The organism is Kitasatospora sp. NPDC058170 (genome assembly GCF_042883905.1).
Classification (GTDB): Bacteria; Actinomycetota; Actinomycetes; order Streptomycetales; family Streptomycetaceae; genus Kitasatospora.
In genome coordinates, this window is sequence record NZ_JBHVUV010000031.1 from 1 (window position 1) to 57,671 (window position 57,671).

General features: G+C 73.6%; 40 protein-coding genes. 8 read left to right on the forward strand and 32 right to left on the reverse strand.

Annotated features, from left to right (window positions below; translation table 11 throughout):
- The coding region (locus ACFVVX_RS29840; protein WP_387950082.1) for an ATP-binding protein at positions 1-1,346 on the reverse strand (1,346 nt) is incomplete at its 3' end.
- A 538-nt stretch (positions 1,347-1,884) separates the two neighbouring features.
- On the opposite strand from ACFVVX_RS29840, the gene ACFVVX_RS29845 reads away from it, so the two are divergent.
- The gene (locus ACFVVX_RS29845) at positions 1,885-2,118 is read left to right on the forward strand and encodes a hypothetical protein (RefSeq protein WP_387950084.1); all 234 of its coding nucleotides are present in this window, start codon (positions 1,885-1,887) and stop codon (positions 2,116-2,118) included.
- Positions 2,119-2,364: 246 nt separating this feature from the next.
- Here the strand turns inward: ACFVVX_RS29845 and ACFVVX_RS29850 are convergent, their stop codons facing one another.
- From ACFVVX_RS29850 to ACFVVX_RS29880, 7 genes are all read right to left on the reverse strand, one after another.
- Positions 2,365-3,258 (reverse strand): S1 family peptidase, encoded by an 894-nt coding sequence (locus tag ACFVVX_RS29850; RefSeq protein ID WP_387950201.1) that lies wholly within the window; start codon positions 3,256-3,258, stop codon positions 2,365-2,367.
- A 222-nt stretch (positions 3,259-3,480) separates the two neighbouring features.
- Entirely contained in the window at positions 3,481-5,130 is a 1,650-nt protein-coding gene (locus ACFVVX_RS29855; RefSeq protein WP_387950086.1) for an RNA polymerase sigma factor, read from the reverse strand.
- 493 nt (positions 5,131-5,623) lie between these two features.
- Entirely contained in the window at positions 5,624-6,502 is an 879-nt protein-coding gene (locus ACFVVX_RS29860) for a FadR/GntR family transcriptional regulator (protein WP_387950088.1), read from the reverse strand.
- Between the two features lie 246 nt (positions 6,503-6,748).
- Positions 6,749-7,654, reverse strand: a complete 906-nt coding sequence (locus ACFVVX_RS29865) for a hypothetical protein (RefSeq protein WP_387950090.1) — start codon at positions 7,652-7,654, stop codon at positions 6,749-6,751.
- A 3-nt stretch (positions 7,655-7,657) separates the two neighbouring features.
- Positions 7,658-9,226, reverse strand: a complete 1,569-nt coding sequence (locus ACFVVX_RS29870) for an ATP-binding cassette domain-containing protein (RefSeq protein WP_387950092.1) — start codon at positions 9,224-9,226, stop codon at positions 7,658-7,660.
- Between the two features lie 224 nt (positions 9,227-9,450).
- Positions 9,451-10,209: an NUDIX domain-containing protein gene (locus tag ACFVVX_RS29875; RefSeq protein WP_387950094.1), complete on the reverse strand. Its 759-nt coding sequence runs from the start codon at positions 10,207-10,209 to the stop codon at positions 9,451-9,453.
- 204 nt (positions 10,210-10,413) lie between these two features.
- On the reverse strand, positions 10,414-12,543 hold the full coding sequence (locus ACFVVX_RS29880) for a glycogen debranching N-terminal domain-containing protein (protein ID WP_387950202.1): 2,130 nt from the start codon (positions 12,541-12,543) through the stop codon (positions 10,414-10,416).
- 786 nt (positions 12,544-13,329) lie between these two features.
- On the opposite strand from ACFVVX_RS29880, the gene ACFVVX_RS29885 reads away from it, so the two are divergent.
- A complete protein-coding gene (locus tag ACFVVX_RS29885) occupies positions 13,330-14,643 on the forward strand; it encodes an alpha/beta fold hydrolase (RefSeq protein ID WP_387950096.1) in 1,314 nt (437 codons plus the stop codon).
- A 106-nt stretch (positions 14,644-14,749) separates the two neighbouring features.
- Here the strand turns inward: ACFVVX_RS29885 and ACFVVX_RS29890 are convergent, their stop codons facing one another.
- Positions 14,750-16,252, reverse strand: a complete 1,503-nt coding sequence (locus ACFVVX_RS29890; protein WP_387950098.1) for a DUF4192 domain-containing protein — start codon at positions 16,250-16,252, stop codon at positions 14,750-14,752.
- A gap of 230 nt (positions 16,253-16,482) precedes the next feature.
- Between ACFVVX_RS29890 and ACFVVX_RS29895 the strand changes: the two genes are divergently transcribed.
- The gene (locus tag ACFVVX_RS29895; protein ID WP_387950100.1) at positions 16,483-18,708 is read left to right on the forward strand and encodes a RecQ family ATP-dependent DNA helicase; all 2,226 of its coding nucleotides are present in this window, start codon (positions 16,483-16,485) and stop codon (positions 18,706-18,708) included.
- Between the two features lie 426 nt (positions 18,709-19,134).
- Positions 19,135-19,794, forward strand: a complete 660-nt coding sequence (locus tag ACFVVX_RS29900; protein ID WP_387950204.1) for a hypothetical protein — start codon at positions 19,135-19,137, stop codon at positions 19,792-19,794.
- A gap of 532 nt (positions 19,795-20,326) precedes the next feature.
- Here the strand turns inward: ACFVVX_RS29900 and ACFVVX_RS29905 are convergent.
- The 3 genes from ACFVVX_RS29905 to ACFVVX_RS29915 all read right to left on the reverse strand — a co-directional run bounded on the left by ACFVVX_RS29905 (position 20,327) and on the right by ACFVVX_RS29915 (position 22,949).
- A complete protein-coding gene (locus tag ACFVVX_RS29905) occupies positions 20,327-20,818 on the reverse strand; it encodes a hypothetical protein (protein WP_387950102.1) in 492 nt (163 codons plus the stop codon).
- A 430-nt stretch (positions 20,819-21,248) separates the two neighbouring features.
- Positions 21,249-21,962, reverse strand: a complete 714-nt coding sequence (locus ACFVVX_RS29910) for a ribonuclease HII (protein ID WP_387950104.1) — start codon at positions 21,960-21,962, stop codon at positions 21,249-21,251.
- Between the two features lie 219 nt (positions 21,963-22,181).
- Positions 22,182-22,949, reverse strand: coding sequence for a TetR/AcrR family transcriptional regulator (locus tag ACFVVX_RS29915; protein WP_387950105.1), 768 nt, complete (start codon positions 22,947-22,949; stop codon positions 22,182-22,184).
- Positions 22,950-23,107: 158 nt separating this feature from the next.
- Between ACFVVX_RS29915 and ACFVVX_RS29920 the strand changes: the two genes are divergently transcribed.
- Positions 23,108-24,655: an MFS transporter gene (locus ACFVVX_RS29920; protein WP_387950107.1), complete on the forward strand. Its 1,548-nt coding sequence runs from the start codon at positions 23,108-23,110 to the stop codon at positions 24,653-24,655.
- Between the two features lie 234 nt (positions 24,656-24,889).
- Here the strand turns inward: ACFVVX_RS29920 and ACFVVX_RS29925 are convergent, their stop codons facing one another.
- The 12 genes from ACFVVX_RS29925 to nrdR form a co-directional block, all read right to left on the reverse strand.
- Positions 24,890-26,479, reverse strand: a complete 1,590-nt coding sequence (locus ACFVVX_RS29925; protein WP_387950109.1) for a DUF4153 domain-containing protein — start codon at positions 26,477-26,479, stop codon at positions 24,890-24,892.
- A 294-nt stretch (positions 26,480-26,773) separates the two neighbouring features.
- Positions 26,774-27,856 carry a carbohydrate ABC transporter permease gene (locus ACFVVX_RS29930; protein WP_387950110.1) on the reverse strand — a complete coding sequence of 361 codons (1,083 nt, stop codon included), beginning with the start codon at positions 27,854-27,856 and terminating at the stop codon, positions 26,774-26,776.
- Positions 27,853-28,860 carry a carbohydrate ABC transporter permease gene (locus tag ACFVVX_RS29935; RefSeq protein ID WP_387950112.1) on the reverse strand — a complete coding sequence of 336 codons (1,008 nt, stop codon included), beginning with the start codon at positions 28,858-28,860 and terminating at the stop codon, positions 27,853-27,855. Before ACFVVX_RS29935 ends, ACFVVX_RS29930 begins: the two co-directional genes overlap by 4 nt.
- Before the next feature lie 206 nt (positions 28,861-29,066).
- Entirely contained in the window at positions 29,067-30,452 is a 1,386-nt protein-coding gene (locus ACFVVX_RS29940) for an ABC transporter substrate-binding protein (RefSeq protein WP_387950113.1), read from the reverse strand.
- A gap of 345 nt (positions 30,453-30,797) precedes the next feature.
- Complete coding sequence (locus ACFVVX_RS29945) at positions 30,798-32,021, reverse strand: cytochrome P450 (protein ID WP_387950114.1); 1,224 nt, start codon at positions 32,019-32,021, stop codon at positions 30,798-30,800.
- A 171-nt stretch (positions 32,022-32,192) separates the two neighbouring features.
- Positions 32,193-33,437: a cytochrome P450 gene (locus ACFVVX_RS29950; protein WP_387950116.1), complete on the reverse strand. Its 1,245-nt coding sequence runs from the start codon at positions 33,435-33,437 to the stop codon at positions 32,193-32,195.
- Positions 33,434-34,072 (reverse strand): ATP/GTP-binding protein, encoded by a 639-nt coding sequence (locus ACFVVX_RS29955; protein ID WP_387950118.1) that lies wholly within the window; start codon positions 34,070-34,072, stop codon positions 33,434-33,436. The genes ACFVVX_RS29950 and ACFVVX_RS29955 overlap by 4 nt, the downstream gene beginning before the upstream one ends.
- A complete protein-coding gene (locus ACFVVX_RS29960) occupies positions 34,053-34,421 on the reverse strand; it encodes a DUF742 domain-containing protein (protein ID WP_387950120.1) in 369 nt (122 codons plus the stop codon). Before ACFVVX_RS29960 ends, ACFVVX_RS29955 begins: the two co-directional genes overlap by 20 nt.
- Positions 34,418-34,852: a roadblock/LC7 domain-containing protein gene (locus ACFVVX_RS29965; RefSeq protein WP_387950122.1), complete on the reverse strand. Its 435-nt coding sequence runs from the start codon at positions 34,850-34,852 to the stop codon at positions 34,418-34,420. Before ACFVVX_RS29965 ends, ACFVVX_RS29960 begins: the two co-directional genes overlap by 4 nt.
- The gene (locus ACFVVX_RS29970; protein WP_387950124.1) at positions 34,852-36,600 is read right to left on the reverse strand and encodes a sensor histidine kinase; all 1,749 of its coding nucleotides are present in this window, start codon (positions 36,598-36,600) and stop codon (positions 34,852-34,854) included. Before ACFVVX_RS29970 ends, ACFVVX_RS29965 begins: the two co-directional genes overlap by 1 nt.
- A gap of 376 nt (positions 36,601-36,976) precedes the next feature.
- Entirely contained in the window at positions 36,977-39,868 is a 2,892-nt protein-coding gene (locus ACFVVX_RS29975; RefSeq protein WP_387950125.1) for a vitamin B12-dependent ribonucleotide reductase, read from the reverse strand.
- Positions 39,869-40,075: 207 nt separating this feature from the next.
- Complete coding sequence (gene nrdR / locus ACFVVX_RS29980) at positions 40,076-40,573, reverse strand: transcriptional regulator NrdR (RefSeq protein ID WP_387950127.1); 498 nt, start codon at positions 40,571-40,573, stop codon at positions 40,076-40,078.
- 564 nt (positions 40,574-41,137) lie between these two features.
- Between nrdR and lexA the strand changes: the two genes are divergently transcribed.
- The gene (lexA, locus tag ACFVVX_RS29985) at positions 41,138-41,800 is read left to right on the forward strand and encodes a transcriptional repressor LexA (RefSeq protein WP_224281048.1); all 663 of its coding nucleotides are present in this window, start codon (positions 41,138-41,140) and stop codon (positions 41,798-41,800) included.
- A gap of 86 nt (positions 41,801-41,886) precedes the next feature.
- Here the strand turns inward: lexA and ACFVVX_RS29990 are convergent, their stop codons facing one another.
- The 5 genes from ACFVVX_RS29990 to ACFVVX_RS30010 are packed head-to-tail and all read right to left on the reverse strand — an operon-like array spanning position 41,887 to position 49,722.
- Positions 41,887-44,019, reverse strand: coding sequence for an ATP-dependent DNA helicase (locus tag ACFVVX_RS29990; RefSeq protein WP_387950129.1), 2,133 nt, complete (start codon positions 44,017-44,019; stop codon positions 41,887-41,889).
- 12 nt (positions 44,020-44,031) lie between these two features.
- On the reverse strand, positions 44,032-45,858 hold the full coding sequence (locus ACFVVX_RS29995; protein WP_387950131.1) for an IucA/IucC family protein: 1,827 nt from the start codon (positions 45,856-45,858) through the stop codon (positions 44,032-44,034).
- Complete coding sequence (locus ACFVVX_RS30000; protein ID WP_387950133.1) at positions 45,836-47,314, reverse strand: lysine N(6)-hydroxylase/L-ornithine N(5)-oxygenase family protein; 1,479 nt, start codon at positions 47,312-47,314, stop codon at positions 45,836-45,838. The genes ACFVVX_RS29995 and ACFVVX_RS30000 overlap by 23 nt, the downstream gene beginning before the upstream one ends.
- A gap of 15 nt (positions 47,315-47,329) precedes the next feature.
- A complete protein-coding gene (locus ACFVVX_RS30005; protein WP_387950135.1) occupies positions 47,330-47,902 on the reverse strand; it encodes a GNAT family N-acetyltransferase in 573 nt (190 codons plus the stop codon).
- A complete protein-coding gene (locus ACFVVX_RS30010; protein WP_387950137.1) occupies positions 47,899-49,722 on the reverse strand; it encodes an IucA/IucC family protein in 1,824 nt (607 codons plus the stop codon). The genes ACFVVX_RS30005 and ACFVVX_RS30010 overlap by 4 nt, the downstream gene beginning before the upstream one ends.
- Positions 49,723-50,053: 331 nt before the next feature.
- On the opposite strand from ACFVVX_RS30010, the gene ACFVVX_RS30015 reads away from it, so the two are divergent.
- Together ACFVVX_RS30015 and ACFVVX_RS30020 are read left to right on the forward strand one after the other, a co-directional pair.
- Entirely contained in the window at positions 50,054-51,229 is a 1,176-nt protein-coding gene (locus ACFVVX_RS30015) for a trypsin-like serine peptidase (RefSeq protein WP_387950139.1), read from the forward strand.
- A gap of 32 nt (positions 51,230-51,261) precedes the next feature.
- Positions 51,262-52,401: a trypsin-like serine peptidase gene (locus tag ACFVVX_RS30020; RefSeq protein ID WP_387950140.1), complete on the forward strand. Its 1,140-nt coding sequence runs from the start codon at positions 51,262-51,264 to the stop codon at positions 52,399-52,401.
- Positions 52,402-52,468: 67 nt separating this feature from the next.
- Here the strand turns inward: ACFVVX_RS30020 and hflX are convergent, their stop codons facing one another.
- From hflX to dapF, 3 genes are all read right to left on the reverse strand, one after another.
- The gene (gene hflX, locus ACFVVX_RS30025; RefSeq protein ID WP_387950141.1) at positions 52,469-53,974 is read right to left on the reverse strand and encodes a GTPase HflX; all 1,506 of its coding nucleotides are present in this window, start codon (positions 53,972-53,974) and stop codon (positions 52,469-52,471) included.
- Between the two features lie 147 nt (positions 53,975-54,121).
- Positions 54,122-56,521, reverse strand: a complete 2,400-nt coding sequence (locus ACFVVX_RS30030) for a RelA/SpoT family protein (protein WP_387950142.1) — start codon at positions 56,519-56,521, stop codon at positions 54,122-54,124.
- Between the two features lie 156 nt (positions 56,522-56,677).
- Positions 56,678-57,586, reverse strand: a complete 909-nt coding sequence (gene dapF / locus ACFVVX_RS30035) for a diaminopimelate epimerase (protein ID WP_387950144.1) — start codon at positions 57,584-57,586, stop codon at positions 56,678-56,680.
- Between the last annotated feature and the right edge of the window lie 85 nt (positions 57,587-57,671).

Consider the following 57,671-nt stretch of genomic DNA (forward strand, 5'->3'; position numbering starts at 1 on the left):
GCCTCCTTGTGCTGGCGGGCCGCGACGCGGGTGCGGGCGGCGGCGACGACCTTCTCCAGGACGGCCCGGGCCTGGACCTTCTCGTCCTTCTTGGCAGAGGTCAGGAAGGCCTTGAGCTCCTTGGCGACCACCGCGGCGACGATCCGGTTGGCGGCCGAGGTGCCCAGCACCTCCTTGGTCTGGCCCTCGAACTGCGGCTCGGCGAGGCGGACGGTGACCACCGCGGTGAGGCCCTCGGTGGCGTCGTCCTTGGTGATGTCGTCCTCGGCCACCCGCAGCAGCTTGCCGGACCGCAGTGCCTCGTTGACGGTCTTGGCGAGCGAGCGCTCGAAACCGGTGACGTGGGTGCCGCCCTTGGGGGTGGCGATGATGTTGACGAAGGAGCGCAGGGTGGTGTCGTAGCCGGCGCCCCAGCGCAGCGCGATGTCCACGCCGAGGGTGCGGGTGACCTCGGTGGGCGTCATGTGGCCGAGCTCGTCCAGGACGGGGACGGTCTCCTTGAAGGTGCCCTCGCCCTGCAGCCGCAGCACGTCGCAGACCGGCTTGTCGGGCGCGAGGAACTCGCAGAACTCGCCGATGCCGCCGTCGTAGCGGAAGGTCGACTCCTCGACCTTGTCGCTCTCCGTCAGTCGCTCGTCACGGACCACGATGGTGAGGCCGGGGACGAGGAAGGCGGTCTGCCGGGCCCGGCTGTGCAGGCCCTCCAGGGAGAGCTTCGCCTCCTTGAGGAAGATCTGCCGATCGGCCCAGTAGCGGATCCGGGTGCCGGTGCGGGCCTTCGGCACCTTGCGGACCTTGGTGAGGCCGTTGGCGGGCTCGAAGGGCGCGTCCGGGCTGGTCTCGGTGAAGATCCCGGGGGTGCCGCGGCGGAAGCTGATGCCGTGGGTGTGGCCGCTGCGGTCGACCTCGACGTCCAGGCGGGCGGAGAGGGCGTTGACGACGGAGGCGCCGACGCCGTGCAGGCCGCCGGAGGCCGCGTAGGAGCCGCCGCCGAACTTGCCGCCGGCGTGCAGCTTGGTCATCACGACCTCGACGCCGGACAGGCCGGTCTTCGGTTCGACGTCCACCGGGATGCCGCGGCCGTTGTCACGGACCTCGACCGAGGAGTCGTCGTGCAGGATCACGTCGATGTGGTCGCAGTAGCCGCCGAGGGCCTCGTCGACGGAGTTGTCGATGATCTCCCAGAGGCAGTGCATCAGGCCCCGGCTGTCGGTCGAGCCGATGTACATGCCGGGGCGCTTGCGAACCGCCTCCAGGCCCTCCAGGACGAGCAGGTGCCGAGCGGTGTAGTTGGAACCGTCGTCGCCGGCCAGCAGTGCGGACGGCACGGTCGTTTCGGCACTCACGCGGCACTCTCCTCGGTGAAGTTCTGTCTCATCGGTCACATCCGGGCACACCCGGATCGTCCGCCAGTGCAGCACATCGCACCGACATTCGCTCCCCTGCGTGTGTACACCCCTCCGCACGGTGCACAGCACGGCGGGCCGGTCCCGCGCAGCTTGTACGCGCTGCGCGAACAAGGGCTGCGCCGGATTCGGGGCGCCGGGGCGCCATCTCCTCCCGGTACCACCGGTCCTGGCGGACCGTGGGGCCGGGCACAGGCTCCGGAACTGCCGTTATGCAGGCTACCGGGGCCTGGGACGGGGCTTATGCTCCAACCCAGCAGAGGATTATGCTACGCGGACCTCGACTCCCGGTCCCGATCGGGCGTTCGAGCGATAGACGGATCCTGGGATTCGGTACGCATGAACCACCGGCCCCCGGGGCACGTCCTCATCAACACAGCAGAATCCTCAAAGAAGAAAAGCCACGAGCGGGAACGTTTTCGGCCTGGTTGGATGTTGACCCTGGTACGACAGCTCGTCGAGCTAGAGAAGAGGCGACGTGACTACTGTTCTGACCCCTGCGAGCCCGCTCACCGCGGCTGACCGCTGCGACCGCTGCGGCGCCCAGGCTTACCTGCGCGTCGTACTCGCCAGCGGTGGAGAGCTGCTCTTCTGCGCCCACCACGGCCGGAAGTTCGAGCCCGAGCTCAAGAAGATCGCCGTGGAGATACAGGACGAGAGCGGCCGTCTCAGCAACACGGCCACGGCCACGGCCGCCGACGAGGAGCGCTGATCCGAGGCGCCACCGCAGCAATCAGCCACGAGCTGTGTCCGGCCGTGCACTGCGCATGACCGGTGAGCCGGGCGGCGGGCCCCCTTCGGGGGGTTCCGCCGCCCGGCTCCGCTGTTTTCCCCACCTACCGCCCTCGCCTCCGTCGGCAGCACCGCCGGTCGGCCGGGCCGATGGCGGATCAGAAGGCCACCGGCCGTGAGCGTCCGGTCACAGCACCGAGCGCACCGCGTTTCACAGCACCGAGCCTCACAGCACCGAGTGCACGGCGTCCGAGACCGCGCCGATCCTGGTGTAGACGCCCGGGTGGGCGGCCTCCGCGCAGCCCGTCCCCCAGGAGACGAGTCCGGCCAGCCGCCCGCCGACCACCAGCGGGCCGCCGCTGTCGCCCTGGCAGGCGTCCCTGCCGCCCTTCTCCTCGCCCGCGCAGACCATCCCGCGGGCGTCGAAACGCCCGTCCTGGCCGCCGGGGTAGGCGTGCGCACAGGTCTGGTCCGCGATGATCGGCACGTCAACCCCACGCAGCGTGGGCGAGTAGTTACCGGTGCCGGTGGTGTCCCCCCAGCCGAAGACCTGCGCCCTCGTCCCCGGCACGTACGGCTCGGTCTCGCCCTGGCCGACCAGATCGATCACCGGACGGCCCGTCTGCGGCTCGGCGAGGGTGAGCACCGCCACATCGTTCATGTTGGCGGCGAAGGCGTAGTCGGGGTGGATCCAGACCGACTGGACCGGCACCTCGTACCCGGCCGAACCCCGCAGGTCGTCCCGGCCGATGACGGCCTTCAGCTCCGGCCGGTCCACCCGCCTGCCCTTGGACTCGTCGTAGAAGCAGTGCGCGGCCGTCACCACCTTGGTCGGCGTGACCAGCGCGGCGCCGCAGAACTGGCCCGAGCGGCCGTTGCCGAACTGCGGCCGGCTGGACAGCGCCACCACCCACGGGTGGTCGGAGGTGCCGGCGGCCACACCGCCAACGATCCGGCGCTGGGCCTCGGCCGGACCGGCCGGGCCGAGCGCGACGAGCGGCGCGGGCAGCGCGGCCAGCAGGGCCAGGACGGCGGCCCGGTGGCGCCGGCGCCCCGGCCGGGCCGGGCACACCGGCGTCGGGGCGGCAGTCGGCAGGTCCGCACGGTCCGGGTTGGGCAGCACCGTTTCTCCAGGGTGGCTCGGCAGCAGGCAACCGGCACAGCGTAGGTGATCAACTACGCTGTGCGACCGCTTCCCGGCGCACGGCCACCCGGACGAGGGACAAGCGCCACCCGGACGCTGACGCGCCAGGCCCCGGACATGCGCAGAGGCCCGGAGCGGTGCGCTCCGGGCCTCTGCCGTCGAACCTCTCCGCAGGGCTCGTGCCCCGCGGTCCCGCCTTTAGTCCAGGTAGTCGCGCAGCACCTGGGAACGCGACGGGTGACGCAGCTTCGACATGGTCTTGGACTCGATCTGGCGGATGCGCTCACGGGTGACCCCGTACACCTTGCCGATCTCGTCCAGCGTCTTCGGCTGACCGTCCGTCAGGCCGAAGCGCATCGAGACCACGCCCGCCTCGCGCTCGGACAGGGTGTCCAGCACCGAGTGCAGCTGCTCCTGGAGCAGGGTGAAGGAGACCGCGTCGGCCGGGACGACGGCCTCGGAGTCCTCGATGAGGTCACCGAACTCGCTGTCGCCGTCCTCGCCGAGCGGGGTGTGCAGCGAAATGGGCTCGCGGCCGTACTTCTGGACCTCGATGACCTTCTCAGGGGTCATGTCGAGCTCCTTGGCCAGCTCCTCCGGCGTGGGCTCGCGGCCCAGGTCCTGGAGCATCTGGCGCTGGACGCGGGCCAGCTTGTTGATGACCTCGACCATGTGCACCGGGATACGGATGGTGCGGGCCTGGTCGGCCATCGCGCGGGTGATCGCCTGGCGGATCCACCACGTCGCGTAGGTGGAGAACTTGTAGCCCTTGGTGTAGTCGAACTTCTCGACCGCACGGATCAGACCGAGATTCCCCTCCTGGATCAGGTCCAGGAAGAGCATGCCGCGGCCGGTGTAGCGCTTGGCCAGCGAGACCACCAGGCGGAGGTTGGCCTCCAGCAGGTGGTTCTTGGCGCGGCGGCCGTCCTCGGCGATGATCTCCAGCTCGCGCTTGAGCTTGGGGGCCAGCTTGTCGGCGGCCGAGAGCTTGTCCTCGGCGAACAGGCCGGCCTCGATGCGCTTGGCGAGCTCGACCTCCTGCTCGGCGTTGAGCAGCGGGACCTTGCCGATCTGCTTCAGGTAGTCCTTGACCGGGTCGGCGGTGGCACCGGCGACAGCGACCTGCTGGGCCGGGGCGTCGTCCTCGTCGTCGTCGGAGAGCACGAAGCCCTGCGACTCCTCCTCGGGCTCCGCCTCCTCGCCCGCCGCCTTGTCGCCCGGCAGCGCGGCGTCCTCGAGCAGCTCCTCCTCGCCGCCGAGCTCCTCGTCCTTGCCGCCCTTGCCGGCGGCGGTCTTCTTGGCCGCGACCTTCTTGGCCGGCGCGGCGGCCTTCTTGGCCGCGGCCTTCTTCGCCGGGGCGGCCTTCTTCGCCACGGCCGCCTTCAGCTCGGCGGCGACGGAGGTCGCCCCCTCGACGGTGATCTCGGCGGACACGGTGCTGACCGAGGCCGTGGCGGCCGCGACCGACGGGGTGGAGATGGTCGCACCGGGCGCGATCCGCACCGGGGGCTTGGTCGGTGCCGAGGGCGCGGCAGGGTTGCGGGTGGTGACCGCCTTGGTGGCCGTGCGCTTGGTGGGGCTCTTGGCCGCGACGCTCTTGCGCTTGGCGCCGGCCGGTTCGGCCGCGCTGACCATGAGATCCACCCCTTCCTCAATCAGAACCTGGTTGAGGCTGCGCATGACGTTCTTCCACTTGGTGACCGGGATCTGGTCCGCCTCGAACGCCTGGCGCACGTCGTCACCGGCGATCTGCCCCTGGGCCTTGCCCCGCTCGATGAGCGCCAGCAGAGCCGCGGACTCGGCGATCTCGGGGGGAAGTGAACGGGATGTGCTGGCCGACACGAACAACCTCTCGGACGATGAGTGGACTCGAACCCGTACCGGCCGCCCGAGCGGGCGGGGAAGGAAATCGCGCGTCGGACGCGCGGTGTCGATTCCGACCGACTCGGGCTTGAGGACTGGGTTTGCAGGACGGCAGCAGCGCCGTGGATCAACACAGCATTCTGACATGTCGGGGTATTCCGGAGCTGCTTCCGCTCCGTACACATCGCTGCTACTCGTCAAGTGTTACGCATGGCCTTCGTGTCGCGGGTCACACCACTCGGCGGCCGCGGCCCGGGGCCGACTTCCATCATCGCGCACTCGCCGCGAAGCGCGTGACATGGACGCGGCGTAACCACCCGGGCGCCCGGTCCGGCATCCGACGCCCGCGCCCGGCTCCCCACCCGGCATCGCACCCGGCGCCCCGCCCGACCCATGCCGAGGCCCTCCGGTCGCGCCGTGCGGTGCGGCCGGAGGGCCAGGGGTTCGCGGGGGGCCACTCGGTCGCCGGGTGGACGGCTCAGTGCTCCCGGGGAGCCGGGACGGACGGCTCGATCTCCGGGTGGACGGTGAGCAGCGCCCGCATCGCGGCCTCGCCCGCGGTGCCGTCGCCGATGCCGAGGGCGTCCACCAGCCGGGCGTGCAGGCTGACCGAGGCCTCCGAGGGGCGCTCGCAGGAGATGGCCGGCCCGCCGGAGACCTGCAGCGCGCAGGAGACGATGCCGGAGAGGTGCTCCAGCATCCGGTTGCCCGCCATCTGCAGGATCAGGACGTGCAGCTCGACGTCGGCCCGCGCGTAGGTCGAGAGGTCGGCCTGGGCGGCGGCGTGGCCCATGATGTCGATCAGCTCGACCAGCCGCTGCTGGACGTCCTCGCGGCCGTGGCCGGCGGCGAGCCTGGCCGCCAGCGGCTCGATCGCCCAGCGGAGCTCGAACAGCTCCCGGCGCTGCTCGTCGCGCTGCGGGCCGAAGGCGCGCCACTCGATGATGTCGGGGTCCAGCAGGTTCCAGTCGCCGACCGGCCGGACCCGGGTGCCGACGTTCGGCCGGGCACTGACCAGGCCCTTGGCCTCCAACACGCGCAGCGACTCGCGGACGACGGTGCGGGACACCTCGAACCGCTGGCCGATCTCCTCCGGGACGAGCGGGCGGTCGGCGCCGAGATCGCCGGAGACGATCATCTGGCCGAGCTGCTGCACGAGCTGGCCGTGCAGGCCGCGGCCACGACTGCTGGTGGTCTTGCGGCCGACCCGGGCGAGGTCGGACTCGGCGCCCTCCCAGCGGGGCGCCGGCGGGGTCGGCCGGTCGGCGTACGAGAAACGGTCCAGATCGCCGGGGCCGTGGATGGCGCCGTCGATGGAGCGGGCGGTGGTCATGGTGGGGTGCGCAAGGGTACTCACAGGTCCTTTGTCGGCGATCCGCGGGCCCAGCTTGAGGATTCTCGTGAAAAGCACACGAAAGGGTGATCGCCCGTGACTGGATAATTGACTTCTTATCAGGAAGAACCGCGCATTACGGTCACTGCTGGTCGATCTTGGCAGGGTGGCGACGGACCGTCAGTATCCCGTCACCGGGCGCCACTGCGCGCGCCCCGGAGGCCGGACCCCCTGCGCGGGCACCCGGGCCGGGCCGGACCCGGGCCCGGCCTACAGCGCGCGGCGGCGGACCTGGACCAGCAGGCAGACGAGCAGCAGCACGAACGCGGGCGCCACCATCGCCGCGAGCAGGGCGGGATCGGTCAGTGCCGCCCCGCCCACCGCAACCCGGCGGTCCCCGCCGTACACCCATCCGTACGCCCACTCCACGCCGGACTGGAACGGCAGCAGTTCGGCCGCACGGGACGGCCAGGCCGTACCGGTCTGACGCAGCAGCAGCGCCACCCCGGACTCCAGCAGCGGCGGCAGGGCGCAGAGCAGCAGCACCCCGGCCGCGGCGCTGCGGGTGAGCGACGCGGTCAGCACGCCCGTCCAGCCCGCCACGACCACCAGCATGACGAAGGCGAGCAGCGCGGACGGCGACCCGTGACCGGCCCCGAGCGCCACCGGGGCAAGCGCCCCCGGCAGGTCCGCCAGCCCGGTCAGACCGGCCGAGGAGAGCGCGCGGGACACCTCGGCCGAGAGCACGGCCGGCTCGGACCAGGCGGCCACGACCACCCCGGCCGGCATCGCGAGGTGCGCGGCCACGGCGTCGATCAGCAGGGTGGCCAGCGCCAGCAGCCCCGCCACCGGGCCGATCACCAGCAGCTTGGCCAGCAGCAGTCGCACCCGGCGCGGGTACGACGCCTGCGAGGCCGCCAGACCCGGGTACCGCACCTCGTGCCCGTACGACAACGCGCCCAGCACCCCGGCGCCGAGGGCCGCGAACGGCAGTGGGATCAGCGGAACGGCCGCGGTCAGCAGGCGGACGCCGGCCGGCGCGGCCAGCGAACCCGCGGGCGTCTGGTGGGCGAGCACCGCGGCCACCACCGCGTCGCAGAGCAGCACGGCGGCGAGGAGCAGCCAGGTGGAGCGGAGGCCGCGCAGCCGGCGCAGCTCGTAGGCCAGTACACGCACGGTTCACTCGCTCCGGTGGTCGGGGGTCGGGTGGGGGGTGGCGGCGAGGCGGGCGGCCGCCGGGTCGAATCGGCCGAGGCGGACGGTGTCGTCGGTCAGCAGGTCCGCGGCGGAGGAGTCCTTCCGCTGGTCGCGCGGGCCGGGGGCGGAGGCGGGGCCGGCGGCGCTCTGCCGGGCGACGGCGGTGCGGCTGTCCCGGAAGAGGCGGTCCACGGCGACCGTCGGCGAGTCCTCGTGGGCGTCGGGGGTCCCGGTCGCCTCCGCGGCCCCGGCGGGCCGTGCCGTGGCCGCCGACAGGGCAGTCGCAGCTGAGGCGGTGGTCGCGGCGGAGCCGGTCGCAGCTGAGGTGGTGGAGACGGTGGCGCCGGATCCCGAGCCCGCGGCGGGGGTGGCGGGCAGCGCCAGGGCGGGCAGCACTCCGCCGTCCGGGAGCGCGGTGGCCGGCTGGGGCAGCTGCACCGCCGGGGCCTTCACGGTTCGGGCCTTCACCGTCCGGGCCTGCGCCGGTTCCTCCTCCGCCCGGCTCCTCGCCGCCGGGGGCCGGGCCGACTGGGGCTCGGCGGGCTGCGGCTCGGCCGGCCGGGGTTCGACCGGCCGGGGTTCGACCGGCCGGGGTTGGGCCGAGCGGGCCTTGGTCGGCTGGAGCTGGATGTGCCCGGAACGGCCCGAGGCGGCCGGCAGGGTGGCGCGGGGCGCGGGCTGCTCGACCACCCGGTCGGCGAGTTCGTGCAGCAGGATGCCGTGGCGGTAGGCGAGCTCGCCGATCTCGGTGCGGCCGATCCCCGCGACGGCGAGGCCGGCCCCGCCGTCGCGGCGCACCTCCGCGCCCTGGCCGATCAGCAGGTCGGCGAGCCGGGCCATCTGCGGTCCGCGCACGGCCACCTCGGGGCTGAGCCTGGTCCGGCAGAACTCCGTCACCGGCTGGTCGGCCACCAGTCGGCCCTGGTCGAGGGTGATCACGCGGTCCGCGAGCTGCGCGGCCTCCTGCGGGGAGCGGGTGGTCACCAGCACCGTCCCGCCCGCGACCCCGAACGAGCGCAGGAAGGAGTGGAACCACTCCTCGTTGCGCGGTGACAGGCCCTCGGTGGGTGCGTCGAGGAGCAGCGTGCCCGGGTCGCCGAGCAGCGCGGTGGCGAGGGCGAGCCGGCGGTGCATGCCGGGCGAGAAGGTCCGCAGCCGCTGCCCGGCGACGGTGGCCAGCCTGGTCTGCTCCAGCAACTCGTCCGCCCGACGGGCGGGGAGCCCGACGGCCGCCGCGAGCATCCTGAGGTGGCTGTGCGCCTTCCGGCCGGGGTGGCCGGCGACCGTGCCCGAGACGCCGGCCGGGCCGGGCAGCAGGACGCCGACCTCCCGTTCGGGGTGGCGCAGCCGGCGGTAGGTGCGGCCGTCGAAGAGCGTGACGCCCTGGCCGCGTTCGAGTTCGAGCATCAGCCGCAGTGCGGTGGACTTGCCGGAGTCCTCGGGCCCCAGGAGTGCTGTGACCACGCCCGGGCGGGCGTCGAAGGTCAGGTCGAGCACCGCCGGTGAACCGCCTCTGCGGTAGACCTTGGTCAGTCCGGTGATCTGGATCATCGCTGGCTGCTCCCATGCCCTTGGCCGACCTGGTCTGCACGGCGTGGGATCGTGCCCGCACGTCCCCGCGCCAGCACATTAGGGGGCCGGAGCGGAGATTCCGGGCATTACGGGAGCGGCGCGGGCCCGCAGCCCGCCCACCTCACCCGATCAGGGGACAATCCGATCCTGCGACGGCACGCGAAGGGCCGCCGGGCCGGACGGGGTGCGGTCGACGGCCCCGGTCAGGACTCGGGGCGCAGCATGGGCGGGTTGAGGACGGTGGCCCCGCCGGGGGTGAACAACTGGGCCGGGCGACCGCCCTGACGGGTCGTCGTACCGCCGGAGGGCAGCAGGAAGCCCGGGGTCCCGGTGACCTTGCGGTGGAAGTTCCGCGGGTCGAGGACCACACCCCACACCGCCTCGTAGACCCGGCGCATCTCGCCGACGGTGAACTCGGTCGGGCAGAAGGCCGTCGCCAGCGAGGAGTACTCGATCTTGGATCGGGCGCGCTCGACCCCGTCGGCGAGGATCAGCCCGTGGTCGAAGGCGAGCGGGACGCCGTCGGCCGGGTTCTGCCCGAGCAGCTCCGCGACCGGGGCCCAACGGGCGCTGCTGGCGTCGCCACCGGCCCTGGGCGTCGGCAGGTCCGGGGCCAGCACCAGGTAGGCCACGCTGACCACGCGCATCCGGGGGTCGCGCTGCGGGTGGCCGTAGGTCGCGAGCTGTTCCAGGTGGGCGCCGGCCGCGCCGGTGCCGATCCCGTCGTGGCCGGGGGCCGAGTGTGCACGCAGGCCGGTCTCCTCGGCCAGCTCCCGGGAGGCGGCCTCGGCCAGGCCCTCGTCCGGGCGGACGAAGCCGCCGGGCAGCGCCCAGTACCCCTGGAAGGGCGGCTCGCCCCGCCGTACCAGCAGGGCGCACAGCGCGTGGTCCCGCACCGTCAGCACCACCAGGTCAACCGTGACAGCGAACGGGGGGAAGGCCGACGGGTCATAACGCGACATGGCGACGATCATAGTCGTCTCTCTGACGATAAGCACAGGCCGCCGTCGGGGCCGTCCCGCACCCCGGCGCGGGACACTGCCCAGGTACGGGGCAGGGCGGGCGTCGGCGGCGAGTGAGCGCGGGCGGGCGGGGCCGGCCGGGAGACCGGGAGGTGGCGCCCCGACCCGCGCGCCGGTCCGCCCGCGGGCGGACCGACGTGCCCGTCAGCGGGCGACCAGTTGCAGCTCCGCCGATGCCTCCTCCACCATCGCCACGCCGATCCGGCTCACCCGGACCGAGAACGGCTCGCCCGCGACCCGCAGACCGGTCAGCTGCAGCTCGCCGAGCGGCGCGGTGCTGGCCGGCCGGACCAGGACCCGCCCGCCCGGGACGTCCGGCCGGACCCCGGCGAGCGCGAACACCGCGTGCACCGCGCCCGCCGCCGAGACCGCCGCCGGGCGGCACGCTGCCGGGTGTGGCACGGGCGGGCAGCCGGGTGTGCGCTGCTCCCCCGCGTACATCTCGGGCAGCCGCCCTTCGAAGTGGGTGGCCGCGCCGAGCAGGCCCTCCAGCAGGGCGCCGGCCTCGTTCTCGTGACCGGCCTCGGCCAGCCCGGCGACCGCGAGGGCCGTCTCGTGGACGCGCACCGCGCCGCTGCGGTGGCCCAGCGGGTTGAACCGGGCCGACTTGGCGCTGAGCGTGCGCAGGCCCCATCCGCTGTCCAGCTCCGGCGCCGCCAGGCGGTGGGCCAGCAGCCGGGTCTGTTCACGGTCCAGCAGGCTCTCGTGCCGACCGCCGTCGGCGCAGAGGCCGGGGTCGAGGAGGTGGACGAAGGAGGAGGCGACCGCCGGCAGCGGCTGACCGCTGGGGGCGAGACCGGCCGCCGGGCGCCCGCCGGAGAGGTCGTCGATCCAGAACCGCTCCCGGAAGCGCCCGCGCAGCTCGGCCGCCCAGCCGCGCCACTCCTCGGCGCCGGGGCGCCCGAAGGCCTCCAGCAGCTCGGCGCCGTGCAGGGCGGCGCGGTGTGCCTGGGCCTGCACCTCCGTCCGGGCCGCCACCGGGTGGGCGGCCCGCTCCTCGACCGGGCGGCTCAGATCGGTGACGAGGCCGTCGACCAGCCCGCCGCGCAGGGCCCCGAGTGCGCGTTCGGCGGCCGGGAGCAGCTCGGCGACCTCGTGCCGGGGCAGGCCCCAGCGCCAGGCCTCGGCCAGCACCGTGACGAACAGCAGCGTCGCCTCGGTGGCGGTGCAGGTGGGCGGCAGCTCCGGACCGGCGTGCCGCAGCGCGCCGGGCAGCAGGCCCTCGGGCAGCCTGCCGGGGCCGCCCTGGCCGGCGGGGAGGCCCGACTGCTGGCGGCGGGCCAGGGCCCGCAGGGTGCCCGCGGCGAGCCGGGTGCCCAGCGGCAGCGTGAGCCGCGCCGCCCACAGTGCGTCGGCCGGCGCGAGCCCGAACCGCCAGGGCGCTCCGGAGGCCGGGTAGAGGTCGGTGGGCCGGTCCGAGTCGGCGAACAGCAGCCCGCCGAGGGCCTCCAGCGAACGCGACACCAGCGGCTGGGCCCGGGGGTCGTCGCTGCGGATCTCCGGTTCCGCCCAGGGCAGCGGGACACCGGTGCCGCGCCCGCCCGGCGGGCGCGGGCCGGGGGCGGTGGCCTCCAGCTCGGTGCGCAGCTCGACCGACCAGCGGGCGCCGGGCTGCACCTCCAGGTCCCAGCGCAGCACTCCGGCCCCGGCGAGGACGGCGTGCGGCGAGGGCTTCGCGCTGACGGTGGCGCTGTGGGCGGGCCCCGCCCAGCGCAGCCCGGCGGACTGCACCTGGCCCGGCAGGTCGGGCGAGCGGTGCCCGGCGGCGATGTCACCGACCGGGCCGAGGTCGGTGCCGAGGGCGATCTCCAGCGGGAGGCGGGCGGGGCGGCTCCCGGCGTTCCGCACGATGACGGTCTCCACGCCGTCGGCATGGCGCAGCCGCTCCACGGTCAGCGCCGGATCCGGGTCGAGGTCGCCGGGCAGGCGGACGGCGCCGAGGAAGCGGGCCTGGGCCGCCGTGGTCAGGGTGCCCAGGAGCGGGAGCGGCTCCATACCGCCGAGCCGCAGCTCCATCTTGGCCACGACCCGGACGCCGGAGCGGTAGAAGCCGTGGAGGCCGTGACCGCGCAGCTGCCCGTCCGGTCCGGAGGCCGCCATCGCGGGCGCGTTGACGCAGAGCACCGCGTGGTGGACGGCGGCGGGCTGCGGCCGGGGCGGAGCCGCGGACCTGGTCTGGCCGGCGGGCGCGCCCGCCGGGACCGGATCGGGACGGCCGGCCGGTCTCGGCGCACCGACCACGCTCTCGGCCGGTGCGGCCTGTGGTGGCCTCATGGCGGTCACCGGACTCTCCTCCCCTCGGCGGTCCGGTGGCCGGTGGGGCCGGTGGGCCGCGAGCATGCTCGATCGCGTGCTGATGGTGCCGGGCCGGCGGGGGTTCCCGTCGGCGTGTGCCGTGTCTGGCCGTACCCGGTGCCGGGCCGTGCCATGCGACGCGCGGTACCGCTCCGGTACCGGCCCCGCCCCGTGTCGGGCACCTCGCTGTGCCCGGCACGTCGTCATGTGCGGCGCTCCGTGGTGCCGGTGGCGCCGTGCCCTGGTCTGCGGCCGCGCGGCCGCCGTCGGTGGCGGTCCGCGGCGGGCCCGCCCGGGCCGCGGCGGCGCCGGGTACCGGGCGCGCCTCGCGCCAATGCACCGGCGTCGGCGTCCCGGACGTTCGGCACGGCCCGGCAGCCGGCGCTCCGCGGTCCCGTACGCCCCGGGATTCCGGGGTCGTCGAGGCGCGGCGCCCCGGGGTTGAACGCCACGGACCGGCCGCAGGTAACGCCCCCGCGCAGCGCTACCGGTCACCGGACCGCGAGACGTGCGGTTGTGCCGCCGTCGTCGCGGTGGAGTCGCCGCCCTGCCGCGATGCCGTTCCCGCTCGAACCGCGGACGGGCCGAGCCGTCGGTCGCGCCGCCCGGCCTGCCGGACCAGCGGTCGGTGGCCCGTGGCGGACGGCGACCGCCGAACCGGCGTCCGATCGCGGTCAGGATACGGTGCGGAGGTCACGGCGCCCGCACCGGCAACACCGTGAGCGGCGACGTGACAGCTGCGACCAGCGCATACCGAGGAGTTGCATGTCCACCGCCAGCCGGCTGCCCGGGATTGTCACGACCGACCACGTCTTCCAGCTGCCTCTCGATCACACCGCCCCACAGGGCGAGCAGATCGAGGTGTACGCCCGGGAGGTGGTGGCCGCCACCCGCGCGAAGGACGACCTGCCCTGGTTGGTCTTCCTCCAGGGCGGGCCCGGCGGCAAGGCCGCCCGCCCGCTCGGCCGGGACGGCTGGCTGGAGCGGGCCCTGGACGACTACCGGGTGCTGCTGCTCGACCAGCGGGGCACCGGGCGGTCCACGCCCGCGACCCGGCAGACCCTGGCCCGGCGCGGCGGCGCGGCCGAGCAGGCGGACTACCTCACGCACTTCCGTGCGGACTCGATCGTGCGCGACGCCGAACTGATCCGCCGCAGGCTGCTCGGTGACGACCAGCGCTGGAGCGTGCTCGGACAGAGCTTCGGCGGCTTCTGCACCCTCACCTACCTCTCGATCGCACCGGAGGGCCTGCGCGAGGCCTTCATCACCGGCGGCCTCTCCGGTCTGCACAGCTCGGCCGACGACGTGTACCGGGCCGCCTACCCCCGGGTCGTCCGCAAGAACGCGGACCACTACGCCCGGTTCCCGCAGGACGTCGAAGCCGTGCGCCGGATCGCCGGGCACCTGGCCTCCTCCCCCGCCTCGCTGCCCGGCGGCGGACTGCTCACCGTCCAGGCCTTCCAGAGCCTCGGAATGCTGCTCGGCACCGGCAGCGGCTCCGGCAGCCTGCACTACCTGCTGGAGGAGGCCTGGGTGGAAGGTGTCCACGGACCCGAACTCTCCGACACCTTCCTGGCCGGTGTCCAGGCGAAGCTCTCGTTCGCCGAGGGCCCGCTGTACGCCGTGCTGCACGAGTCGATCTACGGTCAGCGGTCGGTGGACCCGGCCGGCACCGCCTGGTCGGCCGAGCGCGTACGCAAGGAGTTCCCTGAGTTCGACGCCGAGGCGGCGCTGGAATCCGGGGCTCCGGTGCTCTTCACCGGCGAGATGATCTACCCCTGGATGTTCGACGCCGACCCGGCGCTGCGCCCGCTGAAGGAGACGGCGGACCTGCTCGCCGCCCGTACCGACTGGCCCGACCTGTACGACCCGGTCCGCCTGGCCGCCAACGAGGTGCCGGTGGCAGCGGCCGTGTACCACGACGACATGTACGTCGACACCGCCGACTCGCTGGAGACCGCCCGGGCCGTTCGCGGACTGCGGACCTTGATCACCAACGAGTGGGAGCACGACGGTCTGCGGGTCAGCGGCGGCAAGGTGCTCGACCGTCTGATCGCCCTGGTGCGCGGCGAGGCGTAGCGCGCGCCGCCACAGCGACCGGCGCCTTGACGGCGCCGCCCCCGGCCGGTCGGAGCGAGTGGCTCCGCCGGCCGGCGGGCGGCCGGGCCGACGGCCCCGGCGGAGGTCAGCGCGCACGCCGCGATCCGCTCGTCGTCGTCCCCGCGGTGCGGCACCGCCCGCGACGGGCGGCGGGACCGGCCGGCGCCGCGGCCCACGGCGATACTCGGCCCGGCCGCGCCTTGCGGACGGCGGGGACGCGGGGCGTTGTACGGCAGCCGGGGACGCGCTGGGCCAGCGCGAGCGGGCCGGCGTCCGGCCCGACCACCCCCGGCCCGTCGGCCTCCGGCACCGCCGCTTGCACGGCTCCGCCGGCCGGGACTGCCGACTCGGGCGCCTGCGGAGCAGTGAGCACCGGTGCCGCCCGCCGCGCCGCCCGCCGTCGGCGCTTGGCCGCAGCCGGGCCCGACGACCGGTCCGGCTCATCCGTCGGCCCCGGCACCGGTCCTGGCACCGGCTCGGGCGGCTCACCACCGGCCCGGGCGGGCACGGTGCGGCGGCGCCGCTCGGCCTCCACTCCCGCCAGCAGCGGCTCCGGCGACAGTCCTGCGTTCAGGGACTCGTACAGCAACTGGGCGAGCAGGTAAGAGGGCGCCGACCGCAGGGTGTGGGCCAGCACGACGCGGGCCGTCGCGGTGTCCCCCGCGACCCATGACGTCCAGGCCAGCAAGGTCAGCGGAGCCGCCGCGTAGGACGTGTACGGCGGCACGCAGCGCTGGGCGAGGAAACGCCAGAGCCGCTGGGCGGGTGCGAGCTCGGCGGACCGGACGTACTCGGCCGCGCGATCCCGGACCTGTCGGTCCTGCAGCGTGATGATCAGCTGTGCCGCCCGCCGCTCGTCGAGCTCCCGGACGCCGGCCGAGAACTCGGCGACGGCCTGGGCCAGCAGTTCGGCGCCCTGCTCGCGGGAGCGCAGGGGCCCGTCCTGATCGCACAGGGCCCGGGCCAGGGCCGACCGCTGGGTGTCCGCGGCGGGCGGGCCGAGCGGGTCCAGCCCCGCGATGATCGCCTTTCGGCTGCCCCGCGGCGCGAGCCCGGCGAACGTCGCCGCAGCGGCCGCCGCGCCTGGGGCCGGGGCACGGCGGATCGGGTTCCCCGCCGGGTCGCAGCACCCCTCGCGGCGGCAGAGGAAGGACCACCAGCGACCGGACGAGACGCACAGCGACTCCTTGACCCCCACTCCCCGGCTCTCGAAGGCCGCCCGCAAACCGTCCGCGAGCGGTAGGAGCCCGGCGACCGGCGGCGGGCCGTGCGTCCCCTCGGGATCCCGGCACAGGTAGAGGAGCACTTGGACCGGTCGGCGGTCCCGCTGCTCGGAGAGGCCGACGAGCAGCGCGGCCGTCTCGTCGGCGGCGGCCGCCCACTCCGCGGGCGAGTCGGGGATGTCCAGTCGGATCACCCCGCCCTGGTACAGCTCCGGACCCTGGAGGCCGACCGCGACGATGCTGTCATCGGGGAAGAAGCCCAACAGGTAGGGCAGCAGCTCGGCCATGTCGGACGGGCCGCGCATGGTGACCGGAAGGTGGCCGGAGGCCGGGCCGAGGGAGAGTTCGATGTGTTCGTTGTTCATGGCGGGAAGACTGCCGCACCGGGCGAGCACCTCCGGAAATTTTCTTTTTCCCTGTGGACAAACCCCGCCTGTGAATAACTCCTCCCCCATTCGAACCAGTCCGGACCACTCCACCGGGGGACATCTGACGGCATTTCAGCGGAAGAGCTGATGAATCACCCCCTCTCTCCGCCCCTCTGCCGGGCTTCGCCGTTCGCCCCTTGTCGGCAGCTCGGGGTTACATGGACGGCATGCAGCAGCCCGAGTCCCACACCACCGCCACCACTCCCGCCGCCACCACCGGCACCGCGACGGCCGCCGACCGTGCCGAGGTCCGGGCGCGGGCCGAGTCCGTGCTGCGCGAGCTCGCCGGGCCCGGCGCCGTCCTGCGCGAGGACCAGTGGACCGCCATCGAGGCCCTGGTCGTCGACCACCGGCGGGCCCTGGTCGTCCAGCGCACCGGCTGGGGCAAGTCCGCCGTCTACTTCATCGCCACCGCCCTGCTGCGGGCCCGGGGCGCCGGGCCGACCGTGATCGTCTCCCCGCTGCTCGCCCTGATGCGCAACCAGGTGGACTCGGCCGCCCGGGCCGGCATCCAGGCCCGCACCATCAACTCGGCCAACACCGATGAGTGGGACGCCGTCCAGGCCGAGGTCGCGGCCGGCGCCGTGGACATCCTGCTGGTCAGCCCCGAGCGGCTGAACAACCCCGACTTCCGCGACCAGGTGCTGCCCAAGCTCGCCGCCTCCACCGGCCTGCTGGTGGTCGACGAGGCGCACTGCATCTCCGACTGGGGCCACGACTTCCGCCCCGACTACCGCCGGCTGCGCACCATGCTCGCCGACCTCTCGCCGGGCGTCCCGGTGCTGGCCACCACCGCCACGGCCAACGCCCGGGTCACCGCCGACGTCGCCGAGCAGCTCGGCACCGGCGCCACCGACGAGCACGCCCTCGTGCTGCGCGGCCCGCTCGACCGGGAGAGCCTGACCCTCGGCGTGCTCGACCTGCCCGACCCGGCGCACCGGCTGGCCTGGCTGGCCGACCACCTGGACCGGCTGCCCGGCTCCGGCATCGTCTACACCCTCACGGTGGCCGCCACCGACGAGGTGACGGCCTTCCTGCGCGAGCGCGGCTTCACAGTCGCCTCCTACTCCGGCCGCACCGAGGACGCCGAACGCCGCACCGCCGAGGCCGACCTGCTGGCCAACCGGGTCAAGGCCCTGGTCGCCACCTCCGCACTGGGCATGGGCTTCGACAAGCCCGACCTCGGATTCGTGGTGCACCTGGGCTCGCCCAGCTCCCCGATCGCCTACTACCAGCAGGTCGGCCGGGCCGGGCGCGGCGTCGACCGGGCCGAGGTCCTGCTGCTGCCCGGGCGCGAGGACGAGGCGATCTGGCGCTACTTCGCCTCACTGGCCTTCCCGCCCGAGGAGCAGGTGCGGCGCACCATCGACGCGCTCGCCCAGGCCGGCCGGCCGCTGTCCACCGCCGCGCTGGAGCCCCGGGTGGACCTGCGGCGCGCCCGGCTGGAGACGATGCTCAAGGTCCTCGACGTGGACGGCGCGGTGCGACGGGTCAAGGGCGGCTGGACGGCCACCGGGCAGAGCTGGGCGTACGACACCGCCCGGTACGCGAAGGTCGCGGCCTCCCGGGAGGCCGAGCAGCGCGCCATGCGCGAGTACGCGGCGGGCCCCGGCTGTCGGATGGAGTTCCTGCGCCGTCAGCTCGACGACGAGGAGGCCGTGCCCTGCGGCCGCTGCGACAACTGCGCCGGGCCGCTGCACACCGCGGACGTCTCGCCCGCTGCGCTGGACGCGGCCCGGGCCGCGCTCGGCCGCCCCGGGGTCAGCTTCGAGCCGCGCCGGCTCTGGCCGACCGGGATGGACGCGCTGGGCGTGCCGCTCAAGGGGCGCATCCCGGCGGGTGAGCAGGCCGAGACGGGCCGGGCGCTCGGCCGGCTCTCCGACATCGGGTGGGGCAACCGGCTGCGGGCGCTGCTGGCCGAGCAGGCCCCGGACACCGCCGTCCCCGGCGAGGTGGTGGACGCCCTGGTCGCGGTGCTGGCCGACTGGGCTCGCGGCCCGGGCGGCTGGGCAGGGCCGGCAGCGGCCGAGGGCGCCCGGCTCGACCGGCCGGTCGGCGTGGTGACCATGGCCTCCGCCACCCGCCCCCAGCTGGTCGGGAGCCTCGGCGCCCGGATCGCGGAGATCGGACGGCTGCCCCTGCTCGGACGGATCGAGTACGCGGCGGGTCGGCCGCAGGGCGCCCGGAGCAACAGCGCCCAGCGGCTGCACTCGCTGGCCGGCGCACTGGTGCTGCCCCCGGAGGTGGAGGCCGCGGTGGCCGCGGCGGGCGGGCCGGTCCTGCTGGTGGACGACCTGGTCGACTCGGGGTGGACGGTCACCGTCGCCGCCCGGCTGCTGCGGCGGGCCGGGGCGAGCGCGGTTCTCCCCCTGGTCCTGGCCGTACAGGGCTGATCCAGGGCTGGAGGAGCGTGGTTCGGCGGCGGCTGTTCTCAGCCCAAGCCGACCACTCGAACGGAGGAACGGAGGGAAGACGGCGGGAATAGACGAGTCAGCGGCAACGCGACGCGGCGACGGCGACGACCAACCGGCGGTGGCCCGCCGGAGAAGGGAGGGTCCGGGTGATGAAGGTGCTCGGCCACGGCCTGAGGACGGCCTGGATCACGATCCAGCGCCATCTGAGTGGCGCCTGTGCGGCGGTGGAATATATCCGGCAGAAAGTGGACTTTCGGGCGGCGTTCATCATTTCATCGTTGCCGCTCTACCCCATCTGCCGCGAGAATTGGACCGTACCCGGAACCTGGTCCAGCAGACCCGGCCTTCGGCGTACACACGTACCCGCGCGCCCGTGGGTCGGGAAGGAGGATCGTGATCAACGGTATCGACCGAGGTCAGTATCCCCTCGCCCGGAGCTCGGCGCCCAGACGGGTGCTCGATCTGGAGACCTGGGCCGCCTCGGGGATCCCGTTGCTCCGCGACCCGCGCGAGTTCGTCCTGGAGCTGCACCAGCGCCACCTGCCACAGCCCGGCACGGTGGTGGTCGCCGTGCTGGACGGGCTGCACCGGCTGAACGCCTCGGCGTCCTTCGTGCCCTGGCCGCACCACACCGACGGCTGGCAGCACCGCAACGCGATCCTCAGCCACCTGCGCCAGGTCATCCCGCACGACCTCCGGCTCGCCACTCCGGCCCGGACGGCGGTGCTGCTGCGCTGCCGGGACGGTGCGGCCGGCTGGGCGGAGCAGGACGGCGCCTGGATGTGGGCCCTGCAGGACGCGGCCGCGCTGCACGGGCTGCGCTGCGGCTCGTACATCGCTCTGACGCAGGCGGGCTGGCAGATCCTCGGCGACGGACGCAGTGGCCGCAATCCGCACGCGGGTTCGTGGGCGGAGGGACCGGTCCACACCGTGACGGAGCTGCCGCCCCGGTCGGCGCTGGAGGGACCGCGCGGACCGCGCCCACTGCGCCAGCCGCCCGAGCGTCCGTGGACGCCCGGGCGGGTGACGGCCATCGAACCGGCCCGGCGCACCGGCACCCGCTGACGCTGCGGCCGGCCGCCGCCTGCCTCGGTGCGTAGGGGCGGCCGCTTGGTGACCCGGAGTCGCGTGGTGTCGCCGTCCGGCGAAGATCCGGCGGCGGCACCGCGGTCCCGGCGGGGTGACCTGCTGCCTGGCCGACCGGGCGGTCAGCCCGGGTTCGGCCGGGCGACGGTCCGGGTCGAGGGCTGGGGCGGCCGCCCAGCCCTCGGTGGAGAGCTCGCACGTGGCGACGTTCCCGGTAGCGGGCGACGCCCGACGGCATCCGTGCCGCCGGGCGGGCCTGCCGCGCACCGTGACAGCGGATGCCGTCGGACGCCGGGCGGGGCAGGCCGCGCAGGTGGGAGCGGACGCGCCGACTCGCCGAGGGCCGCGGAAGCCCCCGAGGCCTGGCAGCCCCGGACCTCGGGCAGGCGCCCGGGCGGGCGCGCCGGCGGACCGAGACGCCTCGGACAGCGCGGCTCGGACGGCGCCACCGCAAGAGGTCGAACCTCAAGCAGCCGCGCCGCAAGCCGTCACGCCGTCACGCCGTCACGCCTCAGGCGGTCGCACCGCGGGCCGGTACCGGACGGTCTGCCGAGGCACCCGCGGCCGCCGTGGCCTCGGGGCCCGCGTCACCGCAGACCACCAGGAGCGCCACGGCGTGGCCGAGCACCTTGGTGTACGCCTCGGCGGCGCGGTCGGCCGAGCCGCCGTTGACGACCAGGACGACCGCCTCGCGGCGAGCCGGGCGGCTCAGCGCGGCGTCCGCGTAGAACACGTCGCCGCCCTCGGTGAGCTGCGCCCAGTAGCGCTCCTCGCCGAAGGAGAGCTCGTGCTGCTGCCAGGGGTGGGCGTCGCCCACCGTCAGCACCAGGATGTCGCCCGGGTTGCGACCGGACTCCAGCAGTCGGTCGACCACCTCGTCGGCTCGGTCCAGCGCGTCCGCCGCCGCAGCGGCGATCAGTTGGACCTCCGGCTGTTGAACCTCAGGCCCTGCGACCTCGGTCTGTCGGGCGGCGGGCTGCCGGATCTCAAGCGAATCGGCCACGGGCTGTTGAACCACGGGCTGTTGAACCGCGGACTGTTGAACCGCGGGCTGCGGCTCGGGGGCGGGCGCCGGTCGGCGCGGGCCGGGCTTGGGGATCCGGCCCGGACGGGGCTGCGGTCCCGGGCGGTCGGCGCGCGGCGGCGTCGGCCTCGGGGGTGCGGGGCGAGGGCCCGGCACCGGCACGGCAGCGGTGATGGTGGACGGTGCGGAAGTGGTCGCGCTGCCGGTGGCAGGCGTGCGAAGGGCTTGTGCGTCCGACTCGCGGGGGAAGGGAACGCCGGGGCCCGGGAGGCTCTCGTGAATCTCCGGCTCCTCGGGGAAGACAGGCATACCCGGATATCTATCAAATGCCCGTCGAACACGCACGGGCGCCCCACCCTTCGGACACCCCGCCGCACCTCCCCCACCCGGGGCAATAGCAGACGGAATGTCAGAAACCGAGCGTCAACTGCTCGTCGGCCGGCCCGGCAGCCCCAGGGCCTCCGGCGCCGCCGGCCATCGCCCGCTCCCGCTTCAGGTGGCGCCATTTGGGCAGCCCATCCAGATATGCCCAGGAGAGCCGGTGTTGTCCGGTCGGCCCGTACTCCTCCAGGGCCGCGCGGTGCACCGGGGACGGGTATCCGGCGTTGTCGGCGAAGCCGTACTCGAGGTGCTCCTCGCCAAGTTCGGCCATCAGCCCGTCGCGGTGGACCTTGGCCAGGACCGAGGCGGCCGAGACACAGATACAGGACTGGTCGCCCTTGATCACCGTGCGCACCCGCCAGGGGCCGCCGAGGTAGTCGTGCTTGCCGTCCAGGATCACCGCGTCGGGCTCGACCGGCAGCGCCTCCAGGGCGCGGACGGCGGCCAGTCGCAGCGCCGCCGTCATGCCCAGTTCGTCGCACTCCAGCGCCGAGGCGTGACCGAGCGCATAGGCGGTGACCCAGTCGGCGAGGACCGGCGCCAAGGCCTCGCGGCGCAGCACGGTGAGCAGCTTGGAGTCGGTCAGGCCCTCCGGGGGCTTGCGCAGGCCGGTGACGGCCGCGCCGACGGTGACCGGGCCGGCCCAGGCGCCGCGACCGACCTCGTCGAGGCCGACGACGATCTTGGCGCCGGCCCGGCGCAGCGAGCGCTCGACGGAGTGCGTCGGCGGGACGATGGGCATCGCGGTATCCGTTCAGCTGGGGCAACCTCCAGCCTAAGCCCCGCGCCGGAGCACCCCGCCCGACCCGTTGCGCCCGCCCGCCTGGCCCACCCCGCCCCGCGGGCCCCTCCACCCGCCCGCCGAGCCCGCCGCACCCGCCAGCACGCCCACCGAACCCACCGGCACCGCCGAGCCCACCACACCCACCGAGCCCACCACACCCACCGAGCCCGCCGCCGTTCACCCTGCCTGCGGCGGATCACCTGCCGGCATGCCGATCAGCGGCATCAGCACCTCGTCCACCAGCTCGGCCGCGAACTCCGACCCGATGTCCCGCCCGCAGATCTTGACCCGGTACATCAGCATCGCCGGCGCCACGTCGGCGAGCAGCGGCGTGGCCGCGCCGGGGCGGACGTCCCCGCGCTCGGCTCCCCGCTGCAGGATGTCCAGAATGGTGTGCTTGGTCGGCTCGATCACCCGTTGCACCACGAAGTCCTTGAAGACCGCGGCCTGTTCGTGGTCCAGCTCGGACATCAGCGCCTGCATCGCCCCGCCGGCCCTGGAGTTGATCGCCTCGGTGAAACCGCCGATGAGCAGCAGCAATTCGGCGCGGGCGGACCCGAGGTCGGGGGTGTCCGCAGGGCGTGGCAGAGTGGACTCCAAGGCGTCGATGACCAGTTCGACCTTGGACGCCCAACGCCGGTACAGCGCGGCCTTTCCGGTCCGCGCGGCACTGGCGACACCTTCCATCGTCAGCCGCGCGTATCCGCCGGAGGTGAGCTGGTCGAGCGTGGCCTCGAAGATCGCGTTCTCCAGCGCCTTCCCCCGGCGGCGCGCCGGTCGGGACAGGACTTCGGCCGCGACCTTCATCGGACAGTGAGCCACGGGCCTCGCTGCCGGAACCGCGGCCTGCGCCGCCGGAGCCCCGGCCTGGGCCGTCGCGCCCGACCGCTCCGCCGCGCGTCCAACCACCCGACCCACCGCCTGGCGTCGCACCAACTGATCCATTGTCACCAACCTTAGGGAACGCTTGCGTTCACAATCTCATCAGGGCTATCGTCCAGAGTAGTGAACGATCCCGTTCCTTCATAGCCTGCGGGACGCCGCGGGAACGCTCGGACCTTGGGTCCGCAGCATACGAAGCAGTAGCCAGCAGGGGGCATAACTTGGCTATCTCCGACACGCTCAGCAAGAACTCTCCACCGCAAGGCGGCCCGGGCCGGCGCAAGGGCATCACCCTGACCGTCATCGCGGCCACGCAGCTGATGGTGGTCCTCGACGCCACCATCGTGAACATCGCGTTGCCGCAGATCAGGGACGCGCTGAACTTCTCCACCACCAACCTGTCGTGGGTGATCAACGCCTACACGCTGACCTTCGGCGGCCTGCTGCTGCTGGGCGGGCGCGCGGGCGACATCCTCGGCCGCCGCCGGGTGTTCATCTTCGGCACGCTGCTCTTCGGCCTGGCCTCGCTGCTCGGCGGCTTCGCGCAGGACGGCGGCATGCTGCTCGCCGCCCGTGCGCTCCAGGGCATCGGCGGCGCGATATGTTCGCCGACCGCCTTCGCACTGATCGCCACCAACTTCGAGGAGGGACCGGAGCGCAACAAGGCCTTCGGGGTCTTCTCCGCGGTGGCCGGCTCGGGTGCGGCGATCGGCCTGCTGGCCGGCGGCCTGCTCACCGAGTACCTGGACTGGCGCTGGGTCTTCTTCGTCAACGTGCCGATCGCGGTGCTGATCGCGGTCGCCGCGCCGCGCTACATCGCGGAGTCGGACCGCGTGGCGGGCCGCTTCGACCTGCCGGGGGCGCTGACCTCCACACTGGGCCTGGTCGGACTGGTCTACGGGTTCATCCGGGCCGCCTCGGACGGCTGGTCGGACCCCCTCACGCTGGGCTCCTTCGCGGCCGGCGTGCTGCTGGTGGCCGCGTTCCTCGTGATCGAGAACCGCACCGCGCAGCCGATCACCCCGCTGCACCTGTTCTCCGACCGGAACCGCACCGGCGGCCTGGTGATGATGCTCTGCCTGGCCGCGGCCATGTTCGGCATCTTCTTCTACGTGACGCTGTTCGTGCAGGGCCCGCTGGACTACAGCCCGCTGAAGGCCGGTTTCGCCTTCCTGCCGATCAGCGCGTCGATCATCGTCGCCGCGCAGCTCGCGTCCAACCTCCAGGCCAAGTACGGCCCGAAGCCGTTCATGGTCACCGGTGCCGCGATGGTCACGGTCGGTCTGAGCTGGCTCACCCAGATGAACTCGGACAGCGGGTACATCGACGGGGTGCTCGGCCCCACGGTGGTCTTCGGCTTCGGCATGGGTCTGATCTTCGTCCCGGTGATGCTGCTCGCCGTCGCGGGCGTCGCCGGCGAGGACACCGGGGCCGCGTCCGGTCTGCTCAACTCGATGCAGCAGATCGGTGGTTCGCTGGGTCTGTCGATCCTGACCACGGTGTTCGCGCACTACGCCACGGCGGAGGCCAAGCTCCAGGTGCCCGGCTTCATGGCCACGGCCACGCCGGAGCAGAAGGCGCAGTTCCTGGAGAAGCACGAGTTCCCCAAGGGGACGGGTGCGGCCAACGAGGTCCTGGCGCAGGGCATTTCGCACGGCTTCATCGCGGGCGCCGCGCTCGCCGGGGTCGCCCTGCTGGTCGCCGTCTTCGTGATCAAGGCGAAGGCCAGCGACCTCCCGTCGGAGGCGTCCGGCATCGCGATGCACTGACCCGGACGGCCGCTCACCAGCGGACGCAGGGGCACAGGTGACGTACGAGGGCCGGTCGGGAGCGCCACGCTCCCGACCGGCCCTCACGCTTTCACCGGCCACCGCCCCCGGCGGACCGGCCGCCGACCCCGACGCTGATCCCGATCCCGGCCGCCGCCCCTGCCCCCGGCTCAGTACTCCCCGACCTCAGTACTCCCCGACCTCAGTACTCCCGGACCTCAGTACTCCCCGACCTCAGTACTCCCGGACCTGGCCGTAGCCCCGCAGGCCGGCCCGGTCGCAGGCGCTCCGGCCGTCCGGCGAAGCGTCCGGCAGCGGGCGGTCGGCCAGGATCTCCCGGGCCCGGGACTCCGCCAGGCTGGTGGCGTACCAGGGCGAGGGCCTCGCCCCGAGCTCGATCCGCATCAGTTCCAGCGCGCAGGTCCGGCGGTCGTCCGGCAGCCGGTCCAGGGCGGGGACGGCGTCCAGCGAGAGGTCGCGGACGTTGCGCAGATCGATCTGCCGGCTCTGCTCGAAGCGGGACACGTTCTGCTCGGCGACGATCGCGTCCGGGCCCATCAGCCCGTACACGGCGGCGGTGACCGCGGCGCTGAGCACCACGGCGCGCGGCAGCCAGGCCGCCGAGCGGGTCAGCCCGGCCGCGATCAGCAGCAGGAAGACCGCGCCGAGCCAGACCTCGACCACCAGCACCCAGAGCCGCAACCTGGTCAGGCCGGAGGCGTCGACGTAGTAGTACATGCGGCCGAGCGCCGAGGCGACCACGACCAGGGTGAGCAGGCAGAGCGCACCGAGCAGGATCCGCGTCAGCCGGCGGTCGCCGGGCGTGCTGCGCGGCGCCCAGCGCTTGGCGACGGCGACCACCACCAGGGTCAGCACGGTGACGGCCGTCAGCTGCCAGAAACCCTGCCGGGCGTACTCGGAGCGGCTCATCCCGGTGTTGTCCATGATCGAGTCCCGGCCGCCGAGCACCACCACGGCCTGCACCAGTGCGAAGGCACCGAACATCAGGTTGAGCGCGGTCAGCGGCAGGGCCCACTCCAGGCGTCCGCGTTCCCGCCCCGGCTTGACCGCCGTCCGGTCCCAGCGGCGCGGGCCGGCCGCGATGTGGGCGAAGCCGAGCGAGGTGGCCACGCCGAGGACGAACAGCGCCAACCGCAGCGGCAGTTCACCGACGCCGACGGAGGGCGTGAGGCTCGACAGCATGTCCGCCATGGCCGCGTCGGCGCTGGCGAAGAGCCAGCCGAAGACGGTCAGCAGGACGGCGGCCACCAGGACCGCCTTGAGCACCGGGACCAGCCTGCCCCGGCCGGGCACGCTGAGGCCGCGCAGCCCCTCCCGGGCCCAGCGCAGGCCGGGCACGAGCTGCCAGAGGATGCCCGGCAGGGCCAGCAGGACACCCGGCCAGCGGCGGCCGCCGTGCAGCGCGAGCGAGGTCAGGGCCAGTGCGCAGACCAGCGACAGGGCCACCGGCCAGCCCGCCTCGGACAGCGCGGGGACGGCCAGCAGGGTCAGCGCCAGCACGCTCCAGAGGACCGTCCAGACCCGCACCCTGCGGCCCGCCGACCGGGCGGCGAGCCCGGCGCCGGCGGTGGCGACCGCAGCGCAGACCAGCAGGTTGGCGCCCAGGCCGTCGCCCAGCATCCAGGCCGTCAGCGCGCCCGTCAGCACCGCCGCCCCGATGACCTTGGGCCCTGCGGACGCCTTGCGCCCGGGGTCGCTGGGCCGCAGCCAGGAGAAGGGTGGCGGCGCCTTCGCGGCCGGCGCCCGGTAGGGGTCGGGACCGTGCGGCGCCTCGGCCGGGGCGGGTGTGGGCAGGCCGGACATGATTCCCCCTCAGAGGTCTGCGGGCATGCGGAATCCACCCTTGGGGCAGTCCGTCGGCGGGAGCGCCGAATGCCGCGACTGACGCCGACTGTAGACCATTCTGAACAGGTTCAAAAACATGGCCGGGCACTTCCGTCACAGGGCTGTGACAGAAGTGCCCGGCTGTCCGGACCGCCCCCGAGGGGTCAGTTGGAGCCGTACGGCGAGTACCGCAGCGGGTCCTTCACCGCCGGTCCGAAAGTCGTCGGACGCGTCCCGAACGGCACCACGGTGTCGCTGTGGTGCCGGAGCCGGCTACCCCTTGACGGACCCGGCCAGCAGACCGCGGACGAAGTACCGCTGGAGTGCGAAGAAGACCGCCAGCGGGATCACGATCGACAGGAACGCCCCCGCGGTCAGCAGCTCCCAGCGCCCGCCGAAGGAGCCGGACAGCTGCGCCAGCCGGACCGTCATCGGCGCCACCTCGGGCGTGCCGCCGGCGAAGGTCAGCGCCACCAGCAGGTCGTTCCAGACCCAGAGGAACTGGAAGATCGCGAAGGAGGCCAGCGCCGGGGTGCAGAGCGGCAGCACGATCGAACGGAAGATCTTGAAGTGCGAGGCGCCGTCCACCACCGCCGCCTCCATCAGGTCGCGCGGCAGCTGGGAGATGAAGTTGTGCAGCAGGAAGATCGCCAGCGGCAGCGCGAACATGGTGTGCGCGATCCACACCGGCGCGTAGGTGCCCTTGAAGTCCACCGCCGGGATGATCGTCAGCGGCCCCAGGTGGGCACCGCCGGAGAACAGCCGCAGCAGCGGGATCAGCGCCATCTGGATCGGCACCACCTGGAGCGCGAACACCGCGAAGAACACCGTGTCGCTGCCGCGGAACCGCACCCAGGCCAGCCCGTACGCGGCCATCGCCGCCAGGACCAGCGGGAACAGGGTCGCCGGGACGCTGATCGCCAGCGAGTTCACCAGGAAGGGCAGCAGGCCGGTGCTCACGCCGGAGCCGCCCTCGAACAGCACGGTGTGGTAGTTGGAGAGCCCGAGGTCGGGGTGGAGGAGGACGTTCCACCAGCCGTCGGCGGTGACGTCCTTCTTGGGGCGCAGCGAGGTGGCCAGCAGCCCGAGGGTGGGGATGGTCCACAGCACCGTCACCGCGATCACGAAGACCGAGGCGAGCGGGCTGCTGAAGGCCTTGCGGACGTCCCGCACGGAACCGGAACCGGAACCGTCACCGGAACCCGAACCGGAACCGGAGCCGGGCCGGGCATCCGCAACGGGCCGGGCGTCCGCGGCAGGCGGGGCACCCGCGACCGGCACCGCGTCGGCGACGGGAGAGGCGTCGGCGACGCCCTTGGAGCGACGGCGGCGGATGGGTGTGCGGCGCTCGCTCATCGGACTCCACGCTCCTTGCGCAGCTGGACGATGTTGTAGGCCACCAGCGGCAGCACGGCCAGGAAGAGGATCACCGCGAGTGCGCTGCCCCGCCCGGTGTTGAACTGCACGAACGACTGCGAGTACATCTCGTTGGCCAGCACCTGGGTGCCGAAGTTGCCACCGGTCATGGTGCGGACGATGTCGAAGGCCTTCAGCGTGGTGATCATGACGGTGGTGAGGACGACGACCACCGTGGTGCGGATCATCGGCACCGTCACGTACCAGAACAGCCGCACCCCGCCCGCGCCGTCCAGCCGGGCGGCCTCGGTGACCTCGTCCGGAATCGCCTTGATCGCGGCCGACAGCACCACCATCGCGAAGCCGGTCTGCACCCAGACCATGACCGCCATCAGCAGGAAGGTGTTGAGCGGTTGGGAGAGCATCCAGTTCGGCGGGTGCTCCCAGCCGAGGCCGATCGCGAGCTGGCTGAGCAGGCCGATCTGCTGTTGCGAGGCATCACGGGACTCGTAGACGAACTTGAAGATGATCGAGGCGCCGACCAGGGAGATCGCCATCGGCATGAAGATCAGCGACTTGTACAGCGCCTGACCGCGCATCCGGTCCACCAGCAGCGCCAGCACCAGGCCGAGGCCGGTGGCCGCCAGCGGCGCGACCACCAGCCAGAGCAGGGTGTTGACCAGCACCTCCTGCACCGAGTCGGTGGTGAACGCCCAGCCGAAGTTCTCACCGCCGACGAACCGGCTGCTGTCGTCGCTGTAGAGGCTCAGGTAGACGGTGCGCACCAGCGGCACGACGAGGCCGACGAGCAGCAGCAGCGCCGCCGGGCCGAGGAAGACCGCCACGGACAGCGGTCGGGCGATCCGGCCGGTGGCCCGGCCGGCGGCGAGGAACACCAGCAGGAGGATGCCGAGGAAGCCCGCGATGGCGCCGAAGCTGTTGCCGAACTTGACGGCCGCGTCGCCCCAGGCGCCGTCGGCGAGCGCGGAAGCGGTGAGGGACATGGCTGCGCGGTCCTTTCCCTGCGGAGGGCGGAGAGCACCCTGCGGACGTGGAAGCGGAAGCGAGACGAAGACGGAAACGGAAACGGGATCGGGATCGGGATCGGGATCGGGGTGGAGGCAGCTCCCGGAGCACGGAGAGAGGGGCGGGCGGTGCGGGTGGGTGGCCCCGCACCGCCCTCGACAGGTGGTCCTGGTGGGGAAGGCCGCTACTGCGGCCAGGCCGCGTCGATGTCGGCGGCGGTCTTCTGGATGGACTGGCCCTCGGCGAACCAGGCGGTCAGCGACTTCCACTCCTGCCCGGCGCCGACCGCGGCGGGCATCAGGTCCGAGCCGTCGAAGCGGAAGGTCGCGGCCGGGTCGGTGAGCGCGTCGGCGGAGAGCCGGTCGATCGGGTCGGTGTACAGGCTCTTGTCCACGCCCTGGTTGGCCGAGACCCAGCCGGTGGCGGTCCTCACCCGGCTGCTCGCCCAGTCGGCGCTGGACAGGTAGTTCTGCACCGCCTGCACCTCGGGCCGACTCGCGAAGGCGGTCAGGAACTCACCGCCGCCCTCCACCGGGTTGGGCACCGCCGGGTTCACGGCCGGCAGGTGGAAGGCGAAGATGTCGCCGTCCGGGCCGACCTTGGTGTCCTTGGGCCACTGCGCCTTGTAGAAGGAGGCCTGCTGGAGCATGGCGCACTTGCCGGTGAGGATCGGCGCGCCCGCGTCCTGGAAGGTCGTGGTGGCGATCGACTTCACGTCGCCGTACCCGCCGTTGACCCAGGCGGGGTTCTGCATCCAGTCCGCGATGGTCCGCATCGCTGTGGTGATCTTCTCGTCGGAGAACTTCACCTTGTGGCTCACCCACTGGTCGTACACCTCGCCGCCGTAGGTGCCCAGCACCACCTCCTCCAGCCAGTCGGTGGCGGGCCAGCCGGTGGCCGTTCCGGAGGCGATGCCGCCGCACCACGGCTTGGTGGCACCGGCCTTGGCGATCCGGTCGCTGAGCGCCATCAGATCGGCCCAGGTCTTCGGCACCTCGTAGCCGGCCTGCTTGAAGGCCTTCGGCGAGTACCAGACCAGCGACTTCATGTTGGCGCTCATCGGCGCCGCGTAGAACGTGCCGTTGACCGAGCCGTAGGTCTTCCAGACCGGGCTCCACCTGTCCTGGTTGGCGGCGGTCTGCTCGGGCGGCTTGACCACCTTGCCGCTCTTCACCATCTGGGCCAGCAGGCCGGGCTGCGGGATGATCGCGAAGTCCGGGGCGTTGCCGCCGGTCACCCGCACCGGGAGCTGCGACTCGAAGTCGTTGGACCCCTCATAACTGATCTTGATGCCCGTACATTTGGCGAACTCCGACCAGGACTTCTCCAGGTTGTCCGACTCCGGGCTGAGGATCGACGCGAAAACGGTCACCGTGCTGCCCGAATGGCCCGCATACGGCTGGTACTTGGCGCAGTCCCCCGCGAGGGTCTGCGTACCGCCCGAGCCACCGCCCGAACTGCTCGAACTGTTGGAACAGGCCGCCGTCAGTGCCAGCGCCGCCAGCAGGGCGGGAACGGCGATCGGACGGCGGCGGGAACGTGTGGACGGCTCGGTCGGGCTGGGGGTCAATGCGGTCCTCCTCGCCAGGGCGTGAACGCCTCGTACGACAGACCCTGCAGTGCGACGGACCCGCAGGGGGACAGAACGGCAGTGCGCTGTACCGGAGATCGACATGTACCCGGCGGGCTGGCCGGTTTGACGACGTTAACGCAGCAGCCACCCGCCGCCAAGGTCCGCGTTCGACCTTCATCGGCAAGTGCCCCACTCGTGACCCGTCCGTGCGCGCCTCCGCGCGCCCGACAGGGCCGCTCGGCCCGGCCCGCTCGGGGCGGGCCGGGCACCGCCTTCGCAACGTCCCAGCCTTCGCGACGTCGCAGCCCTCGGACCGGCCCGACCGCCGGCCCGGCGCGGTCGTCAGAACAGCCGGACCGGGATCTCCCGCAGGCTGTTCACCACCAGCGACGGACTCGGCCGCAGCTCGCCGTCCGGCACCGCCAGGGCCAGGTCCGGGAACCGCTCGAACAGCGCCGGCAGCGCCACCCCCGCCTCCAGGCGCGCCAGCGGCGAACCCGGGCAGACGTGCGGACCGTGGCCGAAGGACAGGTGCCGGATCGGATCCCGGGTGATGTCGAACAGCTCGGCCGTCACCCCGTGCTGCGCCGGGTCCCGGCCGATCGCGTTGTACGAGACCAGCACCGGCTCGCCCTTGGGGATCACCACCCCGCCGACCCCGTCGACCCCGCCGACCTCGATCGCCTCGGCGGCGAACCGGAACAGGAAGTTGCTGGTCGGCGGCGTCCAGCGGAGCGACTCCTCCACCACCGCGTCCCAGCCGATCTCGCCGGAGCGCACCAGCGCCAGCTGGTCCGGGTGCGCCAGCAGCGCCCGGACGGCGTTGCCGATCAGGTTGACCGTGGTCTCGTGCCCCGCCGCGATGATCACCCGCAGGGTGGCCGCCGCCTCCGCGTCGCTCAGCGCCCCGCCCTCGGTGTCCGCCGCCAGCAGCACACTGGCCAGGTCGTCGCCGGGGGCCGAACGGCGCTGCGCCACCAGGTCGTTGACGAAGGCGTTCAGCCCGGCGATGGTCGCCTGGATGCCCTCCGGGTTCGGGCGGGTGCCGAAGAACCGCTCGTACAGGTCGCGCAGGTGGCCGTGGTCGGACTCCGGGACGCCGAGCAGCGAGCAGATCACCGTCATCGGCAGCGGGAAGGCGAAGGCCGTCTTGAGGTCCACCACCGGCTCGCCCGCCGCCAGCGCCTCCAGCAGCGCGTGGGTGGTCTCCTCCACCCGGGGGCGCATCAGCTCCACCCGGCGCGGGGTGAACGCCTGCGCCACCAGCGCCCGCAGCCGCCGGTGCTCGGCGCCGTCGGTGGTCACCATGCTCGGACCGGGCACCGCCAGGCCGATCAGCGGCCAGGTCTTCGGTACCTCGCCGCGCTGGTACGCGGCCCAGTGCGCGGCGTCCTTCACCAGGCGGGCGTCGGTCAGCAGTTCACGCGCGGCCGCGTGCTGCGTCACCGCCCAGGCGGCGACCCCGCCGGGCAGCTCCACGGCCACCGCCGGGCCGGCGGCGCGCAGCAGGGCACCCTCGGCGGCGTTGTCGCCCGCCAGCGGGTCGAGGGCGATCGGGGCGGTCATCGGCACAGCTCTCCTTGGGTCGCTCTGTTCTTGAAACGGGCCGGCACGGGCGGGCGGGCGCGGGCCGCCGGACAGCACAGGCCCGGCCCGGCCCGGCCGCGGGAACGCCGGGAACACCCGGGACTCCGGGGCCCGGGGGCTCGGGGGCTCGGGGGCTCTCGGGACGCAGGCTCAGACCGAGTAGCCCGGACTGAACGACACCGGCAGCGCCACCAGCCCGCGCACCCAGGCCGACGGCCGCCACACCAGCGCGTGCTCCGCCACCGCCAGCCGCAGGTCCGGCAGCCGGTCCAGCAGCACCTCGATCGCCATGGTGGCGATCACCTCGGCCGCCTCCTGCGCCGGGAACGGGCAGCCGTGCTCGCCGTACGAGTAGCTCAGGTGCGCCCGGTTGCCCTCGGCCGGCCTGCCGTCCGGCCGACGGACCGACGGGTCCGCGTTCGCCCCCGCCAGGCCCAGCAGCACCATGTCCCCGGCGGCGATCCGCTGCCCGCCGAGCTGGGTGTCCCGGGTCGCCCAGCGCCCGGCGAAGATCTGCGTCGGAGTGTCCTCCCAGAGCGCCTCGTTCAGCGCCTGGCTGATGCTGCGCCGACCGCCGGAGAGCGAGGCGGCGAAGCGCTCGTCGGTGAGCATCAGCCGCAGCGCGTTGGAGATCCAGTACGAGCAGGGCTGGTGGCCGGCGATCAGCAGCACCCGCAGGTCCCGCATGATCTCGTCGTGCTCCAGGCCCGCCTCGTGCTGCAGCATCGCGGTCGCGATGTCGTTGCCGGGGTGCTCCGCCTTCTCCCGCACCACGTCGAGCATCACGGCCAGCAGCCGCTGCGCTCCGGCGGGCGCGTCCGGCCCGCCGTCCAGCATCGTCAGCAGCGCCTCGGTCAGGACCGGCGCCTGCTCCTCGCTCAGCCCGAGCAGCCGGCAGAGCACCAGCAGCGGCATCCGGTGGGCGTACTCGGCGACCAGGTCGGCCTCGCCGCGCCCCGCGAACCCGTCGATCAGCCGGTCGGCGACCTCCTCGCAGTGCTTGCGCAGCTCGTACGGGTCGATGGCGGCGAGCGCGTCGGTGACGGCCCGGGAGCGGCGGACGTGCTCCTCGCCCTCGGCGTACAGGATCGACGGCACCGGGGCCATCATCGGCTTCAGCGGCCAGTTCTCGGGGATGTCCGCCCAGGCGTTCCAGCGGGCCGAGTCGCGGCCGAACAGCTGCGGCTGGCCGGTGACCAGCTGCAGCTCGCGGTAGCCGATCACCAGCCAGGCGGGGACGCCGCCGGCCAGCTCGACCGGCGCGACCGGGCCGTGCGCGGCCCGCAGCTCGCGGTACAGCTGGGCGGGGTCGGTCTGGAAGCGCGGCCCGTACAGCGGGGTGGCGCCGGCGTGCGCCGGGCAGCCCGGGGGCGGGGTGGCGGCGGGCTCGGTCACGGGGTGCTCTCCTGGTACACGGCGGTGGTGGCGGCCTGGGCCTCGACCCGGGCGGCCAGGTGGCGGACGAGTTCGATCAGCACGCGCTTGCCGTCCTCGCGGTCGCGGGCGTCGCAGTCGACCAACGGGATGCCGGCGGGCAGGTCGAGCGCCTCGCGGACCTGGTCGAGCGTGTGGGTCGGGTCGCCGAAGTTGTTGCGCGCCACGATGAACGGCGTGCCGTGGTGCTCCAGCCGGTCGATGGCGTACCAGGACTCCTCCAGCCGCCGGGTGTCCACCAGGACGACCGCGCCGAGCGCGCCGCTGAACAGCCGGTCCCAGAGGAACCAGAAGCGTTCCTGCCCGGGAGCGCCGAACAGGTACAGCACCTGGCTGGCGGAGAGGGTGATCCGCCCGAAGTCGAAGGCGACGGTGGTGGAGCGCTTGCCCCAGGCGTCCGAGGGGTCGTCGATGCCCTCGCCCGCCCTGGTCATCGTCTCCTCGGTGTTCAGCGGCCGGATCTCGCTGACCGCGCCGACCAGGGTGGTCTTGCCGACCCCGAAGCCGCCGACCACGACGATCTTCAGCGCGTTGTCGGCGGTGCCACGCAGCGGGGTGCGCCGGGACGCCGGGGCGTCAGAGCTGTTGGAGTCCATGGAGCACCTGCTTCAGCGTGTCGAGATCGGGCAACCGGGCCTTGTTGGGCGCGAACCTGGGGTGCCGGGCGGTGACCGCCCCGGTCTCCAGCAGGTCGCCGAGCAGGATCTTCACCACCGAGATCGGCAGCGCCAGTTCGGCGGCCACCTCGACGACGGCGACCGGCGCCTCGCACATCCGCAGGATGCGCGCGTGCTCCGACTGCATGCCCGGCACCGGCTCGCGCTCGGCCACGATCAGGGTGACCAGGTCGAAGGCGTTCTCCGGCGAACGGCTGCGGCCCCGGGTGATGGTGTAGAGGCGGTCCGGGTCGTCGTCACGCCCCGGCAGGACCGGCCGCCCGCTCATGCCGGGGCGCTCCCGTCCGCCACCGCGTTCCCGGTGTCCCGGGCCGGAGCGCTGAGATGGACCCCGATCTGCTCGATCAGGCCGTGCATGTTGTGGCCGACCACGCCCACGTCGGCGTCGTCGTCCGTGACCACCGCGAGGTGCGCGCCCTCGCCGGCCGCCACGATGCAGAGGATGCCGCCGTGGAACTCGGTCATCGACTGCCGCACACCGCCGCTGCCGTCGCCGAACTCGATCGAGGCGCCGTGCGCCAGGCTCTGCATTCCGGAGGCGATCGCCGCCAACTGGTCGGCCTGGTCAGCGGTGAGGCCCGCGGTGTGGCAGAGCTTGAGGCCGTCGGCGGAGAGCACCAGGGCGTGCCGGGTGCCGGGGGTGGCGGTCAGCAGGTTGTCCAACAGCCAGTCGAGGTCGCGATCGGTGGCGGTGCTCATCAGGAGTCCTTCTCGGTGACGGGGGAGGCGTCGGAGGTGGTGTCCGTGGTGTCCGTGGTGTCCGTGGTGCCTGAGGTACCAGTGGTGCCTGGGGTGCCGGTGGTTCCGAGGGTGTCCGTGGTGCCGGACCGGGGGGTGTCGACGGGGGTCCGGGCCTGCTGTGCGGCCTTGCGGAAGGCGCCGAACCGGGCGGCGGCGCCCACCGCGTCGGCGCGGGCCGGCTTCGCGGCGGGGGCCGCGGCCGGGGTGGTCGCCGCGAGCGTCTGCCCGCGGCGGCGCTGCGGCAGTCCGCTCTCGGTGACCGGGACGGCCACGGGCACCTGGGCGGGCGCGGCGGCGGGCGGGTCGGCCGCCGGGGTGGGCGCAGGAGTGAGCGCTGGGGTGAGCGCGGGGCGCGCGGACACCGCCGGGCGCGGGGGCGCGGGCACCGGCGCAGTCGTCACGACGGGCCCCGCGGCCGGCTCCGGAGCGACGTGGGCGACCAGCTGCTGCGGGATCAGCACCACCACCCCGGTACCACCGCGCGCCGACGGCCGGAAGGAGATCTGCAGACCGTACTTGCGGGCCAGCGAACCGACCACCGCGAGACCGAGCCGGGTACCGGCCGAGAGCATGGTGAGGTCCAACGGCTCCGCGCCCACGGCCCGTTCGGCCCGCCGCAGCCAACTGTCGCTCAGGCCCAGCCCGCTGTCCTCGACGGTGATCACCAGCCCGGCCGGCACCTCCTCGACGTAGACGTGCACCTCGGCCGGCGGGGCGGAGAAGTTGGTCGCGTTGTCCAGGAGTTCGGCGAGCGCGTGCATCACGCCCTCGGCGGCGAACCCGGCGACGGCCGCGGTGCTGGCGTTGTGCAGCCGCACCCGCTGGTAGGCGCCGATCCGCCCGAGCGCACCGCGCAGCACCGACTCCACCGCGATCGGCTTCGCCCAGCGCCGCCCCGAGCGGGCGCCGGTGAGCACCGCGATGCTGTCGGCCATCCGGCCCGCCTGCGCGGTCGAGTGGTCCAGGCGCAACAGATCGCCCAGCACCTCCTCGTCGTGACGGTGCTGCATCTCCCGCAGCTCGGCGTGCATGCTGGTGGCCAGCGCCTGGACGCGGCCGGCGGCGGTCGCGCAGACCGCGAGTGCGGCGGCCCGCAGCCGTTCGCCCTTCCCGACCTCGTCGGCGACGACGCGCAGCAGCGCGTACTGGGGGTGCGTACGGTGCCCGGCGAGCGCACTGTCCACGGACGCGCCGTCGCGGAGCCTCTTCACCACCTCGGGCAGGACCTCGTCGGCGAGCCGGTCCAGTTCGGCCCGCGCGGCCCGCTCCTCCTCGGCCTCCGCCCGCAGCCGGGCCAGCTCGGCGTGGGCGGCCGCCACCTCGGCGCCCGCCCGGGCCAGTTCCTCCCGGGCGGCGTCCCGCTCGGCGCGCGCGGCGGCGGCATCGGCGCGGGCCGCCGTCTGGGCGTTCCGGGCGGCGTCGACCGCCACCAGGCCCGCCATGGTCTCGGCCTGCTGCCCGGCCAGGTCGGCCGCCAGCCGGCGGGAGCGCTCGGCACCGGCCGCCGCGAGGCCGACCGCGATCAGCCAGAGCACCGCGACCGCGCACACGGCGGCGGCGGTGAACGGCTGATGGGCCGCCAGCGCCCGACGGACGCCCACCGGCGCGGCGACCGCCGCCAGCAGGACGGCCCCCGCGGTCAGGGCCGCGGTACGCGCGGCGGGCCGCCGGGGCGACGCGCCATCGGTGCTGGTGCGTTCTCTCATCGGTGCGGTCCTCGGCAGCGGCGGCGGGCGTCGACGGACTGACGCCGACAGCGGACGGGCGAATGCGCGACCGCCCGGCCGACGTGATTAAACGTCTCCGGGCGGCTGATCGGTTCACGCAGTCGGCAGATCATATCTATTGAGGATGTGGCCTCAACTGGAGAGTTGACGGTCAGTCTCATTCATTCACGCTGCGTACACCGAACCACGACCCCTCCCCCGCACCTCGGTCACCCCGCCCCCGCCTCCGCCGTGACACCTCCGGGGAGCCGCCCGCCCGTGCGCATGCAGAAGAGGCGGGGCGAGGACACGAAGTCCTCGCCCCGCCTCAACGGCAGGTCACCTCACCAGGTGAGGGCCGGGGTCGAGCCCGGTATCAGCTGCAGCCGCTGGTGGAGCCGCAGCCCTCGCAGAGGTAGCAGCTGCCGGCGCGGCGCATCTTGGTGCCGCAGGAGAAGCAGAGCGGGGCGTCGGCGTTGAGGCCGAGCTGGATCTCCAGCAGCTCCGTCGAGTTGTGGGCCTGCGCCGGGGCCGCCTTGGGGGCCTCGACCGCGGCGGGCTTGGCCGGGGCGGCCGGGGCGGCGGCAGCGCGCGGGGCGGACTGGGCGAGGGACTCGGTGTCCAGCTCCTCCTCGGCCTCCAGCGGCTCGTAGGAGCCCGTCTCCAGGTGGCGCTGGCGCTCCTCGACGGAGTGGATGCCCAGCGCGGAGCGGGTCTCGAACGGCAGGAAGTCCAGCGCCAGGCGGCGGAAGATGTAGTCGACGATCGACTGCGCCATCCGCACGTCCGGGTCGTCGGTCAGACCGGCCGGCTCGAAGCGCATGTTGGTGAACTTCGAGACGTAGGTCTCCAGCGGCACGCCGTACTGGAGGCCGACCGAGACGGCGATGGAGAAGGCGTCCATCATGCCCGCGAGGGTCGAGCCCTGCTTGGACATCTTCAGGAAGACCTCGCCGAGGCCGTCGTCCGGGTAGGAGTTGGCAGTCATGTAACCCTCGGCGCCACCGACCGCGAAGGAGGTGGTGATGCCCGGGCGGCCCTTGGGCAGGCGCTTGCGGACGGGCCGGTACTCGACGACCTTCTCGACCGCGGCCGGGGCGGACTCCGCCTTGGCCTCGTCGTCCTTCTTCTTCGCCGACAGCGGCTGGCCTACCTTCGAGTTCTCGCGGTAGATGGCGAGCGCCTTGACGCCCATCTTCCACGCCTCGAAGTAGATCTCCTCGACGTCCTCGACGTCCGCGGAGGCCGGCATGTTCACCGTCTTGGAGATGGCGCCCGAGATCCAGGGCTGGATCGCCGCCATCATCCGCACGTGCCCCATCGGGGAGATGGAGCGCTCGCCCATCGCGCAGTCGAAGACCTCGTAGTGCGCGGGCTTCAGCCCGGGCGCGTCCACCACGTTGCCGTGCTCGGCGATGTGGGCGACGATCGCCTCGACCTGCTCGGCCTGGTAGCCGAGGCGCTTCAGCGCGCGCGGGACGGTGCCGTTGACGATCTGCATCGAGCCGCCGCCGACGAGCTTCTTGAACTTGACCAGCGCCAGGTCGGGCTCCACACCGGTGGTGTCGCAGTCCATCATCAGGCCGATGGTGCCGGTCGGCGCGAGCACCGAGGCCTGCGCGTTGCGGAAGCCGTTCTCCGCGCCGAGGCGGAGCACGTCGCCCCAGGTCTCGGTGGCGGCGGCCCAGACGGGGGCGTCCAGGTCGCCCAGCGCGACGGCCGCCCGGGAGGCGTCCGCGTGCTGGTGCATGACCCGCTGGTGCGGGGCGGCGTTGCGGGCGTAACCGTCGTACGGGCCGACGACACCGGCGAGTTCGGCGCCGCGGCGGTACGCGGTGCCGGTCATCAGCGAGGTGATGGCGCCGGCCAGGGCGCGGCCGCCCTCGCTGTCGTAGGCGTGGCCGGTGGCCATCAGCAGCGCGCCGAGGTTGGCGTAGCCGATGCCGAGCTGGCGGTAGGCGCGGGTGGTCTCGCCGATCTTCTCGGTCGGGAAGTCGGCGAAGCAGATCGAGATGTCCATCGCGGTGATGACCAGCTCGACGACCTTGGCGAAGCGCTCGGCGTCGAAGGAGTCGTCGTCGCGCAGGAACTTCATCAGGTTCAGCGAGGCGAGGTTGCAGCTGGAGTTGTCCAGGTGCATGTACTCGGAGCAGGGGTTGGACGCGTTGATGCGGCCGGACTCCGGGCAGGTGTGCCAGTGGTTGATGGTGGAGTCGTACTGGATGCCCGGGTCGGCACAGGCCCAGGCGGCCTCGGCCATCTTGCGGAAGAGCTTCTTCGCGTCGACGGTCTCGATGACCTCGCCGGTCATCCGGGCGCGCAGGCCGAATTCGGTGCCGTTCTCGACGGCGGTCATGAATTCGTCGGAGACGCGGACCGAGTTGTTGGCGTTCTGGTACTGGACGGAGGTGATGTCGTCCCCGCCGAGGTCCATGTCGAAGCCCGCGTCGCGCAGGGCGCGGATCTTCTCCTCCTCCTTCACCTTGGTCTCGATGAAGGCCTCGACGTCGGGGTGGTCGACGTCCAGCACGACCATCTTGGCCGCGCGGCGGGTGGCACCACCGGACTTGATGGTGCCGGCGGAGGCGTCCGCGCCGCGCATGAAGGAGACCGGGCCGGAGGCGTTGCCGCCGGAGGAGAGCAGCTCCTTGGAGGAGCGGATGCGGGAGAGGTTGAGGCCGGCGCCGGAGCCGCCCTTGAAGATCATGCCCTCTTCCTTGTACCAGTCGAGGATCGACTCCATGGAGTCGTCGACGGCCAGGATGAAGCAGGCGCTGACCTGCTGGGGCTGCTTGGTGCCGACGTTGAACCAGACCGGCGAGTTGAAGCTGAACACCTGGTGGAGGAGGGCGTGGGTCAGCTCGTGCTCGAAGACCTCGGCGTCACCGGGGGTGGCGAAGTAGCCGTTCTTCTCGCCGGCGGCGCGGTAGGTGAGCACCACGCGGTCGATGATCTGCTTGAGGCTCCACTCGCGCTGCGGGGTGCCGACCGCGCCGCGGAAGTACTTGGACGTCACGATGTTGACGGCGTTGACCGACCAGGAGTCGGGGAACTCGACGCCGCGCTGCTCGAAGTTGATCGAGCCGTCGCGCCAGTTGGTCATGACGACGTCGCGCCGCTCCCAGCGGACCTCGTCGTAGGGGTGGACGCCAGGGGTGGTGTGGATGCGCTCGATCCGCAGACCGCCCTTGGGCGCCTTGCCGGCGCCCTTGGCCGCGGCCTTGTCGGACTTCGACCCGCGTGCGGAACCGCTCGTGGTGTCTGTCACTTCTCGCTCCTCCTCCTGGGCAAACGCCCAAAGTGCCCTGAAAAGTCCGGGCACCGCTGGTTCGTCTTCCGGTGTGCGGACAGGCGACGACCTGCCTGTTCCCGCACGGTTTGTGGTGTTCTGTGCCCCGTTTCCGGGCATGCTTCGGCCCCGTGGGGCCGGTGTGGCTGGCAGCCCCGAAGGGCCGCTGGTACTGCGCCGGGCCTCCTAGGGCGCGGCGGCGGGAACCGGCACGCAGGTGCCGTCCGCCTCGGGGACGGGCCGCTCGGCGCGGAGCTCCGCGATGGCGGCCTCGAAGTCTTCCAGTCCGTCGTACGCCTGGTACACGCTGGCGAAGCGCAGGAACGCGACCACGTCGAGATCCTTGAGCGGTCCGAGTATGGCCAGCCCCACGTCGTGGGTGGTGAGCTCGGACTTGCCGGTGGCCCGCACGCACTCCTCGACCCGCTGGCCGAGCTGGGCGAGCGCGTCCTCGGTGACCGGTCGGCCCTGGCAGGCCTTGCGGACTCCGGAGATGACCTTCTCCCGGGAGAAAGGCTCGGTGACGCCGCTGCGCTTGATGACCATCAGCGCGGCCGTCTCCACCGTGGTGAAGCGGCGGCCGCAGTCCGGACACTGCCGACGGCGGCGGATCGAGCTGCCGTCCTCGGTGGTCCGGCTGTCGACGACGCGGCTGTCGGAATGCCGGCAGAAGGGGCAGTGCACCTGAAAGATCCCTCCCGGGCAGAACGTGCGGACTCGTCGAGTCTACGCGATGTCGACCCGGCCTCGGCAAGCTGATCATGCGACGTGACCACTAGTACTGGGCACGATGTGGACTGTAGCCACTACATCTAGGTCTTCGGGGGAGGCGGCACCCCTGGCGTGTCGGCGCGGATTAGACTGCCGGGGCCGACTTTCGGTCGAACATTTAATCGATGTACAGCAAAGCCTTGATCGAGTCAGCCAACTCCCGAATAATTCACTCGAACGTGTGTTTGGCGCAACCTTTCGATAGGAGGTGCCGTTGGGCTGGAAAAGGGGAGAGGACAGCCGTCGAGAGGGGCCGCCGTGAACACGATCGAAAGCAACACCATCCCGGTGCAGGAGCACTCCCAGCTCAAGGTGGGGCAGCGCACCACGAATCAGCAGAGCGTGGACATCAGCATGGACCGTAGCGAAGACCACCGCCTCTCCGGCCCGGCCGTTTCCAGCCCGAGCCGGGTTCCCGACCAGCCCATCGAGCACGCCCCCGTCCTGGACGACGGGCACCCTGCTCCCACCCGTTCGATGCCGGGCCGCCCCCCCGGCATCCGCACCGACGAGGCCGGGCTGACCGAGCGCCAGCGCCGGGTGATCGAGGTCATCCGGGACTCCGTCCAGCGCCGGGGCTACCCGCCGTCGATGCGCGAGATCGGCCAGGCCGTCGGCCTCTCCAGCACCTCCTCGGTCGCCCACCAGCTGATGGCCCTGGAGCGCAAGGGCTTCCTGCGCCGCGATCCGCACCGCCCCCGCGCCTACGAGGTGCGCGGCGTCGAGGTGGCCCGCCCCAACACCGCCGAGACGGCCGGCCGGCCGTCCACCTCGTACGTCCCGCTGGTCGGCCGGATCGCCGCGGGCGGGCCGATCCTGGCCGAGCAGACGGTCGAGGACGTCTTCCCGCTGCCGCGCCAGCTGGTCGGCGAGGGCGAGCTGTTCGCGCTGACCGTGCGCGGGGACTCGATGATCGAGGCGGCCATCTGCGACGGCGACTGGGTCACCGTCCGCCGCCAGCCGGTCGCCGAGAACGGCGACATCGTGGCCGCGATGATCGACGGCGAGGCCACCGTGAAGCGCCTCAAGCGCGAGGACGGCCGGATCTGGCTGATGCCGCACAACCCGGCCTACGAGCCGATCAACGGCGACAACGCGACCATCCTGGGCAAGGTCGTGGCGGTCCTGCGCCGGCTCTGACCACCCACCGCGCCGGCCCGCGCGCCCGCCGCGCGCACACACGGGAAGGGGCTCCACGCACACCGCGCGGAGCCCCTCCGGCGTCCTCAGCCCCGCTTCTGCACCGGCCGGACCGGCTCCGCCGAGGCGTCGATCGCCGCCAGCGAGCGGCGCACCTGGTTGCGGTCGGTGGTGTACCAGAACTCCGGCATCGAGGAGCGGAAGAAGCTCCCGTAGCGCTTGGTCTCGACCCGCGGGTCGAGCACCGCCACCACACCGCGGTCGTCCGCCGCCCGCACCAGTCGGCCCGCGCCCTGCGCCAGCAGCAGCGCGGCGTGGGTGGCCGCGACGGCCATGAAACCGTTCCCGCCGCGCTGTTCGACGTCCTTCTGCCGGGCGCTCATCAGCGGATCGTCCGGACGCGGGAACGGGATCCGGTCCATCACCACCAGCTGGCAGGCCGAACCGGGCACGTCCACGCCCTGCCAGAGCGAGAGCGTGCCGAACAGGCAGGTGGTGGCATCCGAGGCGAAGTCGCGGATCAACTCGCCCAGGGTGTCCTCCCCCTGGAGCAGGATCCGGTTGTCGAGCCGCTCGCGCATCGCCTCGGCGGCCGTCTGGGCGCCGCGCATCGAGGAGAACAGGCCCAGCGTCCGGCCGCCGGCCGCCCCGATCAGCTCCGCCAGCTCGTCCAGCATGTCGGGCCGCTCGGGCTCCCGCCCCGGGTCGGCCAGGTGCCGGGCGACGTAGAGGATGCCCTGCTTGGGGTACTTGAACGGCGAGCCGACATCGATGCCCCGCCAGTGCGGCGCCGGGTCCTCGCCGAAGGCCGGCTCGGGTACGTCGGCCGGCCCCCGCTCGTCCGGCAGCCGGGCCTCCGAGGGCAGGCCGACCGAGGCGGCGACGCCGGTGAAATCCCCGCCGAGCTTGAGGGTGGCCGAGGTGAGCACCACCGAGCGCTCCTTGTACAGGCCCTCCCGCAGCAGCCCGGAGACGCTCAGCGGGGCGACCCGCAGCGAGGCGGTGCCCATCCCGAAGCGGTCGCTGCGCTCGATCCAGACCACGTCGTACTCGGAGTCCCCCAGCAGCCGCTCGGCCGTCTCGTGCAGCGTCTCGGCGGAGGCCATCGCCTGCTTGCGCACCGCGTCCTCGTCGGTGAGCGCCTTGTCCCGGGTCTCGCCGAGCGAGGTGATCACCTGCCGGCTGGCGTCCCGGATCGCGGTGACCGCGTACGCCAGGTACTCGGGCAGCTCCTCGACCCGGCCGGGCTGGGCCGTCTCCATCAGGCCGTGGAAGTTCTCGGCCGCCGCCTGGAGGGCGTCCACGGCCTTCTCGTTGGCCAGCCGGGCCGCGCGCTTCACCGCCCGGTTGACCGCGCCCACCGTCAGCTCGGCGGTGGCCGCGCCGGTGACCCGGTTGACCAGCTCGTGCGCCTCGTCCACGATCAGCAGCCCGTGCTCGGGCAGCACCGGCGCGCCCTCGATCGCGTCGATCGCCAGCATGGCGTGGTTGGTGACCACCACGTCCGCCAGCTTGGCCCGCTCCCGGGCCTTCTCGGCGAAGCACTCCTGGCCGTAGGCGCAGCGGGTGGCGCCGAGGCACTCCTTGGACGTCACCGCGAGCTGGGCCCAGGCCTTGTCGGAGACGCCTGGGGTGAGGTCGTCGCGGTCCCCGGTCTCCGTCTCGTCCGCCCAGTCGCGCAGCCGCAGGACGTCCTGTCCGAGCTTGCCGGTGGGGCCGCCGAGCGCGTCCACCGGGTCGAAGAGGCCCTCGCCCTCGTCGCTCGGGGTGCCCTCGTTGGCGCGGTGCAGACAGAGGTAGTTGGAGCGGCCCTTGAGCATCGCGAACAGCGGGCGGCGGCGCAGCGCCGGGTGCAGCGCCTCGACGGTGCGCGGCAAGTCCCGCTCCACCAGCTGGCGTTGCAGCGCCAGGGTGGCGGTGGCGATCACCACCCGGTCGCCGTGGGCGAGGGCCGGCACCAGGTAGGCGAGGGACTTGCCGGTACCGGTGCCGGCCTGCACCAGCAGGTGCTCGCCGCTGTCGACGGCGTCGGCGACGGCCTCGGACATGCGGACCTGGCCGGGCCGCTCGACGCCGCCGACGGCCGCCACGGCGGCGTGCAGCAGCTCGGGGATACGGGCCCGCGGGACGGCGGCGACCTCGGCCTCGGAGGCCTCGGGAGCCTCCTCGGAGTCCTCGGCGGCGTCGGCGGGGAGCTGGGATTCGGAGTCGTTCGTCATGACCCTCCCAGCCTACGGGGCGGGGGTGACAATCCGGTCCCGTCGCCCGGGCAGCACGTCCGCGCCCCGGGGTGCCAGCGCGTTGGGGACGGTGCCGTGCCGGGCCGCGTGCGGGCGGTGCGGGCGGTCGCCGTAGCCGTCGAGGAGCAGCCGGTTGCGGTTGAGGCAGAGCCGGTCGATCCGGGGCGGGAACAGGTCGAAGAGCTCGAAGCGCTCCCGCAGCTCGGGGAACCGCCGCTGGTAGCGGAGCACCTCGGCGCGCAGCAGCTCCCAGAACTCGGCCTCGGGCAGCCCGGTCTGCGCTTCGAGCAGCGGCGCGAGGTAGCGGTAGACGCCGATGAACAGGCCGGAGTGGAGGAACTGGCAGAGGCCCTGCGGGTCCTCGCGCAGCAGGACCTCGCCGACCTCGGCGGGCAGGTCGCGCAGCTCGGGCAGGTCCTGGTCGCTGAGGTTGACGTCGTCGACGAAGTCCTTGACCGCGAGCCGGGCCGGGGTGTCGTGCCGGTCGAAGACCAGGATGGCGTTCTCGCCGTGCGGGGAGAAGACCAGGCCGTAGCGGTAGAGGAAGTGCAGCAGCGGTGGGAGCATCGCGGCGAACAGCCGGGCCGTCCACGCGGCGGGGGTGAGCCCGGAGCGGGTGATCAGTTCGGCGGCGAGGGCCCGGCCGTCGGAGCCGGTCTGGAGCAGCGCGGCCAGGGTGCGGGCGCGTTCACCGGGGTCGAGGCGGGGGCCGAGCGGTTCGCGCCAGATCGCGCCGAGGAGCTCCTTGTACTGGTAGGGCGCCTCGGGCAGTTCGCGGTAGAGCGGGTGGTCGACGGTGACGGAGGCGATCTCGCCGAGCAGGATCACCCGGCAGTCGTCGCGCAGGAAGGCGTCCGCCTGGCGCAGCCCGTGGATCCAGGCGGTGACGGCGGGGGCGGCCAGCGTGCGTTCGGTGGGCAGGCCGCGCCAGACCAGGGTGTTGAGGATGGCGAGCGGCAGTTTGACGGTGCAGCGTTCGGGCCGGCTGAGGTTGAAGAAGGAGCGGATGGACTGCTGGGGCAGCCGCAGGTCGCCGTCGGAGGGCAGCGGGACGATCTCGCCGCCGGCGATCCAGGGGGCGAACAGCGGGACGACGGTCTCGTCCCACTGCCAGGGGTGGACGGGCAGCAGCAGGTAGTCGTCGGCGTCCGGGCCGAGGGCGGCGCGCAGCGCGTCGGGGTCGTCGAGCTCGCGGGCGTAGAGCTGTTCGGGCTCGGCGAGGCCGGGGATGCCGCGGTACTGGGCGAGGCGCCGGTGGACGGCGATCCAGGGCAGTGGCTGCGGGGTGCGGGCCTCGGGGGCCCAGCGGGCGGCGTCGGTGGCGGAGAAGCCGATCCGGCCCTTGTTGGGGACGATCCAGGGGTGGCCGGTCTGGCGGCCCTCCAGTTCGGCGTGGTCGAGGTCGGCGAGCTCGGCGGCGGTGGGGGCGGTGGCGAGCTGGTGGGCGTCGGCGATCAGGGTGGCGGTGAGTTCGCGGATCAGGTGGCCGGTGGTGTCGCCGCGCAGGCCGAGGGTGTGCCGGGCGTACTGGAGGAAGCGCAGCGGGTCGAGGCCTTCGGGGTTCTGGCACTGCAGGGTGGCGGGGTCGACCTGCCAGCCGCCGTACGCGCCGCGGCGGGCGGTGAAGCGGTACTCGGCCTCGGGCAGCCGGAGCAGGTAGGCGCCGTCGCGGTCGGCCGGGACGGGTGTGATCAGTTCCTCGTAGGCGAACTCGCCGAGCATCTTGGCCAGCAGTGCCCGGCTCGCGCGCTGCCAGTGCCCGGGGGCGAGCTGCGGGGGCAGGTACAGCGGCGGTTCAGCGGCCGGCGGTTGCGGCACGGGTCCACTCCTGGGGTCGCGGAACGGTGGAGTCGGTGGGGGCGGTCGTGTCGGTGCGTCCGCCGGGGTCGGTGCGGTCGCCGGAGCCGGTGCGTCCGCCGGGCCCGGCGGACGCCGCGGCGGCTGTCGCCGGTGGCGCGAAGCCGGTCCAGGCGGTGCGGGTGGGCAGCCGGTGGACGGTCCGGCCGGCGACGGCGTTGAGGATCACGGCGGCACGATGGGCACCGAGACCCAGGTCGGGCGCGCCGACGCCGTGGGTGTGCAGTTCGGCGTTCTGAACGTACAGGCCGCCGGTCAGTTCGGGGAGGGTCGCGACACGGTGTTCGAGGTCGACCCGATAGCGGCCGGCCCCGTCCCAGTCGATCAGGTGGGCAAGCGGTTCCAGGGCGGCCGGGCGGGCGGCGCGGTACCCGGTGGCGAGCACCACCGCGTCGGTGCGCAGCACGTGCTCGGCGCCGGAGTCGGTGTGCCGGCAGCGCAGTTCGAGGCCGCCGCAGGGACCGGGCCGGGCGTCGGTGACGGCGGTGCCGGGGGTGATCTCGACCGGGGCGGTGTCGATCGGCAGGCCGATGGTCCGCTCGTACAGGTGGTCGTGGATCTCCGCGAGGGTCTCGGCGCTGGCGGCCTTGTGCAGCTGCCACTGGGCCTCGACCAGGGTGTCCCGGACCTCGGCGGGCAGGCCGTGGAAGTAGCGGGTGTAGTCGGGGGTGAAGTGCTCCAGGCCGAGCTTGGAGTACTCCATGGGGGCGAGGGCCCGGGTGCGGGTGAGCCAGCGCAGCCGGGTGCCGTCCCCGGTACGGCGGCGGAGCAGGTCGAGGAAGACCTCGGCGCCGGACTGTCCGCTGCCGATCACCGTGATGTCGCCGACGCCGTCGAGGGCGTCGCGGCGGTCGAGGTAGTCGGCGGAGTGGAAGGCCTGCGGATGGCCGTCGAGGGCGGTGAAGGCCTCGGGCCGGACGGGCCGGGTGCCGACCCCGAGTGCCAGGTTGCGGGCGTGCACGGTGTGGACGCGTCCGCTCGCGGTGTCCCGCAGTTCGGCCCGGTACAGCGTGCCGTCCCAGTGCAGGGCGGTGACCTCGGTGGCGAAACGGCAGTTGGCGAGGCGTTCGGCGGCCCAGCGGCAGTAGTGGTCGTACTCGCGGCGGGCGAGCTGGAAGCGCTCGGCGAAGTAGAACGGGAAGAGCCGGTCCTGCTCGCGCAGGTAGTTGAGGAAGGACCAGGGGTTGGTGGGGTCGGCCAGCGAGACAAGGTCGGCGAGGAACGGCACCTGCATCCGGGCCCCGTCGACCAGCATGCCGGGGTGCCAGCGGAATTCCGGGCGCTGGTCGCAGAAGAGCGTGCGCAGGCCGGGGACGGGCTCGGCGAGTGCGGCGAGCGAGAGGTTGAACGGGCCGATGCCGACGCCGAGCAGGTCGTACGGCCCTGGCTGGGGGGTGTCCGGCTGGGGGGTTTCCATGGGGTCGGGGGTGTCCTAGGAGGAGTGGGGCGGGCGTTCGCGGATCATCAGGGCGGCGCGTTTGTCGGGCAGGTCGAGTTCGGCGGCGCGGGCGAAGCCGGCTCGTTCGAAGGCGCGGACCGAGCGGCGGTTGCGGACGTCGGGTTCGGCGACCACCCGTTCGCAGCGGGGCCTGGTCCGGAGGATGTCGGCGGCGAGGGCGTCGAGCAGGGTCGCGCCGAGGCCCCGGCCGCGGGTGGCGGCGGGGCCGAGCAGCAGGTGGACCCCGGTGTCGTGGGGCCGGGCGGGGTAGTGGCGGGCGAGCGGGTCGAGGTCGGCCCGGTAGACCTCCCAGTAGCTCATCGGGGTGCCGTCGAGCAGTCCGATCAGGGGCAGGCTGCCGCCCTCGCCGTCGAGTCGGGCGCGCAGGTGGCGTTCGGTGGTGGCGGGCGGGCCATCGAGCTCCCAGTAGGCGGCGACCTCGGGGTCGTTCATCCAGGCGGTGAGCAGCGGCAGGTCGGCGGGCAGCCGGACCGGGCGCAGGGCGAACTCGCCGGCGGCGGTGGGCAGCGCGGCCCGGGCGGGCGCGTCGTCGGGCAGCAGGGTCACCGGCCTGCCACCGGGTTGGGGATGTCGACGTAGACGGACTGGCTGGCGACCGGGCCGACGAGTTCGTCCATGCCGTTGATCCGGGTGAGCAGGTTGGCCTTGCAGGGCAGGGTGGGTGCGTCCAGCAGCAGGGCGGGCAGCGCGGATCCGGTGGCGGCGACCCGGGGGCCGGCGAGGAAGCCGCGCAGGGCGGCGAGCAGGACGCTCTCGTCGGCCAGCCGCTGGGAGCCGAAGGCGCCGATCAGGCCGAGGACGTGGTTGATGCCGAGGTAGTAGGCGAAGTGGTGGTCGATCACCTCGTCGGTCAGGAAGGTGTCGCTCCGGGCGCCGAGGCCGGGGAGCCGGGCGGTGAGTCGCTCGGCGGCGCTCTGCCGGTAGTAGTAGCCCTGGTTGTCGCGGTAGCGCCCGCCGGCCGGCCAACCGTCCCGGTCGAGCAGGACGAGGCTGTTCTGCTGGTGGGCCTCCAGGGCGATGCCGGCCTGTCCGTCCAGCCACAGGACGGGCAGGACGACGGCGTCCAGGTAGCGCAGGAACCATTCGGCGGCCACGGTGGCCGGCGGGCGGCCGCAGCGGGCGGCGAGGGTGCGCAGGGTGTCGCCGAGCAGGGAGGGCACGGTGTCGCCGGTGCCGAGCGGCTGTTCGGCGACCAGGCCGGCGACGCAGAGGGCGCGTTCGGCGGGGCCGAAGGGCTGGGCGCGCAGCACGGTGTCCAGGCCGCCGGGGTCGCCGAGGGAGGGGTGGTCGACGCCGATCCAGGCGGGGTCGCGGACGATGTCGAAGCCGGGGTGGGCGGCCCGCCATTCGGCGGCCAGGCCGCTCTCCAGCAGCCGGTGCATCTCCAGGCCGCGGTGGAGTTCCTTGCGCAGGTTCTCCCGGCGGGAGTTGGTGATCCGCAGGCCGAGCGAGAGCTTGAGCATCCAGGGCGTGCCGGGCCGGTAGACGGTGCGCACCGAGGAGGTGGGGTGCCACGGCTCGCCGTGCGGGCCGAGGTCGTGCAGCAGTCCGTCGGCGAGCAGGGCGGCGACGGCGGGGCGCAGGGCGAGTTCGCGGGCCTGCCAGGGGTGCAGCGGCAGGGCGGCGGTGCCGGGCGGCAGCAGGGCCCGGTCGCCGAGGAGCCCGGCGGTGATCCGGTCGGCGCTCTCGGTCACGGCGGAGCCGGCGGCGAGCAGCTTGCGGTCGACGGCGTACCAGTGGAGTCGGAAGGAGCCGTGGAGCTCCGGGGAGTAGGCGGCGCTCTGGGCGGGGCCGAGGCCGTCGCGGCTCTTGGGGGTGGGGTGCAGGGGGTGGCCGAGCAGCAGGGACTGTTCGGCGGCGAGGAAGTGCGAGCCCTCCGGTCCGCCGGGGGCTGCGGCGGTGCGGCGGTGGGCCAGGATGTCGGCGGTGCGCACGACGGAGTCGGCGACCCGGGCGGCGAGGTCGGCGACCTGGCCGGGGTCGGGGCGGTCGGCGGCCGCGGCGGCGAGCAGGGCCGCGGCGGTGACGGCGTCGACCGGGGCGTCGGCGGCGCCCTCGCCGGCCGCGAGGGTCGCGGGGCCGAAGCGGTGCCAGCCACCGGGCGACCAGTAGCGGACGGGTGCGGAGAGCCGGGCGGCGCCGCCGAGGACGGCGATCCGCAGCCGTCCGTCCGAGCCGGGGGCGGCACCGGTCTCGCGGGCCCAGCAGCGCAACAGGGCCTCCATCGCGGCCTGTTCGGCGGCGACGGCGGGGTCGGGGTGCAACAGCGGGTCGGGGTGCGGCAGCGGGTCGGGCTGGGCGGGTCGGGCCGGGGCGGTCCGGCGCGCCGGGATCGCGGGCGGGGCTCCGGTGAGGGCGGTGCTCAAGGCTGCTCCTTGGGGCGCGTGGAGGTGCGGACGCGGGCGGTTGGTGGAGGGGGTTTGGCGGGCGCTCGCACCGGTGCGTCAGGTAAGGGTTACCTATCCCTGACGGGTGATCACAAGAACGGATCACTCGTCCGAGTGAAGAGCGGGAATTGTTCAACACTCAGGAGGGAGGGCCTGTCGCTCCAACGACACCGCGGGGGCTTCGTCACAACCCGGTGACCGGTGGTCAGCAGTGCAACCAGGGGTCGGCCGGTGCCGTCCTGGTGGCCAGTGGGAGACTCCAAGGCGGCGTGCCGCCACCGCACAGGACCAGCAGGGGGAAGCGAACACCATGCCATCGATCCACCGGTCAGCCGTCGCCGCCGCCCTCGCCGCGGGGACCTTGCTCGCCGTGAGCGCCTGCGGTCCGGACGGCCCGTCGGGCGGTTCCACCGCCGCCCCGCCGCCCGCCTCGGCGAGCGCCACCACCGCGAACGGGGGCGGCGGCGTGATCGGCGGGCTGACCCTGCCCTCCGGCATCCCGACCAGTCTGCTGGAGGGCCTGCCGACGAGCTGGGACGACCTGCGGAAGTGGAAGTTCGAGGACTGGGACAAGTGGGCGTCCAAGCACGTCTTCAACAACCCGGTGGTGAAGGACTTCTGGAACCCGGACAAGATGGGTGACTCCAAGCCGGCCGAGCCGGCGCCGCCCAGCACGAAGCCGGTCGAGGACCCGGGGGTGACCGACCCCGAGCCGCCGGTGGTCAAGGCGACCCCGGTGGCCCGCCCGTACACCAAGCAGCCCTCGGGGAAGGTCTTCTTCAGCGCCCAGGGCGGCCGGGGCAACTGCTCGGCCACGGTGATCACCGACCCGCAGCGGCCGGGGAGGAGCAACCTGGTCTGGACGGCCGGGCACTGCGTGCACGCGGGCAAGGGCGGCGACTTCTTCAAGGACCTGGTCTTCGTCCCCGCGTACAACAACTCCGGTGCCTCCAGCGGCGGCAAGAAGGCCCCGCTGTCCGAGCTGGCCCCGCTGGGCACCTGGTGGGCGGACCAGGTGTCGACCTCCCCGCAGTGGATGGTCGAGGGCGGCGGGTCGGGTGACGCGGCGAACCAGTACGACTTCGCGATCATGCGGGTGCACAACCAGAACGACACCGGCAAGTCGCTGGAGGAGACGGTCGGCGCGGCCGTCCCGGTCTGGTTCGACGCCCCCCGCGACAAGCTCGGCGTCTCGGCGATCGGCTACCCGCTGTACAAGCCGTTCGACGGCCAGGAGTTGTACAAGTGCGACGGCGGCAAGCCGACCCGGCTGTCGTTCGATCCGAAGCGGCCCTCGATGCTCACCATCGGCTGCACCATGACCCAGGGCGCCAGCGGCGGCGGCTGGTTCGCCACCATGCCGGACGGGAAGACCGCGCTGGTCAGCAACACCTCGATCGGCACCCAGGACCACACCTCGCTGAGCGGCCCCTACCTGGAGGCGGTCGCCAGGCAGGCCCTGGACTGGATCTCCAAGAAGCAGTAGCCGCCGGGAACGCCAACGGGGACGGATTCACCATGCCGAAGACCAGCCGCCGCGCGCCGCGGCGCCGGGCCGTGCCGGCCGGTGCCGCGGTGCTCACCGCGCTCTCGCTCGCCGCGGCCGGCTGCGCCCCGGACGGCCCGGGCGGCTCCGACGCCGCGTCCGGGCCGCCGGCGGCCGCCGCCCGGCCGGGCGCGGGGCTGCCCACCGGTCCGCAGGAGCTGGCCAACTGGAAGGTCGCCGACTGGGCGAGGTTCGTCGGCGAGAACGCCTTCGTCAACGAGCTGGCCCAGGGCTTCTGGTCCATCGCCCGGATGGAGCGCGCCAAGGCCCGGGCGACCCCGGAGTTCTCGCACCGGACGGCCGCGCCCGGCGTCGACCGCGATCCGCCGCCGGCCGCCGTCGCGGCCAAGCCGGTGCCGCACCCGTACGGCCCCGGCACCGGGGTGGTCGGCAGGATCTTCATGACCGCGCCCGAGGGCGATGCGGCGTGCTCGGGCACGGTGGTCAGCGACCCGGCCAACCCGGGCCGGAGCAACCTGGTCTACACGGCCGCGCACTGCCTGCACGACGGCAAGGGCGGCGGCTGGATGAAGAACCTCGCCTTCGTCCCCGCCTACAACCGGGACGGCCAGGCCGGCCGGGGCAAGCCGTACACCGAGCAGCAGGTCTCCCCGTACGGGCGCTGGACGGCGGTTCGCGCGCTGGTCTCGCCGACCTGGCTCAAGGAGAGCGGCGTCGGCGCCAACGCCCAGTACGACTACGGGATCATCCGGGTCAGGAACGAGAGCGGCTCCGGCCCCTCGCTGGAGGAGGCGGTCGGCGGCTCGATCCCGATCTGGTTCAACGCCCCGCGCGACCAGATCACCTCGGCGTCCTCGTACGGCTACCCCGCCGAGCGGCCGTTCGACGGCATGGAGCTCGACCACTGCGACTCCGCGGTCCGGCCGACCAGGCTCTCCTTCGACGCGGCGCGCCCACCGATGTACGTGATCGGCTGCACCATGACCGGCGGCGCCGCCGGCGGCGGCTGGTTCATCATCCGGGACGGCAAGCCGAACCTGATCAGCCTCAACTCGATCGGCAACCGCAACCCGTCGGAGTACCTGGCCGGCCCCTCGCTCCAGGACCAGGCGAAGCAGGCCTTCGGCTACTTCAGCAAGAACGTGCGGTAGCCGCCTCCGGTCATGCCTCGGGCCCCGGCCCCCCGGATCGGGGGGCCGGGGCCCGAGGCGTCGCGGCTCAGCCCTGGGTCAGTGCGACCGTGTAGCGCTCCAGCTCGGCCGCCAGCTCCGCCGCCACCTTGGCGTGCAGCAGCGTGCCCTCGCCGGTGTGCTCGGTGGAGATCAGCTCGCCCTCGGCGTGCACCCGGGAGACCAGGTCCCCGCGGGTGTACGGGACGAGGGCCTGCAGCTCGATCGCGGGGCGCGGCAGCTCGTCGTCGATGAGCTTCAGCAGCTCGGCGATGCCCTGGCCGCTGCGGGCCGACACCACGATGGCGTGCGGCTCGCGGCGCAGCAGGCGCTGCAGGACGTGCGGGTCGGCGGCGTCCGCCTTGTTGATCACCACGACCTCCGGCACGTGCTGGGCGTCGACCGAGAGGATCACCTCGCGGACGGCGGCCAGCTGCGTCTCCGGCTCGGGGTGCGAGCCGTCCACCACGTGCAGGATGAGGTCCGCGTCGGCGACCTCCTCCATCGTCGAGCGGAACGCCTCGACCAGGTGGTGCGGCAGGTGCCGGACGAAGCCGACGGTGTCGGCCAGGGTGTACACCCGGCCGCTCGGGGTCTGCGCCCGGCGGACGGTCGGGTCGAGGGTGGCGAACAGCGAGTTCTCCACCAGCACGCCCGCACCGGTGAGCCGGTTGAGCAGGGAGGACTTGCCGGCATTGGTGTAGCCGGCGATGGCCACCGACGGCACCTGGTGGCGCTTGCGCTCCTGGCGCTTGGTGTCACGGCCCGTCTTCATCGCGGCGATCTCCTTGCGGAGCTTCGCCATCTTCTCGCGGATCCGGCGCCGGTCGGTCTCGATCTTGGTCTCACCGGGGCCACGGGTGGCCATACCGCCGCCGGAGGAGCCGGAGCCACCACCACCCATCTGCCGGGAGAGCGACTGTCCCCAGCCGCGCAGGCGCGGCAGCATGTACTGCATCTGCGCGAGCGAGACCTGCGCCTTGCCCTCACGGGACTTGGCGTGCTGGGCGAAGATGTCGAGGATCAGGGCCGTCCGGTCGACGACCTTGACCTTGACGACGTCCTCCAGCTGGATCAGCTGGCCCGGGGTGAGCTCACCGTCGCAGACCACGGTGTCGGCGCCGGTGGCCGCGACGATGTCGCGCAGCTCCTTGGCCTTGCCGGAGCCGATGTAGGTCGCCGCGTCGGGCTTGTCACGGCGCTGGATGACGCCGTCGAGCACCTGGGAGCCGGCCGTCTCGGCGAGGGCGGCGAGCTCGGCCAGCGAGTTGTCCGCCTCCTCGGCCGTGCCGTCCGTCCAGACGCCGACGAGCACCACGCGCTCCAGGCGGAGCTGGCGGTACTCGACCTCGGTGACGTCCTCGAGCTCGGTGGAGAGGCCGACGACCCGGCGCAGGGCGGCACGCTCGCTGCGGTCGTACTGGTCGCCGTCGTAGTGGTGGTCGAGGTCCTCGTCGATGGCCGCGAGGTCCTCGTCCATGAGCGCTTCCGCCCGGAGGCCGTCCAGGCGGCGGCCGGCGTCGGCGTTGTCGCGGGTGTCGAACGTGGAGGTCATTCTGTCCTTTGGCTACTGGTGCGGATGGCCTGTCTGCGACCGTACGGACGGTCGCACCCGGAGTCTGCCCAGCTGCCGCCCCGTCTACCGCTCGGGCGAGGTGTGAGCTACCCCTGAGGACCGCGGGCTGCACCCAGGCTGTTTTACTCAGTGCCCGGTGAACGCCGCGGACCGGCCGTGAATTCCCCATGATGGTCGCACGCCCGGCGCGGGCGGGTCATCCCCATTTCCCGGGTCGGGCGCCGGGCCCGACCCGGCTGCGGGCGCCGGATCGGGGGCGGGGCCGGTGGCGGGGTTGGTGCCGGTAACGGGGCCGGGGTCGGGCGCCGGAGCGGGGTCCGCCCCGGAGGCCGCCTCCGAGGCGGCGGCGGGCGCCGGGGCCGGGGCGTGCGGGCGGCCGACGTCGTACACCCCGGAGACCTTCAGCATCGCCCGCATCACGGCGGGCAGCGCACCCGGCTCGGGCAGCTCCACGGTGTAGGTGTGCCGGACCCTCAGCTCCTGCGGCGGCTCGACCTCCGCCGAGACGATCCCGACGCCCTCCCCCGAGATCGCCGCGGTGAGGTCGGCCAGCAGCCGGGGCCGGTTCAGCGCCTCGGCCCGCAGCGTCACCCGGTACCCGGAGGGCGGCGCCGCACCGGGCTGCCAGTGCACCTCCAGGACGCCGCGCCCGTCGGCCCGCATCCGCTCCCCCGCCGGGCAGCCGCCGCGGTGCACGGCCACCACCCCGCCGCGGATCGCGAAGCCGCTCACCGCGTCCGGCGGCACCGGGGTGCAGCAGCGGGCCAGCCGCACCGGCGCCCCGGGCCGGTCGGCCACCGTGGCGGGGGCGGCACCGCGCTCGGCGGCGCGGTGCGCGGGCGGCGCCGGCTGCCCGGCCGACGGGCCGGTGCGCACCACCGGTACCCGGGTCGGGTGGTCGGCCAGCCAGCGCTCGATGGCCAGCCGGGCCCCGGGGGTGCGGGCGTGCGCCAGCCACTCGGGCGCCGGGCCGGAGGGCTCGGCGGCGCGCGGCCCGCTCTCGGTGAGCACGGCGAGCCGGTCGCCGTCCTGGAGCACGGTGGACAGGGCGGTGAGCCGGCCGTTGACCCGGGCGCCGATACATCGGTGGCCGGTGTCCTCGCCGAGCAGGTACGCGGCGTCCACGCAGCTGGCCCCGGCCCTCAGCTGAAGCGTTTCGCCGTCCTCGGTGACGACGGTGATCTCGCGGTCGCCGGAGAGGTCGGCGGTCAGCGCGGACCAGAAGGCGTCCGGGTCGGGCGTGTCCTGCTGCCATTCGAGCAGTCGGCTGAGCCAGCCGGGCCGGGCCGGGTCGGTACGGTCCAGCTCGTCGGCGCCCTGGTCGGCGCCGGGCTGCCGGGGGTCGCCCAGGGCCACCACCCCGGTCTCGGCCACCTCGTGCATCCGCCGGGTGCGGACCAGCACCTCGACCACCGTGCCGCCGTCCAGCGCCACCGCGGTGTGCAGCGACTGGTACAGGTTGAACTTGGGGGCGGCCACGAAGTCCTTGAACTCGCCGGGCAGCGGCGTCCAGCAGGTGTGCAGCTCGCCGAGCACGGCGTAGCAGTCCGCGTTCTCCTCGACGACGACCAGCAGCCGCCCGAAGTCGGCGGGCTGGGGGCCCTGCGGCCGCCCGTCCGGGCCGGGCGCGGCGGCCCGCTTGAGCAGCACCCGGTGCAGCGAGACGCAGTGCCGGGGGCGGACGGTCACCTCGGCGGCGACCCCGGCCTCGGCGAGCTGGCGGGCCAGCGCCCGGGCGAAGGGTTCCAGCAGGGTGTCCGGTCCCTCCTCGTGCCCGGTGACCAGGGCGCGGGTACGGGCGTACTCCTCGGGGTGCAGGGTGGCGAAGACGATGTCCTCCAGCTCCGCCTTGAGCACCTGGATGCCGAGCCGCTCGGCCAGCGGGATCAGCACGTCCCGGGTGACCTTGGCGATCCGCACCCGGCTGGCGGGCTTCATGTGCCGGATCGTCCGCATGTTGTGCAGCCGGTCGGCGAGCTTGATCACCATCACCCGGACGTCGTCCCCGGTGGCGACCAGCATCTTGCGGAAGGTCTCCGCCTCGGCGGCGGCGCCGAAGTCGACCTTCTCCAGTTTCGTCACCCCGTCGACCAGGTAGGCGACTTCGGGACCGAACCCCTCGCCGACCTGGTCGAGCGTCAACTCGGTGTCCTCGACAGTGTCGTGGAGCAGCGAGGCGACCAGCGTCGTGGTGCCGGCGCCGAGTTGGGCCAGGATCATGGTGACGGCCAGCGGGTGGGTGATGTACGGCTCGCCGCTCTTGCGCTTCTGGCCGCGGTGGCTGGCCTCGGCGAGCCGGTAGGCCCGGCCGAGCAGGCCGAGGTCGGCCTGCGGGTGGTGGCGGCGGTGGGCCTGGACGAGCGGCTCGATGGCGTCCGGCAGCTCCGGGCGGCCGGTGGCCAGCAGGGCCGCGCGGCCGGCCCGGCCGAGTGCGGCCCGGCCCAGCCCGCCGAGGGGCCGCCTGGGCCCGGCCTGCCGTGCGGATGTCGGCTGCCCCGCCAGGGGCTGCCCGGCTTCGATGGTCATCGGCACCTCCGGCAGCGGTCACCGGAGCCGATGGCCGACCCGGTGGTCCATGCTACCGAGCACAGCACGTTCCGCGACGCGCTGCTCCCCGTCCGTCATGGGGATCACCCGAACGGGGGGATTCGCCGCCTCGCGAAATGGGCAAACCGCCCGCCCTCAGCGCTCCAGGGCTTCGAGCCACCGCGGGTCGAGCACGCCGCTCGCCACGATCACCGCCGGACCGGTCATCTCCACCCGGCCGTCCGGGTGCTCGGTGATCACCAGTCGGCCGCCCGGCAGGTCCACGGTGTAGCTGACGGACTCGCCGGTCAGCGCCGGGTCGGCGCCGTCCCGGCGGGCGGCGGCCACCGCGACGGCGCAGGCGCCGGTGCCGCAGGAGCGGGTCTCGCCGGAGCCGCGCTCGTGCACCCGCATCGCGACGTGGCGCGGGCCGCGGTCCACCACGAACTCGACGTTGACGCCCTCCGGGTAGGCGCCCTCGGGGCTGGTCAGCGGCGCCTTCAGCAGGTCGCCGGCGTCGTCCAGGCTCGCCACGAACGCCACCGCGTGCGGGTTCCCCATGTTGACGTTGCGGGCCGGCCAGCGCCGGTCGCCGACCGCCACCTCGATCCCGTCCGGGCCGGGCAGCCGGGCGTGGCCCATGTCCACGGTGACCTGGCCGGGCGTGCCGTCCGCGGCGTCCTCGGCGACCCTCGCCACCAGGACCCCGGCCCGGGTGGCCACGGCCACCTCGCCCGGCTTGGCCAGCCCGGCCTCGACCAGGTAGCGGGCGAAGACCCGGACCCCGTTGCCGCACATCTCGGCGATGCTGCCGTCGGAGTTGCGGTAGTCCATGAACCACTCGGCCCGGTCGGCCAGCGCCGCGGCGGCCGGGTCGGCGGCGGAGCGCACCACGCGCAGCAGGCCGTCACCGCCGATCCCGGCCCGGCGGTCGCAGAGCGCGGCGACGGCCGCGGGGCCGATCGCCAGTCGGCCGTCCGGGTCGGGGAGGATGACGAAGTCGTTCTCGGTGCCGTGGCCCTTGAGGAAGGGCAGGCCCGCGGGCTGCTGGGAGGAGTCGCTCACCCTCCCGATGGTACTGATCCGGCCAGTGGGGCACCGCCTCGGACCGGCAGGCGGACCGTCGGCCGGGGCCGTCCGCGGCGCGCGG

Excerpts from the sequence above, each read along its gene's own strand:
- ACFVVX_RS29960 (WP_387950120.1), bottom strand. The coding sequence starts at position 34,421 with ATGAGCGGGCGGCCGGTCCTGCCGGGGCGTGACGACGACCCGGACCGC.
- ACFVVX_RS29870 (WP_387950092.1), bottom strand. The coding sequence starts at position 9,226 with ATGATCCAGATCACCGGACTGACCAAGGTCTACCGCAGAGGCGGTTCA.
- ACFVVX_RS29880 (WP_387950202.1), bottom strand. The coding sequence starts at position 12,543 with ATGAGGCCACCACAGGCCGCACCGGCCGAGAGCGTGGTCGGTGCGCCG.
- lexA (WP_224281048.1), top strand. The coding sequence starts at position 41,138 with ATGCCGGGCCGCCCCCCCGGCATCCGCACCGACGAGGCCGGGCTGACC.
- ACFVVX_RS29965 (WP_387950122.1), bottom strand. The coding sequence starts at position 34,852 with ATGAGCACCGCCACCGATCGCGACCTCGACTGGCTGTTGGACAACCTG.
- ACFVVX_RS29990 (WP_387950129.1), bottom strand. The coding sequence starts at position 44,019 with ATGACGAACGACTCCGAATCCCAGCTCCCCGCCGACGCCGCCGAGGAC.
- ACFVVX_RS30030 (WP_387950142.1), bottom strand. The coding sequence starts at position 56,521 with ATGACCATCGAAGCCGGGCAGCCCCTGGCGGGGCAGCCGACATCCGCA.
- ACFVVX_RS29915 (WP_387950105.1), bottom strand. The coding sequence starts at position 22,949 with ATGGATCAGTTGGTGCGACGCCAGGCGGTGGGTCGGGTGGTTGGACGC.
- ACFVVX_RS29885 (WP_387950096.1), top strand. The coding sequence starts at position 13,330 with ATGTCCACCGCCAGCCGGCTGCCCGGGATTGTCACGACCGACCACGTC.
- ACFVVX_RS29925 (WP_387950109.1), bottom strand. The coding sequence starts at position 26,479 with ATGTCCGGCCTGCCCACACCCGCCCCGGCCGAGGCGCCGCACGGTCCC.
- ACFVVX_RS29895 (WP_387950100.1), top strand. The coding sequence starts at position 16,483 with ATGCAGCAGCCCGAGTCCCACACCACCGCCACCACTCCCGCCGCCACC.
- ACFVVX_RS30000 (WP_387950133.1), bottom strand. The coding sequence starts at position 47,314 with ATGGAAACCCCCCAGCCGGACACCCCCCAGCCAGGGCCGTACGACCTG.
- ACFVVX_RS29970 (WP_387950124.1), bottom strand. The coding sequence starts at position 36,600 with ATGAGAGAACGCACCAGCACCGATGGCGCGTCGCCCCGGCGGCCCGCC.
- ACFVVX_RS29930 (WP_387950110.1), bottom strand. The coding sequence starts at position 27,856 with ATGAGCGAGCGCCGCACACCCATCCGCCGCCGTCGCTCCAAGGGCGTC.
- ACFVVX_RS29955 (WP_387950118.1), bottom strand. The coding sequence starts at position 34,072 with ATGGACTCCAACAGCTCTGACGCCCCGGCGTCCCGGCGCACCCCGCTG.
- ACFVVX_RS29935 (WP_387950112.1), bottom strand. The coding sequence starts at position 28,860 with ATGTCCCTCACCGCTTCCGCGCTCGCCGACGGCGCCTGGGGCGACGCG.
- ACFVVX_RS30020 (WP_387950140.1), top strand. The coding sequence starts at position 51,262 with ATGCCGAAGACCAGCCGCCGCGCGCCGCGGCGCCGGGCCGTGCCGGCC.
- ACFVVX_RS29945 (WP_387950114.1), bottom strand. The coding sequence starts at position 32,021 with ATGACCGCCCCGATCGCCCTCGACCCGCTGGCGGGCGACAACGCCGCC.
- ACFVVX_RS29875 (WP_387950094.1), bottom strand. The coding sequence starts at position 10,209 with ATGTCGCGTTATGACCCGTCGGCCTTCCCCCCGTTCGCTGTCACGGTT.
- ACFVVX_RS30015 (WP_387950139.1), top strand. The coding sequence starts at position 50,054 with ATGCCATCGATCCACCGGTCAGCCGTCGCCGCCGCCCTCGCCGCGGGG.
- ACFVVX_RS29910 (WP_387950104.1), bottom strand. The coding sequence starts at position 21,962 with ATGCCCATCGTCCCGCCGACGCACTCCGTCGAGCGCTCGCTGCGCCGG.
- ACFVVX_RS29890 (WP_387950098.1), bottom strand. The coding sequence starts at position 16,252 with ATGAACAACGAACACATCGAACTCTCCCTCGGCCCGGCCTCCGGCCAC.
- hflX (WP_387950141.1), bottom strand. The coding sequence starts at position 53,974 with ATGACCTCCACGTTCGACACCCGCGACAACGCCGACGCCGGCCGCCGC.